Below are 57,671 nucleotides of genomic sequence, written 5' to 3'. Positions count from 1 at the left end.
TGCGCGCGCAGCCAGACGGTCGTGTCCGACGGGACGCGGACCTGCGGGTCCGCGGAGCGGTCGGTCACGACCGGGCCGGAGGCCACGAGGACCTCCGTGCCGTGCGGCAGCACGACGGGCTCGGCGCCCAGGTTGGCGAGCACGACGACGTCGCGGTTGCGGAAGGCGACGACGTCCGCCGAGCCGGCGAACTCCTCGACCCACGCGAGCGTGCCCGCGCCCAGGCGCTCCGCGCGACGCGTGGCGAGGGCCGTGCGGTACGTCTCGTAGGTCGAGCCCTCGACGCCGCGCTGGACGTCCGCGGCGTAGCGGCCGTACGACTCCGGCTGGGGGAGCCAGGTCTTGCCGGACGGCCCGAACCCGAAGCCCTCGGCGTCGGCGCGCCACGGGAGGGGGATGCGGCAGCCGTCGCGGCCCGCCTCGGCGCCCTGGGTGCGGAAGAACGCCGGGTCCTCACGGACGTCGTCGGGCAGGGCGGTGTGCTCGGGGAGGCCGAGCTCCTCGCCCTGGTAGAGGTACGACGACCCGGGCAGGCCGAGCATGAGCAGCGACGCGGCGCGCGCGCGGCGCAGGCCGAGCTCCTCGTCGGGCTGCGGGTCGTGGGCGAAGATGCCGTTGGGGCGCAGGCCCGGGTCGGCCAGGCCGAGGCGCGACGCGTGGCGCACGACGTCGTGGTTCGACAGGACCCACGTCGTGGGCGCGCCGACCTCGTCGTTCGCGTGCAGCGACGCCGCGATCACGGTGCGCAGCGGCGCGGCCGACCAGCCGGTGGTGAGGAACGAGAAGTTGAACGCCTGGTGCATCTCGTCCGGGCGCACGTAGCGCGCGAGGCGCGAGAGCGGCTCGACCCACGCCTCGGCGACGAGCGCACGGTCGCCGTCGTACTCGGCGAGGACGCGGTGCCACGCACGGTAGATCTCGTGGACGCCGTCCTGGTCGAACATCGGGCCGGAGTTCCCGGCGCCCGTCGAGCCGTCCTCGGGGGCCCCCGGGTCGGTGCCCTCCTCGCCGGCCTCGGTGCCCTCGACCATCGAGACGGTGCCGTCCCAGTCGGGCAGGCCGTCGGCCTTGATCATGCCGTGCGCGACGTCGACGCGGAACCCGTCCACGCCCTTGTCGAGCCAGAAGCGCAGGACCTGCTCGAACTCCTCGCGGACCTCCGGGTTGTCCCACGCGAGGTCGGGCTGGGTCGAGTCGAAGAGGTGCAGGTACCACTGCCCGGGCGTCTCGCCCTCGGTGCCGGTCACGGGGCGGGCGTTCGCGCCGGCCGTGACGCGGGTCCACGCGGGGCCGCCGAAGATGGACTGCCAGTTGTTCGGGGGCAGCTCGCCGTGCTCGCCCTCGCCCTCGCGGAAGATGTACCGCGCGCGCTCCGGCGAGCCCTCGGGCGACGCGAGCGCCGCCTGGAACCAGGCGTGCTGGTCCGACGTGTGGTTCGGGACGAGGTCGACGACGATCCGGATGCCGCGCGCGTGCGCCTGGGCGAGGAGCTCGTCGAAGTCCGCGAGCGTGCCGAACAGCGGGTCCACGTCGCGGTAGTCCGCGACGTCGTAGCCCGCGTCCTTCTGGGGCGAGCGGTAGAACGGGCTCAGCCAGACGGCGTCGACCCCGAGCTCGGCGAGGTGGTCGAGCTTCGAGGTGATGCCGGGCAGGTCGCCGACGCCGTCGCCGTCGCCGTCCGCGAAGGAGCGCGGGTACACCTGGTAGATGACGGCGTCGCGCCACCACTCGGGGGCCTCGCCCGGCCCGGTGTGCACGAGCGCCCCCGTGCTGAAGGGCGCCGGGGCGGTGGCCAGCCCGGTGCTGGTCGCGGCGGCGGTCGGCGTCGAATCGATACGAGTCATCGAGCTGTCGGTCCTCACGTACGTGGTGCTGGGGTTTTCAGGGGATCTTCCGGTGGTGGTCACTCGGCTGGCGGAGCGGGGTGTCGCCGACCCTCCGTCGAGTGTAAGCGCTTGCGGTGCGGTGCCGACGAGGGGTCGGCGGACGCCCGCAGCGAGGTGCGTGGACTTCCGGGCGCCGGTCTCAGGCGGTCGGCGAGGCCGGGGCGGCCCCGGTCGAGTCGCGGACGATGAGCTCCGGCTGGAAGAGGAGCTCGGTCCGCGGTGCCCGCTCGCCCGCGATCTCCGTGAGGAGCGCGCTCACGGCGGCGTGCGCCATGGCGCTCACGGGCTGGCGCACCGTGGTGAGCGGCGGGTCGGTGAAGGCGATGAGGGGCGAGTCGTCGTAGCCGAGCACCGAGACGTCCTGCGGCACGCGCAGCCCGCGCGAGCGCGCCGCGCGGATGGCGCCGAGCGCCATGAGGTCGGAGCCGCAGACGATCGCGGTGTGGCCCGAGTCGATGAGCTCGCCGCCCGCGGCCTGGCCGCCCTCGACGGTGTAGAGCGTCACGACGACGTGCCGGGCCGCCTCCGCCTCGTCGGCGACGAGACCGTGCCGCACGAGCGACTCGGCGAAGCTCGCGAGCTTGCGCTGCGCGGGGACGAAGCGGTCGGGGCCGATCGCGAGGCCGACGCTGCGGTGCCCGAGCGAGACGAGGTGCCGCACCGAGAGCTCGACGCTCGCGACGTCGTCGGGCGAGACGAACGGGGCGTCGATGCCCTCGGCGAAGCCGTTGACCAGGACGATCGGGATCCCCCTGCTGCGCAGCCGCTCGTAGCGCTCGTGGCTCGCCTGGGTGTCCGCGTGCAGGCCGGAGACGAAGACGATGCCGTCGACCGCGTGGTCCATGAGCATGTCGACGTAGTCGTCCTCCGTGGTCCCGCCCGGCGACTGCGTGCACAGCAGCGGCGTGTACCCGTGCTCGGACAGGAGCGACTCGATCGTCTGGGCGAACGCGGGGAAGACGGGGTTCGTCAGCTCCGGGACGACGAGGCCGACGAGGCCGGCGGAGCGGGTGCGCAGCGTCGACGGTCGCTCGTAGCCCAGCACGTCGAGCGCGGCGAGCACCGCCTGGCGGGTCTCGCTCGCGACGCCGGGCTTGCCGTTGAGGACGCGCGAGACCGTCGCCGTGGAGACGCCTGCCTGGGCGGCGAGATCACTGAGACGGGTACGCACATGGGGCAGCGTAGGGGACACCGGACCTCCTCGTCCTGGTCGTCCGGTCGGCGAGCCGCGATCCCCTGTGCGGAGGCGCGCGGACCCGTCGGCCGGAGGAGGCGGGTGGGCGCCGGTCGACGCCCTGCAAAGCGTTGCATGAAAGTTACCGCAACGACTTGCACCTGTGCCACCTCCCGCTCTACCGTCGTGCCCATCAGGGTCCGGCGCCGGTGCCAACGCCGGAGCGGGCCGCCCATCACGACACGCTTGGAGTGACCACTGATGCGACGGAGCATCCTTCTTGCCGCCGCGCTGACCACGACGCTGGCGCTGACCGCCTGCTCGTCCGGCGGCTCGGGCGACGAGACCACCGACGAGCCGAGCGCCGAGGGTTCGTCCGCCGGTGGCTCGCTGACCGTCTGGGTCGACGAGACCCGTCAGGACGCCGTGACCGCGGCGGCCGAGTCGTTCGAGACCGAGACGGGCACGACGGTCGACGTCGTGCTCAAGAACTTCGAGGACATCCGGGCGGACTTCCTCGCCCAGGTCCCGACGGGCGAGGGCCCCGACATCACCGTCGGCGCCCACGACTGGCTGGGCGAGCTCACCACGAACGGCGTCGTGGCGCCGCTCGAGCTGGGCGACAAGGCGGCCGAGTTCGAGGACGTCTCCATCGAGGCGTTCACGCAGGACGGCCAGGTCTACGGCCTGCCCTACGCGATCGAGAACATCGCCCTCATCCGCAACACGGCGCTCGCGCCGACCGCCCCCGCCACGTGGGACGAGGCCGTGGCCGCTGGCCAGGCCGCCGGGACGCAGTTCCCGATCCTGGTCCAGTCGGACGGCGACAAGGGTGACCCGTACACCCACTACCCGTTCCAGACGTCGTTCGGCGCCCCCGTCTTCGCGCAGAACGAGGACGGCAGCTACTCGTCCGAGCTCGCGATGGGCGGCCCCGAGGGCCAGGCGTTCGCGCAGTGGCTCGGCGCCCAGGGTGCGGCCGGCGTGCTCAGCCAGGACACGACCTACGACATCGCCGTCGAGGCGTTCAAGAACGGCCAGTCGCCGTTCATCGTCGGCGGTCCGTGGATGATCGACTCGTTCGAGGGCCTCGACCTGTCGATCGACCCGATCCCCACCGCGGGCGGCCAGCCCGCGCAGCCGTTCGTCGGCGTCCAGGGCTTCTACCTGAGCGCGGAGAGCGACAACGCGATCGTCGCGAACGACTTCCTCGTGAACTTCCTGTCCACCGAGGACGCGCAGCTCGCGCTGTACGAGGCGGGCAACCGTCCGCCGGCGCTGACCGCCGCCGCCGACACCGCCGCCGCGGACGACCCGATCGTCGCGGGCTTCCGCGCCGTGGGCGCGGAGGCCGTGCCGATGCCGTCGATCCCCGAGATGGCTTCCGTGTGGAGCTTCTGGGGCGTCACCGAGGCGGCGATCGTCGCCGGTGCCGACCCGGTCTCGAGCTGGGACAAGATGATCGCCGACATCCAGGGCGCGATCGACTCCTGATCCGGGTGCAGCCCGCCGTCGCGGTGCGCAGGGCTCCTGCGCACCGCGACGGCGCGTCCCGACCTCCGGCCCCGGAACGGGCCGCGACGCAGCACGACGACACTCCAGAAGACGCAGCACCCCGCGCGTCCGACGACCTCGGAGGCACCACGATGTCCGCCCCTCAGACCACGGCCGGCGACGAGCGCGTCGGCACCTCCGGAGCCGACGGCCCGCCGCCGCGCGGCGAGCGCCGCCTGCGGCCGCGCGACGCCTCGCACGCGCGCGACTACGGGCCCGGGTTCTTCGTCAAGCTCGCCCTCATGGCGGTCGTGGACGCGCTCGGCGTGTACGTGGTCTGGTCGGCGTGGACGGCCGGCTCGTACGGCATCCTCGCCGCGACGCTCGCGCTGCTCGTCGCGGCGAACTGGGTGTACTTCTCGAAGCGGTCCCTGCCGCTGAAGTACATCCTGCCCGGCCTGATCTTCCTGCTCGTCTACCAGATCTTCGTCGTCGGGTACACGGGCTACGTGGCGTTCACCAACTACGGGACGGGCCACAACTCGACGAAGGAGCAGGCGGTCTCCGCGCTGCTCATCCAGAACGAGCGCCGGGTCGAGGGCTCGGCGTCGTCCGCGCTGACCGTCGTGGAGGACGGCGACGCGCTCGGGTTCGCGGTCGTCACCGACGACGGCGAGGTCGAGGCCGGCACGGCCGACCGGCCGCTGTCCGTCGTCGACGGCGCGACCGTCGAGGACGGCCGCGCGACCGAGGTTCCCGGGTACACGGTCGTGCCGCGCGACCAGGTGCTGCAGCGCCAGGCCGAGGTGACCGAGTTGCGCGTCCCGGTCTCGGACGACCCCGAGGACGGCTCGATCCGCACCACCGACGCCCGTACCGGCTACGTGTACACGTCCGCCCTCGAGTGGGACGCGGCGGCGGACACGATGACCGACACCACGACGGGCACGGTCTACACACCGAACGACGAGGGCCAGTTCCAGGCGCCCGACGGCTCGACCCTCGCGGTCGGGTGGCGCGTCCCGGTCGGGTTCGACAACTTCGTCACCGCGTTCTCGGACGCCCGCTACGCGCAGCCGTTCGTCAAGATCCTGGTGTGGACGTTCGTGTTCGCGATCGGCTCGGTCGCCACGACGTTCCTGCTCGGCCTGTTCCTCGCGATCGTCTTCAACGACACCCGGATGCGCGGTCGCAAGGTCTACCGGACGCTCATGATCCTGCCGTACGCGATCCCGGGCTTCCTCGCGGCGCTGCTGTGGTCCGGGCTGCTCAACACGCGGTTCGGGTTCATCAACGAGGTGATCCTGGGCGGCGCGCACATCCCGTGGCTCACCGACCCCTGGCTGGCGAAGCTGTCCGTGCTCGGCGTGAACCTGTGGCTGGGCTTCCCCTACATGTTCCTCATCTGCACGGGCGCCCTGCAGTCCCTGCCGTCCGACGTCATGGAGGCCGCGAAGATCGACGGCGCGGGCCGCTGGACCACGTGGCGCGCGATCACGCTGCCGCTCCTGCTCATCTCGACCGCGCCGCTGCTCATCTCGTCGTTCGCCTTCAACTTCAACAACTTCACCCTGATCTACATGCTCACCGGGGGCGGGCCACGCTTCGCCGACGCGTCCGTGCCGCTCGGCCACACGGACATCCTCATCTCGATGGTGTACTCGATCTCCGGCGTCGACGGCTCGGCGCAGAAGGACTTCGGGCTCGCGAGCGCCCTGTCGATCGTCATCTTCGTCATCGTGGGGACGATCTCGGCCATCGCCTTCCGCAGCACGCGCAAGTTCGAGGAGATCAGCTGACATGGCGACCACCCAGGCACCCCCCGTCGTCGGCGGCACCGCCGTCCCGGCGTCCCGGAACCGCATGCGCCCGGGGCGCTGGTTCTCCGAGCTGGGCTGGCGGCACGTCGTCGGCGTGATCGCCGTCGTCTACGCCGCGTTCCCGCTCGTGTACGTCCTGTCGGCGTCGCTGTCGGAGAACGGGACGCTCACCGGCTCCAACTCGCTGTTCTCCGACGTGAGCACCGCGAACTACGCCCAGCTCGGCACCACGATGTTCTGGACGTGGATGGGCAACACGCTCGTCATCGCGGTCGCGACGTCGGTCGGCACCGTGCTCATGGGCGCTGCGGCGGCGTACGCGTTCTCCCGGTTCCGCTTCAGCGGCCGACGCGCCGGCCTCACGTCCCTGCTGATCATCCAGATGTTCCCGCAGATGCTCGCGTTCGTCGCGATCTTCCTGCTGCTCATCGGGCTCGGGAACGTCGTGCCGGTCCTCGGCCTCAACAGCAAGATCGCGCTCGTCGCGGTGTACCTCGGCGGCGCCCTGGGCGTGAACACGTTCCTCATGTACGGGTTCTTCAACACCGTGCCGCGCGAGCTCGACGAGGCCGCGAAGATCGACGGCGCGACCCACACGCAGATCTACTGGACGATCATCCTGCGCCTCGTCGCGCCGATCCTCGCCGTGGTCGCGCTGCTGTCGTTCATCAGCACGTTCGGCGAGTTCATCATCGCGCGCATCGTGCTGTCGTCCGAGAGCAACTGGACCCTCGCGGTCGGGCTGTACGGGTGGGTGTCGTCGCTCAAGGAGGCCAACTGGGGCCTCTTCACGGCCGGTGCCGTCATCTCGGCGCTGCCCGTGCTCGCCCTGTTCCTCTACCTGCAGAAGTACATCGTGGGCGGCCTCACGGCCGGCTCCGTGAAGGGCTGACCGCGTGCACGACGTCGCCACCCCCGTCCCGCACCACGACGGCTCGGCGCTGTACGTCCCCGAGGGCGTCCCCGCCCTCGGGGACACGGTCCCCGTCCGCGTGCGCGTGCCCCGGTCGGCCGGCGTGCGCGACGTGTGGCTGCGCACCGTGCGCGACGGCGAGCCGCGCCTCGCCCCGGCGCGCCTCGACCGCTCGGACGAGCACGAGGACTGGTACGTCGCCGAGGTCCTCGTGCACAACCCGGTGACCGGCTACCGGTTCTTCCTCGACGAGGGCGAGCGCGGCTACCGCTGGCTCAACGGCCGGGGGGTGTGGGACCGCGACGTGCCCGACGCCGCGGACTTCCGCCTCACCGTCCACGAGGGCGCGCCCGCGTGGATGCGCGACGGCGTCGTGTACCAGGTCTTCCCGGACCGGTTCGCGCGCTCGGCCGGGGCCGACGGGCGTCCGCTCCCGGAGTGGGCCGTCCCCGCGGCCTGGGACGACGAGCCGCACGGCGCGGGCCCCGACGTCGGCACGCAGTACTACGGGGGCGACCTCGCCGGGGTCGAGGAGCGGCTCGACCACCTCGTGGCGCTCGGCGTCACGACGCTCTACACGACGCCCGTCTTCCCGGGGCGCTCCAACCACCGCTACGACGCGAGCACGTTCGACCACATCGACCCGCTGCTCGGCGGCGACGCGGCGTACGCGTCGCTGATCCGCGCCGCGCACGCGCGCGGGCTGCGCGTCATGGGCGACCTCACGACGAACCACACGGGCGCCGGGCACGAGTGGTTCGCGCGGGCGCTCGCCGACCCCGGCGCGCCGGAGCGCGACTTCTACTACTGGACCGACGGCGAGCCCGGGTACGTGGGCTGGCTCGAGCACGCGTCGCTGCCGAAGCTGTCGTACGGCTCGGCCGAGCTCGGGGCGCGCATGATCGACGGGCCCGGGTCCGTCGTCGGGCGCTACCTGCGCGAGCCGTTCGGTCTCGACGGGTGGCGCATCGACGTCGCCAACATGACGGGGCGCTTCGGCGCCGAGGATCGCACGCTCGACGTCGCGCGGCGCCTGCGCACGACGATGCGGGGCGTGAACCCGGAGGCCGCCCTCGTCGCCGAGCACTTCCACGACGCCTCCGGTGACCTCGCGGGCGACGGCTGGCACGCGAACATGAACTACTCGGCGTTCACGCGCCCGGCGTGGACCTGGCTGTCTCCCGCGCACTCGCCCGTGCCCTACCTCGGGCTGCCCGTGCGCACGCCGCGACGGGCCGGGCCGGCCGTCGTGGAGACGATGCGCGAGTTCGACGCCGTCCTGCCGTGGCGCGTGACCGCGTCGCAGTGGAACATGCTCGGCTCGCACGACACCCCGCGGCTGCGCTCGATCGTCGGCTCGCGCGAGATGGTCGAGGTCGCGGCGACGCTCCTGCTCACCTACCCGGGGACGCCCGTCGTCTTCGCGGGGGACGAGGTGGGGCTCACGGGCCTCAACGGGGAGCACGCGCGCGCGACCATGCCGTGGGACGACGCGGACTCGGGCCACGGGCGCTGGGACGGCGCGACGTTCGACCTGTACCGGGCGCTGATCGCGGTGCGCCGCGGCTCGGACGCGCTGCGCCGCGGCGGCCTGCGCTGGGTGCACGTCGCCGACGACGCGCTCGTCTACCTCCGGGAGACGCCCGAGGAGCGTGTCCTCGTGGCGCTCTCCCGCGCACCGTGGGGCGGCGTCACGCTGCACCCCGCGCTCGTGGGGCGCGGGGAGCCCGAGCGGCTGCACGGCGCGCTGGCCCTGACGACGCACGACGGCGGAGCCCGGCTCGCGGGCGACGGCCCGGCCGTCGGGGTGTGGCGCCTGCCCTAGACATCACACCTAGCCGAACAGGTGCGCGACCGCGCGCACCGCGTCGTCGTACTGCGCGCGGTCGAACGTGAACGGCCCGAGCGCGGAGTAGTCCCACTCGGGACGGAACGGCTGCGTGAGGTCACGCCACGTGACGGTCGTCGTGTCGGCGTCGACCGCCACCTCGAACGGCCAGCACCCCGCCTCGTGGCAGTCGCACGCGAGCACCCACGCGCGGCCGCCCGCGGGCACGCGACCCCGCCCGTACCACTGGTGCGCGGCGTCGCCGTAGCGGAAGAACGCGGGGACCAGCCCGCCGTACGCGCCCGCGGGGGAGTACCCGCGCGCCGACTCGAACCGTCCGACGACGTCCACGAGCGACCGGCCGTCCACGTACGGGACGACCTCGACCAGGCCGTCGACGGTGACGGCCCGCAGCTCGAGCGCACGCGCTGCACCCATACGCCGGAGGGTACGCCCGCGGCGGCCCGCCCGCCGTCCGCCGGGTGCCGACCGGCGTCGTTACGCTGGGGCCCGTGCAGACGTTCGAGCAGCAGGCGTTCGACCCCGCGGTCGTGGGGACCGGCCCGCGCCCGGCGCGCGGCGAGGAGGGCACGGCGTCGTACTCCGACGCCGATACCGAGCGGTGGTTCGTCGAGTCCGCGAAGTCCCGGGCCCGCACGCCGTTCGAGCGCGACCGCGCGCGCATCGTGCACTCCTCCGCCCTGCGCCGCCTCGGCGCCAAGACGCAGGTGCTCGGGCCGGGCAGCGACGACTTCGTCCGCACCCGCCTCACGCACACGCTCGAGGTCGCGCAGGTGGGCCGCGAGATCGGCAAGGCGCTCGGCTGCGACCCGGACATCGTCGACACCGCGTGCCTCGCGCACGACCTCGGGCACCCGCCGTTCGGGCACAACGGCGAGCGGGCGCTTGCGGACCTCGCGGTCGACGTCGGCGGGTTCGAGGGCAACGCGCAGACGCTGCGCCTCCTCACGCGGCTCGAGCCCAAGGTCGTGGAGGACGGCCGGTCGTACGGGCTCAACCTCACGCGCGCGAGCCTCGACGCGAGCGTCAAGTACCCGTGGGGCGCGGGCGAGGCGCCGCTGCGCGCGGACGGTCGGCCCACCCACAAGTTCGGCGTCTACGAGGACGACCGCCCGGTGTTCGACTGGCTGCGCGCCGGGGCGCCCGCGCAGGTGAAGTGCCTCGAGGCGCAGGTCATGGACCTGGCGGACGACGTGTCGTACTCCGTGCACGACGTCGAGGACGCCGTCGTCGGCGGACGCATCGAGCTCGCCGTGCTCGACGACCCCGACGAGCGCGCGCGCGTCGTGCGTGCCGTCCACTCCTGGTACGGCACCGCGTACGACGAGGCGGCGCTCGACGCGGCGATCACCCGGCTCCAGGGCACCGGGCACCTGGTCACCGGGTTCGACGGGTCGCGCCGCGCGCTCGCCGCGCTCAAGGACGCCACGAGCCAGCTCATCGGCCGGTTCACGGGCGCGGCCCAGGACGCGACGCGCGCGCTGTTCGGGGACGGCCCGCTCACGCGGTACGCGGCGCGGCTCGTCGTGCCGGACGAGACGGTCGCCGAGATCCTCGTGCTCAAGGGGGTCGCGGTCGCGTACGTCATGGCGCCGCGCGAGCAGGAGCCGCTCTACCAGCGCCAGCGCGAGGTGATCGCCGACCTGGTGCACGTCCTGGGCGACCGCGCGCCCGTCGCGCTCGAGCCGTCGTTCGCGGCGGACTGGGAGGCGGCGCCCGACGACGCGGCCCGCCTGCGCGTGGTGATCGACCAGGTCGCGTCGCTCACCGACGTCTCCGCGATGCAGCTCCACGCGCGGCTCGTGCGCCCGCCCGCCTGACCGGCGGGCGCACGGGCCGGGTCAGCCGCGCTCGGCGACCCACGCGTCGCTCGCGCGCTGCACGTCCTCGGCCGTCACCGACTCCGCGACGGTCGCGAAGTACCAGCGGTGCCCGAACGGGTCGCGCACCGCCGCCTGGCGGAACCCCTCGAACCAGTCCGACGGCTCCGCGAGGCTCGACGCGCCGGCCGCGAGCGCCCGCGCGTACGCGGCGTCGGTGTCCTCGACCGGGACGGTGAACGACGCGTGCGTCGGGGCGCCGGGCTCCGGCGCGACCGAGTCCGGCGGGAACGCCTCCGCGACGGTGAACGTGCTGGTCCCCGCCGGGGAGACGAGCCGCAGGTCGGAGTGGATGACGGCGTCGCCCGCCGTGATCGTGTCGACCACCTCGGCGCCGAGCGCGGCCTCGTAGAACGCGATGGCCTCGCGCGCGCCGCTCACCGTGACGTTGGGGTGCAGTGCCGACATCTCCATGGTGTCCTCCTCCTCGTGGTTCCCCGCCCACCCGGGGCGGGCCGTCCCCTCATGCTCGTGTCGGCGGGCCGTGCCAGTCTTGGAGGAATGCGACAGGTGTTCGAACCCGCCGGCGCCGGCGCCTCTGCGGAGCCCCGGCGCCCGACGACGTCCGTCCGCGGCCTCGTCGACCCCGCGGCCGCGCGGCGCGGCTTCGAGCTCGTGCGCGTCGAGCCCGCCCCCGACCTCGCGGACCTGGTGGAGCGGCACTGGGTCGTGCGGTGGGACCTGTCGCCCGGCACGGAGTTCACCCAGGTCCTCGTGCCCCACCCGGTGGCGAACGTCGTGGCCGAGGAGTCGGGGTACGTCGCGCACGGGATCCCGCCGGGGCTGTTCGAGCGCACCCTGACCGGGTCGGGCGCCGTCGTCGGCACCAAGCTCCGGCCGGGCGCCTTCCGGGTGCTGCTCGGCCACCCGGACGCCGTGCGTCCGGGCGTGCAGGTCCCGGCCGCGGCGCTCGGACCGACGGCGGAGCGCACCGGCGCCGCCGCTCTCGCCCTGGCGGTCACGGGCCGCGACGAGGAGGCCGCGCGGACGGTCGAGCCCCTGCTGCGCGCCCGGGCCGAGCGGGTCCGCACCGCACGCGCGACGCGTGACCTCGACCGGGTCGCGCAGGCGTTCGCGGCGCTCGTCGGCGGCGAGCTCGGGCCGGGGGCGGGCGTGGGGGACCTCGCGGACGTCGTCGGCACGTCCGCGCGCTCGCTGCAGCGGCTGTTCGCCGCGTCCGTCGGCGTGAGCCCCAAGTGGGTGCTCCAGCGGCACCGCGTGCACCTCGCCGCGGACCTCCTGGCGGCGGACCCGGGCCAGGACCTCGCGGCGCTCGCGACCGCCGTCGGCTACTACGACCAGGCCCACCTCGGGGCGGACTTCGCGCGCGCGACGGGCGTCACCCCGGGTGCGTACGCGCGCCGCTGCGCGGCGTCGCGCGCGGCCCTCGTGGGGGCGGCGGCGGGGACCGGCGCCGGGGTGACGGACGCCGCCACCGGGGCACCCGCCGGGCCGGCCCGGGGCGCATAGACTCGCCTCGTGGCAGGCCTGATTCGACGCGAGGACGTGGAAGCCGTCCGCGACCGCGCGCGGATCGACGAGATCGTCTCCGCGCACGTCACGCTCAAGACCGCAGGCGTCGGCTCGCTCAAGGGCCTGTGCCCGTTCCATGACGAGCGCTCGCCGTCGTTCCACGTGCGCCCCGGCGTCGGGCGCTGGCACTGCTTCGGCTGCGGCGAGGGCGGCGACGTCATCTCGTTCGTGCAGAAGATCGACGGTCTGACCTTCGTCGAGGCCGTCGAGTACCTCGCGGACCGCATCGGCATCCAGCTCCGCTATGAGGACTCCGGCGGCCCGCAGCGCCCCCGCGAGGAGCCCGGCCGTCGCCAGCGGCTGCTCGAGGCGCACCGTGTCGCCGCCCAGTACTTCTCCGAGCAGCTCTTCGCCCCGGGCGCCCAGGCCGCGCGCGCGTTCCTCGCCGAGCGCAGCTTCGAGCGGGCCGACGCCGAGCACTTCGGCGTCGGGTACGCGCCGACCGGCTGGGACAACCTCCAGCGCCACCTCCAGGGCCGCGGCTTCACGCAGGCGGAGCTGGTCGCCTCCGGCCTCATGAGCCAGGGGCAGCGCGGCATCTACGACCGGTTCCGCGGCCGGCTCATGTGGCCGATCCGCGACGTGACGGGCGAGATCATCGGGTTCGGCGCGCGCCGCCTCTACGACGAGGACCAGGGCCCCAAGTACCTCAACACGCCCGAGACCACGCTCTACAAGAAGTCGCACGTGCTCTACGGCATCGACCTCGCCAAGCGCGAGATCGCGAAGCAGAAGCGCGTCGTCGTCGTCGAGGGGTACACGGACGTCATGGCCGCGCACCTGTCCGGCGTGACGACCGCCGTCGCGACGTGCGGCACCGCGTTCGGCTCGGACCACGCGCGCATCGTGCGGCGCCTCCTCGGCGACACGACCGCGGGCGGCGGCATGCAGCTCGCGTCGGGCGCGTCCGTCGGGGGAGAGGTCGTCTTCACGTTCGACGGCGACGCCGCGGGCCAGAAGGCCGCCGTGCGGGCGTTCGGCGAGGACCAACGCTTCTACGCCCAGACGTTCGTGGCCGTCGAGCCCAGCGGCATGGACCCCTGCGAGCTGCGCATGGCGCGCGGGCCGGACGCGGTGCGTGCGCTCGTCGACGGCCGCCAGCCGCTCTTCGAGTTCGTCATCCGCACGACGCTCGCCTCGTTCGACCTCGACACGGCCGAGGGGCGCGTCGGCGCCCTGCGCGCGGCCGCTCCCGTCGTCGCCGGCATCCGCGACACCGCGCTGCGGCCCGAGTACGCGCGCATGCTCGCCGGCTGGATCGGCACCGACGCGGAGCGCGTCCGGCGCGAGGTCGCCGCGGCCGCCAAGCGTGGCAGCGCGCCCGGGCCCGTGCGGACCTCCCGGCCCGACGACGCCCGCCCCGGTGCCGAGGCCCGGCCGCCCGAGCCCGAGGTCCCCGCGCTGCCCCCGCCCGACCCGCGCGACCCCGTCGCGCGCCGGGAGCGTCTCGCGCTCGCCGCCGTCCTCCAGTACCCCCAGCACGTGCCGCCGATGTTCGACGACCTCGGCGAGGACGCGTTCGCCGTCCCCGCGTGGCGCGCCGTCCACGCCGCGATCCGCGCCGCGGGCGGCGTGCGCGAGGGCAGTTCGCTCGGCGCCGGGCACTGGGTCGAGGCGGTCGTCGAGCAGGCAGCCGAGCCCGTGCGCGGCCTCGTGACCGAGCTCGCCGTCGCGCCCCTGCCCGAGGACCGGGAGAACGTCGTCGGCGGCTACGTCGCAGGCGTCGTGCGCGGCCTCGTCGACCTGGGCCTCACGCGCCGCGTCGCCGACGCGAAGAGCCGGCTCCAACGGCTCGACCCGTCGGTCGACCTCGCCGCGTACCAGGAGGCGTTCGCCGCCCTCCTCGCCGTCGAGGCCGAGCGCCGCACGCTGCGCGAGGGCGAGATCGCCTGACCCCGGCGGCCTCGGTCGGTCCGGGGCGTCCTGCGCCGACGGAGGTGTGTCCGCAGACGACCGGCCCGCGCGAGCGGCACGGACGAGTCCACGGGCGCTCGGAGAGGTCGGACGCTCACGCGCTGGTCGGAGGTCCGTCCCGGGGACGCAAAAAGCTCGGCCCCGGATCGCTGTACGATCCGGGGCCGAACCTGAGGGCTCCCGCGGTAGGACTTGAACCTACGACCGTCCGATTAACAGTCGGATGCTCTGCCAGCTGAGCTACGCGGGATCGACCATGGCCGTCGGGGTTTGCACCGCAGCGACCGGGGAAAACTCTAGCAGGCTCAGAGGGGTAGTCCGGACGCCGACCGGACCCGACCCTCGGCCGCGTCGACCCGTGCCTCGACCTCCGGGTCCGTCAGGTCCAGCCCGGGGTCGGCGACGACCTGCGAGAAGAGCTCGCCGTCTGCGTCCCGCCGCACGGCGACGCGCGCGGTGAGCCCTGCGGCGAACGTCACGGTCTCCGAGAGCACGACCGACGACTGCACGCGCTCGCGCAGCGTCTGCGCGAGCGACGTACGGCGCGGGTCGGCGAGGCGCAGGGCCAGGGGAGGAGCGCCGTCGACCCACGAGACGGTGATCGTCGCGCTCTCCGGGTCGTACCCCGCCCGGTCGACGTCCGACCAGAGGTGCCGGACGACGGTCGTCCCGCTGGCGTCGCTCGTGAGGAGCCCGGCCCGCGTCGCGACGGCCCACGACCCGTCGGCGAGCTCCGCCGACGCGAGGACACGATCGGTGGCCGGGAGGTCGAGCGCACGACGGACAGGGTCGGGCAGCGCGGGACGGCGGAACCAGGACACGTCCCCACCGTAGCGGCTCTCCGACCGCCTGCCGCACGGGCGGTATGCTCGCCCGCGCGCCCCGTTAGCTCAGCCGGTCAGAGCAGGAGACTCATAATCTCTCGGTCGCGGGTTCAAGTCCTGCACGGGGCACCCTTCCGCGTCGCGCGTGCGGCGCGAGCGTCCGCGCGGTGTCATGGCCTCATGACGGTGCGGACCAAGCGCGTGTACGAGCCGGCCGCGGAGCAGGACGGGTTCCGCGTGCTCGTCGACCGCCTGTGGCCGCGCGGCGTGAGCAAGGAGGCGGCGCACGTCGACCTGTGGCTCCGGGACGTCGCGCCGTCGACGGACCTGCGGCGCTGGTTCCACCACGAGGAGCGGTTGTTCGACGAGTTCGCCGAGCGGTACCGCGCCGAGCTCGACGCCCAGGGCGACGCGGTCGCGGAGCTGCAGGACGTCGTCGGGCAGCACCCCGTGGTGACGCTGGTGTACGGGGCGAGGGACGAGCAGCACAACCAGGCGGTGGTGCTGCGCGACTACCTCGCGGCGAGCGCCTCGTCCTGAGCGCCCCGGGACGCGGCGGCCCGGGTCGGGCGGTCGAGGTCGCGTCGCAGGTCGCGGTCGAGGGCGTGGCGCAGCCGGGGCCCGAGCGGCCGTTCGACGGCGCGGTGGATCACCCAGGCGAGGGCGAGGCACACCGCGACTGCCACCGCGAGGGTCGCGGCGCGCGAGAGGTACGGGTGCACGGACTCGATGACCCATCGCCCCCAGGACGAGTGCACGAGGTAGAGCGGGTACGTGAGGGCGCCGAGAGCGGTGAGCCAGCCCCAGGAGACGCGAGCGAGCGGGGTGAGATTCGCGACGGCGACGAGCGCGAAGCACACGACGATCGCGACCCACCACGCGGTGGGGGAGACGACGACGTCGGTGCTGTTCTCGATGCGGCCGGACTGGATCTGCCCGGAGAGCGCCGCCCCGAGGAGCACGTTCAGCGCGAGCGCGAGCCAGAGGACGGGGGAGCGGCGCTCGCGGGTCAGCAGATAGAGCACCATGCCGCCCGCGAAGAGCGGGGCGTCGGGGGCGACGAGCACCGTCGCGGCCAGCTCGGAGCCGGTCTGGGTCGCGATCGCGCCGGCGACGGGCCACAGCACGACGAACGCGAGGACCCGCGCCCGGGTGAGGCCGACGGCGACGAGCACGCCGACGAGGACGTAGAACCGCAGCTCGGACCAGAGCGTCCAGTAGACGGCCTCGAGGTCGGGGATCCCGAACGCGCGCTGGACCATGGTGAGGTTGGCCGCCGCCTGCGGCAGGTCGACGTCGCGCCGGCCGGGGACGACGAGCACCAGCAGGACCGTGAGCAGCACCGAGGCCCAGTACGCGGGGAAGAGCCGCCCGGCGCGCGACGCGACGAAGCCGCGCACGTCGCGGCCCCACGCCGTCATGAGGATGACGAAGCCGCTGACGACGAAGAAGAGCTGGACCCCGAAGGACCCGTAGGCGGTGACCGCCTGGGCGCCGGGGAGCGAGGCGCTCGTGCGCGCGCCCCACGCGTGGTGGTTGACGGCGACGAAGTGGTAGACGAGCACCGCAGCTGCTGCCGCGAACCGGAGTCCGTCGAGCACGGCGAGGCGAGGGTTCTGCGGGGGCATCCGCGGCACGTTACCGAATCGTGACCAACGCCGCCTGGCAACGCCGTCCGGCGTGCGCGGAGTGCGCAGTTCTGGCACCGTGTGCGGGCCGGAGAACCCGGCGACGCGGTGGGGGCGGCGTCCCGACGACCGAGGAGGTCCTGTGGCACCGAGCTTGAGCTCGACCGGCAAGGCGGCATCACGCGGCGCACGCGGCAGCAAGACCCTGGAGCTCCTGGCCCGCGGGGGCTACGCGGTGAGCGGCCTGCTCCACCTCGTCGTCGGCGTCCTCGCCGTGCAGGTGGCGACGGGCTCGGCCTCGAGCGAGCAGGCCGACCAGACCGGTGCGCTCACGGCCATCGCGCAGACGCCGGGCGGCACCGCGCTGCTGTGGTTCGCCGTCGTGGCGTTCGCGGCGCTCGCCCTGTGGCAGGTCACCGTCGCGCTGAGCGGCGCGGCCGAGACGTCCGACCGGCTCAAGGCCGCGGGCAAGGCCGTCCTCTACCTGGCGCTCGGGGTGATCGCCCTCCAGGTCGTGACCGGGTCCGCCGGCGGCTCCGGCCAGGAGGAGAGCATGACCGCGACCCTCATGGAGAAGCCCGGCGGCGTGCTGCTGGTCGGCGCGGTCGGGGTGGGCATCGTCGCCGGTGGGGTCTACCACGTCGTCAAGGGGTGGCGGAAGAAGTTCCTCGAGGACCTCCAGGGCGGGACCAGCGGGCACCTGGGCCGCGCCGTGGTGACGCTCGGGCGGGTGGGGTATATCGCCAAGGGCGTCGCGCTCGGCGTGCTGGGCGTGCTGTTCGTCGTGGCCGCCGTCCAGCACGACCCGCAGCAGGCGGGCGGCCTCGACAGCGCGTTCGCCACGCTCGCGGCGCAGCCGTTCGGGGTCGCGCTCCTCCTCGCCGTCGGGCTGGGCTTCGCGGCCTACGGGCTCTACTCGTTCGCGCGGGCGCGGTACGCGCGGATGTGACGTGCGCCCTGGTGCGGGGCTGGGCACGACGGCCGGACGCCGTCGTGCGCATGGAAGAATGGTGACCATGGCGATGAGAGAGATCCGGACCATCCCGGACCCCGTGCTCCGCACCCCCTGCGACGAGATCACCACCATCGACGACCGGGTGCGCTCTCTCGTCGCCGACCTCGTCGAGACGGTCGACCACGAGGGGCGCGCGGGGCTTGCCGCCAACCAGATCGGCGTCAACCTCCGGGCGTTCTCGTGGAACATCGACGACGAGATCGGGTACGTGCTCAACCCGCGCATCGTCGAGCTGTCCGACGACTACCAGGACGGCGACGAGGGCTGCCTCTCCGTCCCCGACCTCTGGTACCCGACGCGCCGCGCCTGGTACGCGCGCGTGGTCGGCACCGACCTCGACGGCAACGAGGTCGTGGTCGAGGGGACCGAGCTCATGGCCCGGTGCCTCCAGCACGAGTGCGACCACCTCGACGGCATGCTCTACCTGGACCGGCTCGACCGCTCCGTGCGCAAGAAGGCGATGCGCGAGCTGCGCGAGCACCTCTGACACGGGTGTGCCCGGTCGGTCCCGGGCACGCCCGCCCGATCTCTCGCGCGCACGCGGGATGTCGTGCAAGATGAGCACGAGACACGCCGCGACATCGGTGCGAGCGCTGTGGACCCGCCCTGGGTGAGGACGTTGGGGAAGACGAAACCTCGACCTAGGGAGGCAGACATGGCCGGTGCCATCACCCGCGGTGTTCTTTACGTGCACTCAGCACCGCGTGCTCTGTGCCCGCACATGGAGTGGGCCGCGGGCAACGTCCTCGGCGTGCGCGTGTCGCTCGACTGGACCGAGCAGCCCGCCGCGCGCGGCCTCTACCGGGCCGAGTACTCGTGGCAGGGGCCGCAGGGGACGGGCGCCAGGCTGGCCTCCGCGCTGCGCGGATGGTCCCACCTGCGGTACGAGGTGACCGAGGAGCCCAGCCACGGGGTCGACGGCGGTCGCTGGTCCCACACGCCCGACCTCGGCATCTTCTACGCCCAGACGGACGTGCACGGGAACATCGTCGTGCCCGAGGACCGGATCCGGGCCGCGCTCGAGCAGGTGAGCGAGCCCTGGGCGATGCGCGACGCCCTCCACCTCGCGCTCGGCAAGGCCTGGGACGACGAGCTCGAGCCGTTCCGCTACGCCGGAGCGGGCGCTCCGGTGCGCTGGCTGCACCGCGTCGGCTGACGCCCCCGCACGCCGCACTGCAGAGACTGTCCACGCACGCTCGTCCGTAGGGACGACGAAGGGCGCCTCCCCGAGGTCGGGGAGGCGCCCTTCGCGTCGTCGTGGTGTGTGGTCAGACGCTGGCCACGGCGAGGGCGACGTTGTGGCCCCCGAAGCCGAACGAGTTGTTGATCGCGACGACGTCGCCGCTCGGCAGCGGTGCGGGCGTGTCGCGCACGAGCGGCACCTGGAGCTCCGGGTCGGGGTTCGCGACGTTGATCGTCGGGGGAGCGAGGCGCTCCGCGACGGCCTTGATCGTGAAGATCGACTCGAGCGCGCCGGCACCGCCGAGGAGGTGTCCGGTCATCGACTTGGTGGCCGAGAGCAGCACGTGGTCGGCGTCGTCGCCCAGGAGCGAGCGGATGGAGCGGGTCTCGGTGAGGTCGCCGACCTTGGTCGAGGTCGCGTGCGCGTTGACGTGCACGACGTCCCGCCCGGTGACACCGGCCTCCTCGAGCGCACGGCGCATCGCCGCGACCTGGCCCCGACCCTCCGGGTCGGGAGAGGTGATGTGGTAGGCGTCGGAGGACAGCCCGACGCCGGCGAGCCGCGCGTAGACGCGGGCACCGCGGGCCGCGGCGTGCTCGGCGCTCTCGAGGACGACGACGCCCGAGCCCTCGCCGATGACGAAGCCGTCGCGGTCGACGTCGTACGGGCGCGACGCGCCCTGGGGGTCGTCGTTGCGCAGCGAGAGCGTGCGCGAGGCGGCGAAGGCCGCCATCGGCATGGGGTGGATCGTGGCCTCGGTGCCGCCGGCGACGACGACGTCCGCGCGGCCCGCGCGGATCATGTCGACGCCGTAGCCGATCGCCTCGGCGCCGGACGCACACGCGGAGACGAGAGCGTGGGCGCCCGCCCGGGCGCCGAGCTCGAGCGAGACGTACGCGGTGGGGGAGTTCGGCATGAGCATGGGCACGGTCATGGGCAGCATGCGGCGCGCGCCGCGCTCCCGCAGCGTGTCCCAGCCGTCGAGCGTGGTCCAGATGCCGCCGATGCCGGACGACACGACCGTGCCGAGCCGGTCGCCGTCGACCGCGGGGCTGCCCGCGTCCGCCCACGCCTCGCGCGCGGCGATGATCGCGTACTGCGTGGAGGGGTCCATGCGCTTGATCTCGGGGCGCGCGAGGACCTCGGCCGGGTCGACCTTGATCGTCGCGGCGAACGTCACCGGGATCTCGTAGCGCTCCGCCCAGTCGTTCTCGAGCGTGCGCGCGCCGGACTCGCCGGCCAGTGCCGCGGCCCAGGTGGAGGGCACGTCGCCGCCGAGCGGCGTGGTGGCGCCGAGGCCGGTGACGACGACTTCAGTAGCGGCAGACATGGTGCTCCTCGGGGGTTGCGGCGGGGGCGGGAGGACGGGCGGGCCGGCGTGGGTGACGCCGGCCCGCCCGCAGGCCTGCGAGGCAGGCGGGGCGTGCTCAGGCCTGGGCGCCCGTGATGAAGGACACGGCGTCGCCGACCGTCGTGAGGTTCTTGACCTCGTCGTCCGGGATGCGGACCCCGAACTTGTCCTCGGCGTGGGTGACGATCGTCATCATCGACAGCGAGTCGATGTCGAGGTCGTCGGTGAAGGACTTCTCGAGCGCGACGGCGTCGGTCGGCAGACCCGTCTCCTCGGCGACGATCTCCGCGAGGCCGGCGAGGACTTCCTGCTCGGTGTAGGCCATGGTTTCTCCTTGTCGTGGGGCCGGCGGCGACCGGTCCCGGTGGCGGTGCCCGGTGGGTGTGCCGGGCGGTACTTCGTCAGACGGTGCGCGCGACGGACGGGTCCGCCGACGGCGTGGGTCCTCCCCGCGGGGAGGGCGGCCGTCCGTCCAGGGTGATTCTCCCCTACGGCAGCACGACCACCTGCGCCGCGTAGACGAGCCCGGCGCCGAACCCGATCTGGAGGGCGAGGTCGCCGGAGCGGACCTGCCCCTCGTCGAGCAGGCGCCGGGTCGCGAGGGGGATCGAGGCGGCCGACGTGTTGCCGGTCTCCGCGATGTCCCGGGCGACCGCGACGGACGCGGGGAGCTCGAGCTGCTTGATCATCTGGTCGATGATCCGCATGTTCGCCTGGTGCGGCACGAACGCGCCGATGTCGGCCGGGGCGACCCCGGCCTCGGCCATCGCCTTGGCGGCGACGGGGGCCATCTGGAACGCGGCCCACTTGAACACGCTCTGACCGTCCTGGCGCAGCGTGGGCCACCCGAGCGAGGGGTCCTCGCGCAGGTCCGACCATGCGTGCGTCTGGCGGATCGCCTGCGCCTTGCCGCCGTCGGAGCCCCACACCGTCGGGCCGATACCCGGGGTGTCGGACGGCCCGACGATCGCGGCGCCGGCGCCGTCGCCCAGGAGGAACGAGATCGAGCGGTCGGTCGGGTCGATGAAGTCGCTCATCTTCTCCGCGCCGACCACGAGCACGTGCGTCGCGATGCCGGCGCGCACGAGGGCGTCGGCCTGCGCGATGGCGTAGGCGTAGCCCGCGCACGCGGCGGAGACGTCGAACGCGGCGGCGGGCGTCGCGCCGAGGCGCTCGGCGAGCACCGCCGCGGCGGCGGGGGTCTGGTGGAAGTACGTGACCGTGGAGACGATCACCGCGTCGACGTCGGCGCCCTGGAGGCCCGCCCGGGCGAGGGCGTCGCGCGCCGCGGCCTCGGACAGGTCCAGGACGTCGACGTCGGCGCCGGCACGACGCCGCGTGACGATCCCGGTGCGCTGCCGGATCCACTCGTCGGAGGAGTCGATGGGCCCGGCGATGTCGTCGTTCGTGACGACGTTCTCGCCGCGCACCCCGCCGATCGCGAGGATGCGCGAGTGCGCCGGGCCCGTGGCCTGGCGCAGGGTCGTGCCGCTCACGCGTCGACGCCCGAGGCCGCGCCGGCCGCCGCCGAGTGCCGGGCGACGAGGTCGCGCGCGGCCTCGACGTCGTCGGGCGACTTCACGGCCACGGCCTCGACGCCCTTCAGCGAGCGGCGGGCGAGACCCGTGAGGACGCCTCCGGGCGCGAGCTCGAGCAGCGCGGTGACGCCGAGCTCCGCGAGGGTCTCCTGGCACAGGTCCCAGCGCACGGGCGCCGCGATCTGCGCGGTGAGGCGGCGGACGACGTCCCGCGCCTTGCCGTACGTGCTGCCCTCGATGTCGATGGTCCCGTAGGACTCGCCGTCGGCGTTGGACAGGAGCGGCAGGCGCGGGTCGGCGACGTCCCACGACGCGGCGACCGGCTCGAACTCCTCGAGCGCCGGCTGCATGAAGGGCGTGTGGAAGGCACCCGCGACCTGGAGCGGGATGACGCGCGCCTTCGCGGGCGGGTTCTCCGCGAGGGCGGCGAGGTGGTCGAGGGCGCCGGCGGCGACGACCTGCCCGCCGCCGTTGACGTTCGCGGGCCACAGGTGGGCCGCCTCGATCGCGGCGAGGACCTCCTCCGGGTCGCCCCCGACGACGGCGCTCATGCCGGTGGGGGTCGCGGCGGCGGCCGCGGCCATGGCGCGCGCGCGGTGCGCGACGAGCCCGACGGCGCCGGTGTCCGTCAGCGCCCCCGCGACGGCCGCGGCGGCGAGCTCGCCGACCGAGTGCCCGGCGGTCACGTCGACGACGTCGGCGGTGTCGCGCCCGTCGAGGATCACGCGGAGCGCGACGAGCGACGACGCGACGATGAGCGGCTGCGCGACGGCCGTGTCACGGATCGTGTCGGCGTCCGACTCCGTCCCGTGCGCGCGCAGGTCGAGGCCCGCGGCCTCGCCGAACGCGGAGACCTGGTCGGCGACGCCGGGCAGCTCGAGCCAGGGGGCGAGCATTCCGGGGGACTGGGAGCCCTGTCCAGGGCACAAGACGGCGAGCACCCGTCAACTGTGCCAACGCGAGGGCCGTGCGCCACGTCACGACGCGCACCAACCTTGCGGAGGGTGGTTGTGCTGAACCTACAAGGCGCCGCGGGCGGGGAGCCCGCGGGACGTCGGGCGCGCCCGGCTCCTCAGCGGACCGTCGAGAGCTGCCCGAGCGCGAGCGCGACCTGCAGCACGAACGACTCGCGGGCGTCGAGCGGGTCCCACCCGGTGATCTCCGAGACCTTGCGCAGGCGGTAGCGCACGGTGTTGGGGTGGACGTACAGGGACCGGGCCGCCGCCTCGAGCGACCGGCCCGTGCCGAGGTAGGCGGACAGCGTCTCGAGCACCGAGCCCGTCGCCTCGGCGAGCGGCCGGTACGCCTGGGCGACGAGCGTGCGTCGCGCCGTGGTGTCGCCGGTGAGGACGCGCTCCGGGAGCAGGTCGTCGGCGAGCACCGGGCGCGGGGCCTGCGGCCAGGCGGGCGCGGCCCGCAGCCCCGCGAGCGCGGCCTGCGCCGAGCGCGCGGCCTCCTCCAGCCCGGGGACCGTCGGCCCGATGACGACCGGGCCGGGGCCGAAGCGGGGCAGGAGCGACGCCGCGGCGGCCTGGAGGTCGCCCTCGCCGCCGAGCACGAGGACGAGCCGGTCGCCGTGGATGCCCACGAGCGCGTCGCCCGCCGCGCGGCGCGTCGCGCGGCGCAGCTCCGCCGTCCGGACCTCGTCGAGCGTCGCGGCGATCGTGCCCGCCATGACGAGGGTCGAGCCGTGGCCGCCCCAGCCGAGCGCCGAGACGCGCGACCGCAGGGAGTCGTCGCCGTCGCCGCGGATGAGCGCGTCCACGACGAGGGCCTCCAGGCGCGCGTCCCACGCGCCGCGTACCTCCGCGGCGCGCGCGTAGACCTCCGCCGCGGAGAACGCCACCTCCCGGGAGTAGCGCAGCACGGCCTCGCGCAGGTCGCGCTCGCCGCCCGGCGCCGCGAGCTGGTCCGAGTACGCCTCGACGACCTCGACGACGATGCGGACGAGCTGGAGAGTGTTCTGGAGCGAGATCGAGCGCGTGAGCTCGGGCGGGGCCGCGGCGAAGATGTCGCTCACGCCGTGCGGCGGGGCCTGCGGGTCCGCGTACCACGTGACGAACGCCGTGATACCGGACTGCGCGACGAGACCCACGTAGGAGCGGTCCTCGGCCGGGAGCTCGCGGTACCAGCGGATCTCGTCGTCGAGCCGGCGCAGCGCGGCGGACATGAGCAGGCCGCTGCCGTCGCGCAGGCGCTGGAGGTTGTCCGCGTTGCCGGCCGGGCCGGTCGGGGCCGGCGCGGTCGCCGGGGTCCTGGGGGTGGCCGTCACGCGCCGAGCATACGGCCGGGGTTGTGGACAGTCCACAAAGCGCGTGCCACGGTGGGCCCCGGGTCGCCGGGGGACCGGGTCGCTGGGTGAGCACCCGGACGACCCGCTAGGGTCGGGGAATGGCACTCATGCCCCGACTTCGACAGCTCATGCGTCGGCCGACGTCCGCGTCGACCGTCGGCACGCGCCGCCCACGGTCCGGGGAGAAGCGTGGCGACACGGTCCACGAGGACGCGCTGCGGGCGATGCTCGTCGACGACCCGAACGACGAGAGGGCTTTCCGCGCGCTCGCGGAGCTGGTCCGCCGTCGCGCCGCGGAGGGACCGACCACGGACGACCCGCTCGCCGCCCCGGCGGACGAGACGGAGAAGCAGCGTGCCGCCGACCTCGCGGTCTGGGCGCTCGCCGAGGAGCTCGCCGGGCATCCCCGCGGGTGGTACCCGCTCGTGGAGCTCGGCCGTCTCTCCCTCGACGACGACCCGGAGGCGGCCCTGCGCCGTTTCGCGACGGCCGCGGAGCGCGACCCCTCGGGGCACGCGCTCGCGCAGTCGATGGAGGTCCTGCGCACAGCGGGCCTGCCGGTCGAGGCGCTGGGCCTCGGCGTCGGCCACTGGCGCGCCCGCGAGCACGAGGCCGAGGTCGGGCGCCAGCTCGTCCTCGCCGCCATCGAGGCCGACCGTCCCCTCGACGCCCGCCACCACCTCGAGTCGCTCGTCGAGTACGGCGACCCCCGGGGCGTCGCTCCGCTGCGCGCGGACCTCGAGCGCGCCGTCGCGCAGGCCGAGCAGCATCGCGCCGGGACCTGACCCACGGCGTCCGGCACCTTCCGGAGACGACGACGGCCGGCCACCCCGCGGGGTGACCGGCCGTCGTCGTCTCAGGCGGTGGCCGTCAGGCCTCGCCGCCCGCGTTGCCGGACGTGCCGGCGGTGACGTCCATCAGGCGGTACTTCTCGATCGCGCGGGCCGACGCGTCCGCGGGGACCTTGCCCTGCTTGGCGAGCGCCTGGAGCGTGCGCACGACGACGGACGGGCCGTCGATCTTGAAGTGCCGGCGGGCCGCCGCGCGCGTGTCCGAGAACCCGAAGCCGTCGGCGCCGAGCACCTCGTAGTCGCCCGGGACCCACTTGCGGATCTGGTCGGGGACCAGGTGGTCGTAGTCGCTCGTCGCGACGAACGGCCCCTCGGCGCCGGAGAGCTTCTCCGTGACGAACGGGACGCGCGCCGGGGCGGCCGGGTCGAGGAACGCGGCCTGGTCGGCGGCGAGCGCGTCGCGCCGCAGCTCGTTCCAGCTCGTCACGCTCCACACGTCCGCCGCGACGCCCCAGTCCTCCCGCAGGAGCTGCTGCGCCTCGAGCGCCCACGGCACGCCGACGCCCGACGCGAGGATCTGGGCGCGCGGCCCGTCGCCCTCGCCCACGGAGATGCGGTGGATGCCCTTGAGGATGCCCTCGACGTCCACGTCCTCCGGCTCGGCCGGCTGGACCATCGGCTCGTTGTACACCGTGAGGTAGTACATGACGTTCTGGTCGCGGCCGTCCGCGCCCACGCCGTGCTCGCCGGGACCGAACATGCGCTCGATGCCGTCGCGCACGATGTGCCGGATCTCGTAGCCGAACGCCGGGTCGTACTGGACGATCGCGGTGTTCGTGCCCGCGAGGAGCGGCGAGTGGCCGTCGGCGTGCTGCAGGCCCTCGCCCGTGAGCGTGGTGCGGCCCGCGGTCGCGCCGATGATGAAGCCGCGCGTGAGCTGGTCGCCCGCCGCCCAGAACTGGTCGCCGGTGCGCTGGAAGCCGAACATCGAGTAGAAGATGTAGAACGGCACCATGATCTCGCCCTGCGTGGCGTAGGACGTGCCGACCGACTGGAAGGCGGCCGCGGAGCCCGCCTCGTTGATGCCGGTGTGCATGATCTGCCCGGCCTCGGACTCCTTGTAGCTCAGCATGAGCTCACGGTCCACGGCGAGGTAGTGCTGGCCCTGGGTGTTGAAGATCTTCGCCGACGGGAAGATCGAGTCCAGGCCGAACGTGCGGGCCTCGTCGGGAATGATCGGCACGACGCGCTTGCCGAACTCCTTGTCCTTGATGAGGTCCTTGAGCAGCCGGACGAACGCCATCGTCGTGGCGATCTCCTGCTGGCCCGAGCCCTTCTTGAGGATCTCGTAGGACTTGTCGCCGGGCAGGGTGATCGGCTTCGGCGACGAGCGGCGCTCGGGCACGAACCCGCCGAGCTGCTGGCGACGGTTCAGCAGGTACTGGATCTCCGGCGCGTCGGGGCCCGGGTGGTAGTACGGGGGCTCGTACGGGTTGGCGTCGAGCTCCTCGTCCGTGATCGGGATCCGCAGGGAGTCGCGCAGTGCCTTGAGGTCGGCCAGGCCGACCTTCTTCATCTGGTGCGTCGCGTTGCGGCCCGCGAACGACGGCCCGAGCGCGTAGCCCTTGACCGTGTGCGCGAGGATCACGGTCGGCTGGCCCGTGTGGGCGCGCGCCGCCGCATAGGCCGCGTAGATCTTGCGGTAGTCGTGGCCGCCGCGCTTGAGGTTCCAGATGTCGTCGTCGGTCATGTTCTCGACGAGCGCCTTCGTGCGCGGGTCGCGGCCGAAGAAGTGCTCGCGGATGAACGCGCCGGACTCCGCACGGTACGTCTGGTAGTCGCCGTCGGGCGTGACGTTCATGAGGTTGACCAGGGCGCGGTCCTTGTCCGCGTTGAGCAGGACGTCCCACTCGCGGCCCCAGATGACCTTGATGACGTTCCAGCCCGCACCGCGGAACTGCGCCTCGAGCTCCTGGATGATCTTGCCGTTGCCGCGCACCGGGCCGTCGAGGCGCTGCAGGTTGCAGTTCACGACGAAGGTCAGGTTGTCGAGCTGCTGCTGCGCCGCGAGCTGGAGCATGCCGCGCGACTCGGGCTCGTCCATCTCGCCGTCGCCGAGGAACGCCCACACGTCCTGCTGCTCCGTGTCACGGATGCCGCGGTTGTGCAGGTACTTGTCCGTCCACGCCTGGTAGATCGCGCTCGCCGGGCCGAGACCCATGGAGACGGTCGGGTACTCCCAGAAGTCGGGCATGAGCCGCGGGTGCGGGTACGACGGCAGGCCGCCGCCCGGGTGCGACTTCTCCTGGCGGAACCCGTCGAGCTGGTCCGCGGAGAGCCGGCCCTCGAGGAAGGCGCGCGCGTACACGCCGGGGGAGGCGTGGCCCTGGAAGTAGACCTGGTCGCCGCCGCCCGGGTGGTCCTTGCCGCGGAAGAAGTGGTTCAGGCCCACCTCGTACAGCGTCGCCACCGACGCGTAGGAGGAGATGTGGCCGCCGACGCCGATGCCGGGCCGCTGCGCCCGCGTCACCATGACGGCGGCGTTCCAGCGGATCCACGAGCGGTAGCGGCGCTCCAGCGCCTCGTCGCCGGGGAAGTAGGGCTCCTCGTGCACACCGATGGTGTTCACGTAGGGGGTGGTCAGGGAGGTCGGGACGGCGACGTTGCGCTCCCGGGCCCTCTTGAGCAGGTTCAGCAGGACGTAGCGGGCGCGCGGGCCCCCGCGGTCGTCGATCAGGCCGTCGAGGGCCTCGACCCACTCGCCGGTCTCGGCGGGGTCGAAGTCCGGAACCTGGCTGAGCAGACCGTTGATCAGCGGTCCGGTCTCGTCGTACGAAGCCACCAGCAACCTCATATCTCGTCGGATGCCGGGCGCTCGGCCGCGCGGTACACGGCCGACACCCGTCTCGGGCCCACTCCGGGCACGCGGCCGCGGCCGCTGGTGGCGACCGCGCCTCTTCACGAGACCAGGGTGGTCTACCCATTGTGTTCACAACGCGCGCGTAAGTCACACCATCGGGTGGTCAAGAGGGCGTGATTTCGGCGACACGGGCCGGACGGCGTGCGCGCCGCCGTCGTGCGGCCGCCCGGCGGTGCACGACCACGGCCGACGACCCGCGGGACGGCCGTCCGTGGGCGGTGCCTTGCCAAGCACCGCACCCTGCGGTGGGCTACCTTTGCCAGACACGGCAGGTCGTCGTGCGCGCGGGCGCCCGCCCGGGCGCGCGCGACGGCCCACCGCACGGACAGGACGAGGAAAGGAACGACACGACAGTGACCGACACCGTAGGGCCCAGCGGGGCGGACCGACTGGGGTTCGCGCCCGGCAACGTGGTCCAGGAGTTCGGCTGGGCGGACGACGTCGACGACGACCTGCGCGGGGAGCTCGAGGAGCTCGTCGGCGGCGAGCTCGTCGACGAGGACTACGACGACGTCACGGACGGCGTGGTCGTGTGGTTCCGCCAGGACGACGGCGACCTCACCGACCTGCTCGTGGACGTCCAGACCGTGCTCGACGACGGCGGCCTCATCTGGGTGCTCACCCCGAAGCCCGGTCGGCCGGGCCACGTGGGTCACAACGACATCCAGGAGGCCGCGAACACGGCCGGGCTGCACGCGACGAGCACGTTCGCCATCGCGCCCGACTGGTCCGCGACGAAGCTCGGGACCCGTGGCCGCGGTCGCTGACGACGCCGCGGCGACCGGGCGCACCGCGCCGCCCGGTCCGGGCGACCCGGCGCCCGACTTCACGCTCCCGGACACCCACGGCACGCCCGTCCACCTCGCGGACCTGCGGGGTGGACCGGTGCTCCTCGTGTTCTACCCCTTCGCGTTCTCGGGGATCTGCACGGGCGAGCTGTGCGAGCTGCGCGACAACCTCGAGGAGTTCGAGGCGGCCGGCGTCACGCTGCTCGGTATCTCGTGCGACTCGGTGTTCGCGCAGAAGGCGTGGACCGCGCAGGAGGGCTTCGAGTTCGACCTGCTCTCCGACTTCTGGCCGCACGGGGACGTCGCGCGGGCCTACGGCGTTCTCGACGAGGACAACGGCCTCGCGCTGCGCGGGTCGTTCCTGCTCGACGCCGACGGGATCGTGCGGTGGTCGGTCGTGAACCCGCGCGGGCAGCGTCGTGACCTCGACGGTTACCGACGGGCGCTGGAACAGCTCTGAGCCCTGGGAGCCGGGCGGTCGTGGCAGGTGGCGGGGTGCCGACCCGGTAGGCTGTGCTCCGCCGTTCCAGGGCCTGTAGCTCAGCTGGTTAGAGCGCCACGCTTACACCGTGGATGTCGGGGGTTCGAGTCCCTCCGGGCCCACCCACCACTCCCTTCCCGCCGGTCCCGGTCGTGCCGTGCTGCGACGTGGCGCCCGTCGCCCGTGCGAGCGCAGCGCGCCGTGTCGGCGGCCGCCCCTAGCATCGGGCCCACCAGCAGCGACGACGTGACGGTGAGGTAGAGGGTGCTCGAGAAGGTCAAGGGTCTGTTCCGGCGTGACGAGGGGCAGACGGGAGGCGACCGCCCGAGCGCTCGGCTCGTCGATGCCCTGAAGGTGCTCGCGGTCGCGTCGCCGGAGCTCGCGGAGCGTGCGGTCGCGTACGTGCACCGGGGCGAGGGTCCGGAGGTGCTGCTCGAGCTGGAGGCGCTGCGGGGCGGCGACGTCGAGGCGCTCCTCGGTCGTCCCGGCCAGTCCGGGGTCTACTCGTGGACGACCCCTGCCCAGGACGACCGGTTGAAGGCCGCCGTGCCGGGGTGGACGTCGGCGAAGGCGGTCACGGCGCGCTCCAACCTCTACACGCTCTCGGACTCCGTCACCGTCCCGGAGCTCGTGCGCCTCGGCCGCGTCCTCAGCGCGGTCTCGTCCGAGGTGGACCGCGAGCGGGCGTCGGACCCGCGCTGGCTCACCACGCTCGTCAACGACATGTCGCGGCGCGCGAACGAACGCCGGCACGGCCAGAAGGGCAAGGGCGCGCCCGACCGCTGGACGCCGGACCTGCTCGTGGCCCTCGCGGTGGAGGGCGGCGTGCCGGAGGCGGACGCGCCGGCGGTGGTGCTGCGCGAGCTGTTCGAGCGGCCGGCGTCGGCCGGCTGGGCGTCGCGGCACCTGGGCCCGGCGCTGCTCGGCGACCCGGCGCGGGAGTTCGTCGTCGCGCACCTGGACATCGCGACGCGGGTGCTGCCGGGGGTGAGCGCCGCGGGGCGTGGTGAGCTCGTGGCGCTCGTCGCGGCGGACCCGGCGGCGACCGAGACGTTCGCCCCGCTGCTCGCCGTGCTCGCCGCGGACACGAGCAAGGCGGTGCGCGAGGCGGCGGTCGCCGCGCTCGTCCCGCTCCCCCCGGCGCGGCAGCGCGAGCTCCTCGCCCCTCTGCTCACGTCGCTCCCGGCCTCGCGCCTCGGCGCCGTGGTGACGCGGCTCGCCCAGGTCGACGGCGGTCTGGCCGCCCTGGAGGAGGCGGCCGAGCGGTCGACGGGCGCCCGGGCGACGCTGCTGCGCGACACCGTCGAGCGAGCGCGTGTGCTCGAGGCCGCGCAGGAGGACGAGCCCGAGCTCGACGTGCCGCCCTTCGAGCCGCTGCCGGAGACGGTGCTCGGCGACGAGTTCGTGCGCGCCGCGCGGGCCGCGATCGACACCGCCCTCGAGCGCGCCCGCGCCGACCAGGCGGCGCACGCAGGGAAGAAGGACGACGACGGGTGGCCGCGGTGGCGCCGTCTGACCGTCGAGCAGGACCTCAAGGAACTGCCGGGCATCACCGACGACGACCTCCGGGTCTTCGCGGCGTTCCTGTCCGGGACGAGCACCCGGCGCCCCGGCGGCGTCGTCATGCGCCGGCTGTCCGCGCCGGGCGTCTTCTCGCGCCTCCCCGGCATCACGCTCCTGCACCGGCTGCGGCTGCAGGGGAACGAGGGACGCGGGCGCAGCGAGCGGTTCGGCTGGTACCGGCTCCACGAGGGCGACCTGCTCGACGTCGACCTGCGCGTCCTCGACGAGGCGCTGCAGCGCGTCGGACGCGACGACGCCGGGGCGCTGGTCGACGAGCTGTACTTCTCGACCTGGTGGGCGACCGACACAGTGACGCCCGAGCACGCGTGGCCGTACTACGCAGGGCACCTCGACCGGCTCGCCGCTGCGCTCGACGACCGCGAGCGCACGTACGGCAGCGCCAAGCCGGCCCGGGCGCTCGCGGTGCTCGCCCAGCTGCCGCAGGTCCCGCGCCGGTTCCTGCCGCGCCTGACCGAGCTCGCACTGGGTGAGGGCCGCACCTATCGTGCGACGGCCCAGGCGGCCCTGAGCACGCACCCCGGGGTGCGCGGGCTGGCCGAGCAGGGCCTGGGCAGCGGCCGGTCCGAGGTGCGCCGCAGCGCGGCGGAGTGGCTCGCCCGGCTCGGCGACGTCGACGCGGTGCCTGCGCTGCGCGCCGCGCTGGACAAGGAGCGCAGCGAGGTCGTGCGCGCCGCGCTCCTCACGGCGCTCGAGGCGCTGGGCGAGGACATCTCGGCCGACCTCGCGCCCGAGGCGCTGCTCGCGGAGGCGACCAAGGGCCTGCGCGCGAAGAAGCCGGTCAGCATGGCGTGGTTCGACCTCGACGCGCTGCCCGCGGCCCGCTGGGCGGCGGACGGCTCGCCGGTGGACCCGACGGTCCTGCGCTGGTGGGTCGTGCTCGCGGTCAAGCTCAAGGACCCGAGCGGTGCCGGGCTGCTGGAGCGGTACCTGTCGCTGCTGCAGGAAGAGGACCGCGCACGGCTCGGCAGCCACGTGCTCGCGGCGTGGGTCGCGCAGGACACGCGCAACCCCTCGCCGCAGGAGAGCGACGCGTATGCGACGGCCGGTGCCCAGCTGCGGTACGACCAGTACCAGGCGTGGGCCAAGCGCTCGCCCGAGCACTACTCGGTCGAGGCGTCCAAGTCGCTCGAGGACCACCACCGCGACCTGTACCGCGAGCACCAGGCCACGTACGTCGGCTCGGCGGTCAAGGACAAGGGTCTGCTCGCGCTGACCGTCGCGATGCCGGGCGCCGAGCTCGCCGCGACGTTCCAGCGCTACGCGAAGGCGCACGTCGGGCGTCGCTCGCAGACCGAGGCGCTCGTGCACGCGCTCGCGGCGAACGGGCAGCCGGCTGCGATCCAGGAGCTCCTCGCCGTCTCGCGGCGGTTCCGCCAGGCGACGGTCCAGGAGACCGCGCAGCGGCTCGCGGGCGAGCTCGCGGAGCGGCGCGGCTGGACGGCGGACCAGCTCGCCGACCGCACCGTCCAGACCGCGGGGTTCGAGGACGACGGGCTGCTCCACCTCGACCTCGGCTCCCGGGAGTACGTCGGGCGCATCACCCCCGCCTTCACGCTCGAGCTCACGAGCGACGCCGGGAAGGTGGTCAAGGCACTCCCGGCGCCCCGGGCGCAGGACGACCCCGAGCTCGTCGCGGCCGCCAAGAAGCAGCTCACCGCGAGTCGCAAGGAGCTCAAGGCCGTCGTCGCCCTGCAGACCCAGCGGCTCTACGAGGCGATGTGCGTGGGCCGCACGTGGACGGCGTCGGAGTGGCAGGAGTACCTCCTCGGGCACCCCGTGATGTCGCGGCTCGTCGAGCGGCTCGTCTGGGTCGAGAACCCCGGGACGGAGGGTGCCCGCCCGTTCCGGCCCGACGGCGGCGCGCTCGTCGACGCCGACGACGAGGACGTGGAGCTCGGGGCAGAGTCCACGGTCGGGCTCGCGCACGCCGTCCTGCTCGGCCCGGAGGCGACGGCGGCCTGGACGGCGCACCTGGCGGACTACGAGGTCGCCCCGCTCTTCGCGCAGCTCGACGTCACGACGCCCGACGTCCCCGCGGGTGCGACCGCGATCGACGACCACAAGGGCTGGTTCTCCGACAGCTTCTCGATCCGCGGGCGCGCCACGAAGCGGGGCTACTCCCGCTCGCAGGCCGAGGACGCCGGGTGGTTCAGCGCGTACACCAAGGCGTTCACGAGCGCGGGGATCGTCGTGCAGATCGAGTTCACGGGGTCGTTCGTCCCGGAGGAGAACATCCCGGCCGCGGTGACGGCGCTGACGTTCGAGCGGACGGGCCGCGGCTCCGGACGGGGGACCGCGCGGATCGCGGACCTGCCGCCCGTTCTCGTCGCGGAGGCGTACCGCGACTACGTGGCGGTGGCCGAGGCGGGGTCGTTCGACCCTGGCTGGGAGCGGAAGAGCCAGTGGTGACCCGGCGGACGCTCCCGTGAGCGGCGGCGCCGCCCCGTGATCGTCGTCGCGACGCTCGCCTGGCTGCTCGTCGCCGTGCTCGCGCGCCGGTCGCCGGCGGTCCGGTCCGCCGTGAGCACGGCGACGTCGACGCTGCTCGCCCTCGCGGGGGTCGGGGCGGTCGTCGTCGTGGCCGTCGCCGCGGACGACGGCGGGACCCGGGCGCTCGGCGCGCTCGCGAGCGTGCCCGCCGCGGCCGGCGCGGTCGCGGCGGGTACGTGGTGCGCGCGAGCGGTGGTCCGCCCCTGGACGGTGCGGCGGCGCGAGCGTGCTGCGGGCCGGGTCCCGTGGCAGGACCGCGTGCTCGCCGCCGCGGCGCGCACCGGGCCGCGCGTGCGGGGCGTGCGCGTCGCCGACGTCGCCGCCCGCTCGGCGTTCCGCGTCGCCGGGGTCCGCGTCACGGGCCTCGCCGCCGAGATGTCGTACTACGGCCTCATCTCGCTCATCCCGCTGACGACCGCGATCGGGTCGAGCCTCGGCTTCCTGCGCCCGCTCCTCGGCGACGACACCGTCGACTCGATCCGCTCGTCGATCGTCGGCGGGCTCACCACGGTGTTCGCCGAGCACGTGTCGACCTCGGTCGTCGCGCCGCTCGTCGACAGCCTCCTCGACGAGCAGCGCACCGGGTTCGCCGTCGGGTCGTTCCTCGTCGCGCTCTGGCTCGCGAGCCGCGTCTTCCGCGCGGCGGTCCGCGCCCTGGACGACGCGTACGGCGTCGAGCGGCGCCGCGGGGTCGTGGCGCAGTACGTCCTGGGGGTCGCGCTCGCCCTCGGCGCGATCGTCACGGCGGTGTCCGTCGTCGCGCTCGTCGTCGTCGGCCCGCTCCTGGGTGACGGCGCCGACCTGGCCGAGCGGCTCGGTCTCGACGCGGCCTTCCGGCAGACGTGGGACGTGCTGCGCTGGCCGACCGTCGTGCTCGTCTGCGGCGCGTACCTCACGCTGCTCTACCGCTACGCACCGAACGTCGACACGACGTGGCGGCGGTGCCTGCCGGGCGCGGCCGTCGGTACCGGCGGCGTCCTCGTCGTGTCCTGGGGGTTCGGTCTCTACGTCCGGCTCGCGGGACCGGCGGCGCCGGGCTCCGAGGCGGGGACGACGGCGGTCGTCCAGGCGGCCGGGCAGATGCTCGGCCTCGTCCTCGCCGGGGTCCTCTGGGGCTGGCTCACGAGCATCGTCGTGCTCGTGGGCGGCGTCGTGAACGCGGAGGCCGACCCGCACCGCGTGGTCCCGGCGGGACGCGCCACGGGCGCAGCCTGGACCGGTGGGGGGAGCGCCCCCGTGACGGGTACGCCCGCCGAACCCGTCGACGACCGCTCCCGCGGCACCGGCGCCGGCCGTGTGGGACGCGGCTCCTACGCTGACCTGCAGGACCACGGGCACGGTGCCCGCGACCGGACCGAGGAGGAGCCCGGGTGACGAGCACGACGACCGGTGACGAGCAGGCGCCCCCGGCGCTCGCCGAGCTGCGACCGCCGGCGGAGGTCCGGTACGCCGACGAGCTCGCGGTGCTCGCGCAGGCCGACGCCCGGCGCGGGGCCGACGTCCCGCCGGGCTGGCGCCTGAGCCCGCGCGCGGTGCGGGCGTTCGTCGTGGGCGACCGGGAGCTGGGCGTGAGCCGCAAGTTCTTCGGCGACGACCCGCTCGTCGACCGCGCGGTCGTGTCGTTGCTCGGCCGGCAGGGCCTCATGCTCGTCGGTGAGCCCGGTACGGCCAAGTCCCTGCTGTCCGAGCTGCTCGCGGCGGCCGCGAGCGGCACGTCGACCCTCACGGTGCAGGGCACCGCGGGCACGAGCGAGGACCACGTGCGGTACTCGTGGAACTACGCGCTCCTCATCGCGGAGGGGCCGAGCGAGCGCTCGCTCGTCCCGTCGCCCGTCTACCGCGCGATGGAGAGCGGGCGCGTCGCGCGGTTCGAGGAGATCACGCGCTGCGCCCCGGAGATCCAGGACACGCTCGTCTCCGTGCTGTCCGAGAAGCAGCTCATGGTCCCCGAGCTCGGCGCCGACGCCCGCGTCGCGGCGCGGCCCGGGTTCAACGTGCTCGCCACGGCGAACCTGCGCGACCGCGGGGTCCACGAGATGTCGGCCGCGCTCAAGCGGCGCTTCAACTTCGAGACGGTCGCGCCGATCCGCGACCGCGCGTTCGAGATCGAGCTCGTCGAGACGCGCCTCACCGCCGAGCTCGGGCCCGTCGAGGACCGACCGGTGCTCGACCGTGACGTGCTCGAGGTGCTCGTCACCGTGTTCCAGGACCTGCGCACCGGCACGACGGCGAGCGGCGCACCGGTCAAGCGCCCCGAGACCGTGATGTCGACGGCGGAGGCGGTGAACGTCGCGATCGCGGCGTCGCTCGAGGCGCGCTACCTCGGTGACGGCACGGTCACGGCGGGGCAGGTCGCGCGCCAGGTGGGCGGCGTCGCGCTCAAGGGCGACGAGGAGGACGCGCGGCGGCTGCGGCACTACGTGGACAACGTCGTGCGGGAGCGCGCGCGGTCCGACGCACGCTGGAAGGACTTCCTCACGGCGGCGGGCGACCTGTGGCGGTAGCCCGGCGCGCCGCGTGGGACGCCGCGCCGCCGCGGCTGCGACAGGCGGCCCACGACCTCGCGCTGCTGCGCGAGCGCGACGGCGTGCACCTCGTCGGGGTGCGCCACCACAGTCCCGCCTGCGCGGTCGCGGTGGCCGCGCTGGTCGCCGAGATCCGGCCGTCCGTCGTGCTCGTCGAGGGGCCCGAGGAGTACACGCGTCTCCTGCCCGCGCTGCTCGACGAGCGGACGGTCCCGCCCGTCGCGGTCCTCAGCCTCGCCGGCGACCTCGCGGACGCCGCGGGAGGCGGCGTGCGCGCCGCGGGCTTCTACCCGCTCGCGCGGTACTCGCCCGAGTGGGTCGCCGTGCGCGCGGGGCACGCGGCGGGCGCGGAGCTCGCGTTCGTCGACTCCCCGTGGGGGGAGCGGGCAGGAGAGGAGGACGACGAGCGGGGAGCCGCCGCGCGGACCGTCCTCGCGGAGCGCCACCTCGCGCACTCGCGCACGGTCGCCCGGCTCGCGGAGCGGCTCGGGTGCCGCGACCACGACGAGCTGTGGGACCACCTCTTCGAGGCGCGCGAGACGGCGCGCCTGCGCGACTGGCGCGAGCTCGTCGACGACGTGTTCGCGTGGGCCGCGCTCGCGCGGCTCGACTACGAGGACGAGGCGCTCGCCGCCGACGGCTCGCTCGACCGCGAGGCGCGCATGTCCGCGCGCGTCGCGGAGCACGCCGCGCGTGCGGACGGGCCGGTCGTCGTCGTGACGGGGGCGTTCCACACCCTCGCGCTCGTCGAGGCGCTCGTCGGGAGCGAGTACGGCACGGCGGTCGTGGCGCGGCGCCCCGCGGACGGGTACGGCGACCTCGCCGACGCCCCCGCGTGGCTCGTCCGCTACGACGACGAGCGGCTCGACGCCCTGCGGGGGTACGGCGCGGGCATGCCCGCGCCGGGCTACTACGACCGGCTCTGGGCCGCGCACCACGACCCGGCCGGGCCCGCTGCCGCCGCGGCCGGGGTGCTGGTCGACGTCGGGCGCGGGGCGTCGGAGCGCGGGGCACTCGTGAGCGTGGCGCAGTCCCAGGCCGCCGTCGAGCACGCGCACCGGCTCGCGGCCCTGCGGGAACGGCCCTGGCCGTGCCGCACCGACCTGCTCGACGCGATCACCTCGTGCTACGTGAAGGACTCGGACGACCTGGACGCCGCGGGCGACCGACCGCTCGGTCTCGCGGTCGCCGAGGTCTTCGCCGGGCGCGCGCTCGGCGACGTCGCCCCGGGCGGTGCGGCCCCGCCGCTCGTCGAGGAGGCACGGGCCCGCGCCCGAGCGCTGCGCCTCGACGTGTCCGACGCCGTGCCGCGCACCGTGCGGCTCGACGCCCGCCGTCGTGCCACGCACCGCGACCGGCGCCGGTTCCTCGCGCTGTGCGCGTTCCTCGAGCTGGGCTTCGCTCGCCGGGTCTCCGGCCCCGACCACGTCGCGGGCCGCGGGCTGGGGCTCGTGCTGGAGGAGTGGACGTACGCGTGGACCCCGCTCGTCGAGGCGCGCCTCGTCGAGCTCTCCCACCGCGGCGCGACGCTCGAGGCGGTCGCGGTCGCGCTGCTCGACGACGCGCGCGAGCGGGCGCGTGAGGAGCGCTCGAGCGATGCCGTCGCGCGCCTCGTCGCGCAGTGCGTCGTCGTCGGGCTCCCGGAGCGGCTGCCCCCGCTCGTCGCCCTCGTGCGCACGACGCTCGACGTGGACCCGTCGCTCGCGTCCGTCGTCGCGGGCATGCGACGGCTCGTCGCGCTGTGGCGGGCGCGCGTCGAGCTGGAGCTGGGCGACCACGCGCAGGCCCTGCTCGACCTCGCGGAGCAGGGGCTGGCCACGGCCGCGTACCTGGTCCCGGACCTCGCGGCGGCCGACGCGACGACGCAGGACGACGCCCTGGCGAGCCTCGTCGCGCTGCGGTCCCTCGTGCGCGACGTGCGCGGCGCAGGCCGGGACGGACCGGGCTCGGCGGCCGCGACGGTGGGGCAGGCGCTCGCGCGCGTCCGCGAGGACGCCGACGCGTCCCCGGCGGTGCGCGGGGCGCTCACCGCGTTCGCCGCCGTCGACGACGAGCTCGACGACGAGCCCGGCGACCACGGGCTCGTCGAGCGGGTGCGCGCCCAGCTCGCACCCGGCGCGGACCCCGTGGCGGCGACGGCGTTCCTCGGCGGGGTCCTGCGCGCCGCCCCGGACCTGCTGCTCCACACGCCGGAGATGTTCGACGCCGTCGACGAGGGCTTGCGTGGTCTCGACGAGGACGCGTTCCGCGCGGTCCTGCCGGACCTGCGGCGCGCGTTCACGTGGTTGCGGCCGACCGAGACGCATCGGCTCGCCGAGCGCGTCGCCGCCCGCACCGGGACGCGCGCGGACGCGCTGGACCGGCGCGTGCACGTCTCGGAGGACGACCTGCGGGCCGCGCTGGTGGTGGAGCGCGAGCTCGTCGCCGTGCTCGAGCGGGACGGGCTGGGCGCGTGGGCTCGCGGGAGCGCCTCGTGACGGCGGGCGGCGGTCTCGGCGTGGCCGGGCGGGCGGACGACCAGGAGGCCGCGCGGCGCTGGCGGCTCGTGCTGGGCCGGTACGCGGGCGACACGCTGCCCGTGGCGCCACCGGACCAGGCGCTGGACCGCACGCTCGGGCACCTCTACGACCGCGAGTACACCGCGCGCGGCCACCGGCACGGCACCGGGGGAGACCCCGGCGAGGGCCGGGGCCGCGGAGGTGGCCGCGGAGGGTCGGTCGTCGAGGGGCTCGACTGGCTGGGGTCGGCGCGCGAGCTGTTCCCGCGCGAGACGTTCGAGCGCATGCAGGTCGAGGCGGTCGGCCGGTACGGCATGACCGAGCTGCTCGCGGACCCGCAGGCGGTCGAGGCCGTCGAGCCGAGCACGGAGCTGGTGTCGGCGCTCCTGCGCGTGCGGGGCAGGCTCGGGCCGCAGGTCCAGGACGGGCTGCGACGGATCGTCGCGCGCGTCGTCGAGGACGTGGTGCGCCGCCTGCGCCCCCGCTTCGTGACGGCCGTCGACGGGCGCCGGGACCGGTCCCGCCGCTCGTTCGTGCGGTCGAGCCGCACGTTCGACGCCGCCGCGACGGTCCGCGCGAACCTCGGCCGCTGGGACCCGGAGCGCGGGCGCCTGGTCGTCACGGACCTGCGCTTCTCGGCGCGGCGGCGTCGGGCGCTGTCGTACGACGTCGTGCTGCTCGTCGACCAGTCGGGGTCCATGGCGGCCTCGGTGCTCTACAGCGCGGTGAGCGCGGGCATCCTCGCGGGGCTGCCGGGGATCACGGTCCGCCTCGTCCTGTTCGACACGGCGGTCGTCGACATGTCGCACCTCGCGCACGACCCGGTGACGGTGCTGCTCACCGCGCAGCTCGGCGGCGGGACCGACATCGCGCGGGCCGTGCGGTACGCGGAGCAGCACGTGCGGGACCCGCGGCGCACGGTCGTCGCGCTCGTCAGCGACTTCGAGGAGGGCGGCTCGGTGTCCCAGCTCGTGTCCGCCGTGGGGCGCCTGCACGCGTCGGGCGTCCGGCTGCTCGGGCTCGCGGCCCTCGACGGGCAGGCGAACCCTGCGTACGACCGCGGCGTCGCGCGCCGGCTCGCCGAGCAGGGCATGGAGATCGCGGCGCTCACGCCGGAGCGGTTCGCCGAGTGGCTCGGCGAGGTGCTCCCGTGAGCGGGGCCGGCGCCGGGCTCGGTACGTGGGCCGCGGTGTACGCGGGGTACGACGACGACGCCCTCGCCACGCTCGCGAGCCCGGGCCTCGTCCGGCGCGCCCGCAAGGACGTCGCGGCCGGGCGGGTCGAGCCGGTCGAGGCGCGCCCCGACGGCGTCGTGGTGTCCGTGGGCGGGGTGCGGGTCGAGCTCGACGCCCGCGGTCCCGCCGGGGCGCGGTGCGCGTGCCCGACGCCGGGCGCGTGCCAGCACGTCGTGGCCGCGAGCCTGTGGGCGCGGGGGACGGGTGCCGCACCCGCGGCGGCTCCCGCCGCGGCACGTGACGGCGCGACGCCTTCCGCTCCCGCCCCGGACCCGGTGGCGGAGATCCTCGCGCTCGACCCGCGCGTCGTGCACCGTGCCGCGGGCGCCGCCGTCGTGCGGGCGGTCGCCGAGACCGTGCCTGCTGAACCCGGGGAGGGGGCGGTCGGTGGGCCGCCGGTGGAGGTGGCGGTCGACGGCCCGCGCGCGGAGGTCTCGTGGCCCGGCGCGCCGCGCGTCACGTACGTCGCGGGGGCGGGGTTCCCGGGGATGCTCGTGGCCCCCGAGGGGGCGGCGTGGAGCGACGCCGACGAGCGCCGGTGGCGGCTGGAGGCGCTCGTGCACGTGTGGCGTGCGCACGGCCGGCCGTGGCCCTGGCCTGAGCGGGCCGCCGCGACGCCGCGTGCCACGGGCGTCCCCGACGCCCGGGCGGTGGCCGACGAGGTCGTGCGCGCGGTCGAGCGGCTGCTCGACGTCGGGCTCTCGCACGTCGGCCGCGACGACCTGGAGGAGCTGCGCGGTGCGGGCGTGGTGGCGCGGCTCGGCCGGCGGCCCGCGGTCCAGCGTCTCGTCACGTCCGCGGTCGGGCGGCTCGAGGCGCTCGCGGACCGCCGCGACGCGGTCGACGAGACGGACTGCCTGCTGGCCCTGGCCGAGCTGTGGGCGTACGTGCAGGCGGAGCCCCCGCCCGACGCCGGCACGCCCGACGAGCGCCCGACCGACCTCGGGCGGGTCGTGTCGCTCGGTGCACGGTGGTGGGTCGCGGCGTCGGGCGCGCGGGGTGTGACCGTGCACCTGTGGGACGCGGACGCCGGGCGCGTGCGGTCGGTCACCACCGGCCGCCCGCCGGGCGCCGACCCGACCTTCCGGCGCTCGTGGGACCTCCCGCTCGTCTGGGGCCGCTCGGTCGAGGCGCTGTGCCGCGGCCCGTTCGCGCTGCGGGGCGCGACCGAGCGTGCGGATACCGGGCTGCGCGCGGGCGAGGGGCCCGCCGTCGAGCCGCTCGGGGCGCTCGACGCCGACGAGCTCCGCGACGTCGCGGCCCGCACCGCGACGACCCCGCCGCGGGCCGAGGCCGGGTTCGGCCGGGCGCCCGCCGCCGTGCGGGTCGTCATGGTGCGCGAGGTGGGGGCGATCGCCCTCGACGAGGTCGCGCAGGAGCTCACGTGGACGCTGGTCGCGGCGGACGGCACGGAGACGGTCGTGCGCGTCGACGCCGCGGACGAGGCGGCGTGCGACACCCTGCTCGGGGTCGCGGCGGGGAACCGGCGTGTGGTCGCCGTCGCCGTCGAGCGCGACCTCGCGTCGCGGAGCGACGAGGCCGTCGGGCTGTTCGTCGACCGCCCGGGCGAGGGCCTCGACGTCGTCGTCCCGACGCTGACGCCGGCGTACGACCACCGGGCGTGGTCGACCCCGTGGACCCGGCTCCGCGCCCGGGTCCGGTCGCTGCGCGGGCGCGCCGGCACGCACGCGCGGGAGGTGGTCGTGCCCACGCCCGTCGAGGAGGTGTGCGACACGCTGCTCGACACGGTCGTGGCGCTCGCCGCCACGGGGCGCCGGCACCTCACGCCCCACCAGGCGAGCGCGCTCGCGCGCGCCGCGCGCACCGCCGACGACCTCGGGGCGACGACGCTCGCCGCCACGGTCGGCCTCGTCGCGCACGAGCCCGACGCGGCCCGGCTCCTGCGGGCCGGCTTCGTCGCGTCCCGGGGTCGGACGCTCGCGCGCGCCGTGGCCGCCGCACCCGACCCCGGGCCCCGAGCACGGGAGGCGAGCGCGTGAGCACCTACGCCGTCCACGTCGGCTCGCCCGGACGGGCCCGGGTCGAGCACGTCGCGGACGGTCCGCCGGACCCGGTCCGCGAGACCTGGGACGACACGAACCGGTGGTACCCGCCCCTGCTCGCGGCCGGGCGGCGCGTGGAGCGGTCGCACGACCTGCGCCTGTCCCACGTGCTGCTGCGACGCTCGCGGCTCGTCGCGGGCACGCCGTTCGCGCGGCGCGACCCCGGGCCGTGGGACGCGCTCGCCGCGGTGCCGGCCGGGCGCGACCCGTCCGTGCCGCCGCAGCCCGTCGGGCTGTTCGAGCTCGGTGCGCAGGACGGCCCGAGCGTGCGGCTCGACCCGGTCGCGGAGCTCCGCGACCAGCTCGCGACCGTCGCCGCCGCGGACGGGCCGGACGCCACAGGGAGGCTGCGGCTCCTGCTCGCCGGCGAGTCCGCGGGCGCGCTCGTCGCCGCCGAGATGCACCACGCGGGCGTGCCGTGGCGCGCCGACGTGCACGACGCGATCCTCAGCGGCGACCTCGGGCCGCGGCCGCGGCCGGGCGAGCGGCCCGCGCGCATGGAGGAGCTCGTCGCGCGCATCCGTACGGCGCTCGACGCGCCGCCCACGCTCAACCCCGACTCCCACCCCGACCTGCTCAAGGCGCTGCAGTACGCGGGCGTCGGCGTGCGGTCCCTGCGCAAGGGAGAGCTCGAGCGCACGGACCACCCCGTCGTCGAGCCGCTGCTGGAGTACAAGAAGCTCGCGCGGCTCCTCACGGCGAACGGCTGGGCGTGGCTCGACACCTGGGTGCACGACGGCCGGTTCCGTACCGAGTACGTCGTGGGCGGGGTCGTCACGGGCCGGTGGGCGTCGAGCGGCGGGGGAGCGCTGCAGCTCCCGAAGCAGGTGCGGCGCGCCGTCGTCGCGGACCCGGGCTGGCGGCTCGTCGTGGCCGACGCCGCGCAGCTCGAGCCGCGCGTGCTCGCCGGGCTCGCGCACGACGAGCGCATGGCCGCCGCGGGTCGCGGCGGCGACATGTACGCGGGGATCGTCGCGTCGGGCGCCGTCGCGACCCGCGACCACGCGAAGGTGGGGATGCTCGGCGCGATGTACGGCGGCACGACCGGCGACAGCGCGCTCGTGCTCCCGCGGCTCGCGAAGGCGTTCCCCGACGCCATCGGCCTCGTGGAGCGCGCCGCCCAGGCGGGTGAGCGCGGGGAGATCGTCTCGACGCTCCTCGGCCGCAGCTCCCCGCGCCCCGGCGAGTCGTGGCACGCCGCGCAGGACGGGGCGTACGCGGTCGAGGAGGTCGGTGCCACGGAGGACGCCGCGTCCGGGGCCGACGCGCAGGCGCGGGCCCGGTCGTACACGCGGGCCTGGGGCCGGTTCACGCGCAACTTCGTCGTGCAGGGCACCGCCGCCGAGTGGGCGCTGTGCTGGCTCGCGTCGATCCGGCGGCGGCTGTGGGACCTGCCCCTCGCCGCGACCCCCGGGGCGGCGCCCGCCCCGTTCGCCGACCGGGCGCACCTCGTCTTCTTCCTGCACGACGAGGTCGTCGTGCACGCGCCGGCCGAGCTCGCCGAGACGGTCGCGCACGAGGTCCGCGCCGCGGCGGCCGAGGCGGGGCGCCTCCTGTTCGGCGACTTCCCGGTCGACTTCCCGCTCACGGTCGCGGTCGTCGACCACTACGCCGAGGCGAAGTGAGACGCGGCGGGCAGGACGCCCGGCGTCGTCACCGCCGCGGCTCCCCGCGGTACGTGCCGAAGGACCAGAGGTTCCCCTCGGGGTCCCGGAGCACGAGCTCGCGGCTCCCGTAGTCCGTGTCCCGCAGCGGCACGACGACGCGACCGCCGGTACCCGGCACGCGCTCGCGCAGCCGGGCGTCGAGCGCCTCGATCGCGGCGTCGTCGGGCACGACGGCGTACGTGCCGCACGTTCCCGGCTCGCGCGACCACTCCCGCTCGGGGGAGTGGCTGCCGAGCATGATCCCGCCGCCGTGCGGCCAGTCGAGCTGGGCGTGCGCGACGTCGCGGTCGTCGCCCGCCATGACGGCCGTCGCGACGAACCCGACGACGTCGGTGAGGAACGCGACGAGCGCGCGGGCGTCGCGCGCCTGGAGGGTGGGCCAGACCTGGGGGCTCGGCGTCCCGGTCGGCGTCCCGGCCGCGTCGGCGGCGGGTGCGTGGTCAGTGGTGTCCCGGGTGCTCTCGTGGATGCTCATGGTCCCAGGCTGGGCCGTCGGTGTGGCCCCCGGCTTGGATGTTCCCGACCTCCTCCCGGACCCACCCGGTCGGGGTCGTACCGGCGAACCGCCGGAAGTCGCGCACGAGGTGGGAGTGGTCGGCGTACCCGGCGCTCGCGGCGACGTCCGCGAGCGTGCGGGGTCCGCGGCCGAGGGCGAGGCGCTGCACCGCGCGACGGGCGGCGTCGAACCGCGCGAGCCCGCGCGCCGCGCGCGGCGAGACCCCGAGCTCCGTCCGGAACAGCGTCTCCAGGCGGCGCTCGCCCAGCGCCACGTGGCGGGCCACGTCCCGGACCCGGGCGCGCCCGTGCGTGCGCACGAGCACCCGCCACGCCTCCGCGACCTCGGGGCGCACGCCGTCGCGCCGGGCGACGGAGCCACCCGGCGCGACGCCCCCGGGCTGCGTGAGCACCGCCCGCACGACGTCGAACGCCGCGGGCCACGAGCCCGCCTCGGCCACCTGCTCGCGCAACCGCTCGGCGACGGGCCCGAGCACCGCGTCCGCGTCCTCGACGAGCCCGAGGTCGCCGGCCCGGACGCCGAGCAGCTCCCGGCACGCGAGGGGGTCGAGGGCGAGCTGCACGCCCGCCTGCTCGGGCGGCTGGTGGATGTAGGCGGGCCGCGTGTGCAGACCGCCGACGAGCGAGGCGTAGCCCACCGGGGCATCGTCCGGCCCGACCGCCGTCGGCACGGCGCCCGCGGTGCTCACGACGAGCGTGAGCCACGGCGACGGCAGTCCGCGGTGGACGGACGGCGTGCCGTCCGTCGTCGCGGTCCGCAGGCGGTAGCCGACCATCGACACGACGCCGGGCGGCAGCGCCGGCGGCAGGGCTCGCACGTACTCGTGCACGGCTCCAGGCTAGGCACTCACGTCGCGGGCCGCAGACCGCGCACCTGCGGGACGTCGGTGCCGCTCGCCGCGCGGCGCACGTGGGAGCGCGCGTGCTCGACGGCGGCGTCGAGCGTGTCGAACAGGTGGTTCTCGTGCCGGAGCTCGGCGAGCGCGCCGACGTTCGTGAGCAGCGCGCGGTGCCGGTCCTGGACGCCCTTGACGAGGACGGTCACGCCGCGCGCCTCGAGGCCCTCGATGAGCCCGCCGAGCGCCTTCGCCCCGGTCGCGTCGACCATGCGGAGCTGGGAGAGCCTCAGGACGACGACCGCGACGTCCTCGTGTGCCGAGGCGTCGGTCACCTCGGCGAGCACGCGGTCGGCGGCGCCGAAGAACATGGACCCCTCGAGCCGGAAGAGCGCGACGTGCTCGTCGCCCGGCTCGGCGCGTCCGGGCAGCGGCTCGCGGTGGACCCCGGAGGCGCGGGCGACGGTCCGCAGCGCGAAGAACGCGGCGACGAGGATGCCGATCTCGATGGCCTGCACGAGGTCGAACGCGACGGTGACGACGGCGGTCACGGCGAAGGTCGCCGCGCTGGAGCGCCCGGCGCCCACGACGGAGCGGATGGTGCGCCCGCCGATCATCCGGAAGCTCGTCACCATGAGGACGCCGGCGAGCGCGGCGAGCGGGATCCGCGAGACCGGGCCGGTGGCGAGGTACATGACCGCGAGGATCACGACCGCGTGCACGACGGCGGAGAGCCGCGTCCGGGCGCCGGAGCGCACGTTGACCGCGGTGCGGGCGATGGCCCCCGTCGCGGGCATGCCGCCGAAGAGGCCGCTGGCGACCGAGGCGACGCCCTGGCCGACGAGCTCCCGGTCGGGCTGGTAGACGGAACCGCCGCCCGGCCCGGACTGCACCATGGTCGCCGCGACGCGCGCGGACAGCAGGGACTCGATCGCGGCGAGCGCGGCGATGGCGAGCGCGGCGCCGCCGAGGTCGCGCAGCGCGCCGGGCGTGACCGACGGCAGGACGGGCGCGGGCAGCGACGACGGCAGCGCACCGATGCGCGGGACGGGCGCGCCGAGCACCTCGACGAGGACGGTGGCGAGCACGACCGCGACGAGCGACGCGGGGATCCCCGCGTGGAGCCGGGGGAGCAGCACCATGGTCGCGGCGACGAGCGCGACGCAGCCGAGCGTCCACAGCACCGGGGCGGCGGGGACGTCGGTGACGGCGGCGCGCACGGCCTCCACGGCAGACACGAGGGTGTTATGGCCGGGCGCGACCTCGACGCCGACCGCGGCCGGGACCTGCTGGAGGAAGATGATGCACGCGATCCCGAGCGTGAACCCCTCGACGACCGGCCACGGGATGTACGTGACGACGCGCCCGAGCCGGGCGAGCCCGGCGACGAGGACCACGAGCCCGGCGAGGACGGTGACGAGCGCGACGGAGCCCGGACCGTGCGCGACGACGACCGGCGCGAGCACGACCGCCATCGCCCCGGTCGGTCCGGACACCTGGTGGTTCGACCCGCCGAGGACCGCCGCGACGACGCCGGCGACGACGGCGGTGACGAGCCCGGCGGCGGCCCCGACGCCGGAGCTGACGCCGAACGCGAGCGCGAGCGGGAGCGCGACGACGCCCACGGTGACGCCGGCGAGGAGGTCGGCGCGCAGGGTCCGGGGGCGCAGGTCGTAGTCGGAGCGGCGGGGCAGCAGGTCGCGGACGGCGGAGAGGCGGTTCATGCCGAGGGGGACGACGCCGTGGTCGCGTCGAGCACCGCGCGCGCGGTCGCGCCGGGCAGGGCCGGGAGCCGCCGCGCGGCCTCGAGCTGGTCGGACGCGCCGGCGAGGTTCGACAGGAGGAACGCCCGCGCGACGACGAGCAGCTCGGCGACGAGCGGCTCGGCGAGGCGGTACTCGACGGCGTTCCCGCTGCGCGTCGAGGTGACGACGCCTGCCCGGCGCAGCACCGCGAGGTGCTGGGAGAGCTGGGACGCCTCGCACCCGGTGACGTCGAGCAGCACGGAGACGGGCGCGGTGTGGTCGGCGTCGGCGGCGAGGACCTCGAGCACCTGGATCCGCGTGGGGTGCGCGAGGCACCGGAAGAGCTCGGCCTTGATGCGGTAGAGGGGGGCGGTCTCGTCGGTGCCGGGGGCGCCGTCGTCGGGTCGGGGTGGGCGGGGCACGGGTCCTCCGGGCTACGGGATGATGGCTTGCGCAATCCATCAAACCATGGCGAGCGGCGTCCGGCGGCCCGCCCGGGATAGCCTGCCGCCATGACCGCCGCGCCCGACCCGAGCACCGACACGCCTCCTGCGGACCCGGCGGCCGAGGGCGCGGGGCACCCGACGCTCGGCCGCGTCGTGCGGACGCTGGACGAGCTGTACCCGCCGTCGACGGCGGAGGACTGGGACGCCGTCGGCCTGGTCGCCGGGGACCCGGACGCGCCCGTGCGCAAGGTGCTGCTCGCCGTCGACCCCGTCGAGGAGGTCGCGGACGAGGCGCTGGCCTGGGGTGCCGACGTCCTCGTGACGCACCACCCCCTGTTCCTGCGGCCCGTGCACTCCGTCGCCGCGACGACCTTCAAGGGCTCGCTCGTGCACCGCCTCATCCGGGGCGGCTGCGCGCTGTACGTCGCGCACACCAACGCCGACGCCGCGCAGCGCGGGGTCGCGGACGCCCTCGCCGACGCGCTCGACCTCCTGCACCGCGTCCCCCTCGTGCCGCACCCCGCGCCGTCGCCGCACGAGGCGGCCCGCACCGGCACCGGCCGCATGGGCCGGCTCGCGGAGCCGACGACGTTGCGCGCGTTCGCGCAGCGCGTCGCGCAGGTGCTGCCTCCGACGGTGCAGGGCGTCCGCGTGGCGGGCGACCTCGACGCGCGCGTGGAGTCGGTCGCGGTGGTGGGCGGGTCCGGCGACTCGCTGTTCGACGCCGTGCGCGCGAGCGGGGCCGACGTCTACCTCACGTCCGACCTGCGCCACCACCCCGTGTCTGAGCTGCGCGAGCGCGCGCGGCTCGACGGCGGCGAGGCCGGGACGCCGTTCCTCGTCGACGTGCCGCACTACGCCTCCGAGTGGCCGTGGCTCCGCTACGCTGCCGAGGACCTCGTGCGCGTCCTCGCGCGCTCCGGCGCGGCCGTGGAGACGCGGGTCAGCACGCTCGTCACCGACCCGTGGACGGCGCGGTTCCCGTCCGCACCTGCCGACCCCGCAGCCGACGCCGGACCGCCCCGCGACACCGCGCAGGGCTGACCCCCGGCGCGCGTCGACCCCCACCCGTCCCCACCGACCCGCACGCCGGCCCTCATCGGGCCCACGAAAGGAACCACCCGTGGCCACTGCACCGCCCGCCGACCAGCTCCGCCTGCTCGACGTCCAGGAGCTCGACACGCGTGCCCAGCAGCTCGCGCACCAGCGCAAGAACCTGCCGGAGCACGCGCGCATCGCCGAGCTCGACGCCCAGCTCGAGGACCTGCGCGGCAAGCTCGTGGAGTCGCGGACCGCGGTGAGCGACCTCCGGCGCGAGCTGACCAAGGCCGAGGGCGACGTCGAGCAGGTGCGGACGCGCGCCGCGCGTGACCAGTCCCGCCTGGACTCCGGCCAGGTCGGGGCGAAGGACGCTCAGGCGCTCGTCGCCGAGCTCGAGTCGCTCGCGCGCAGGCAGGGCGTCCTCGAGGAGGTCGAGCTCGACGTCATGGAGCGGCTCGAGGCGCACGAGGAGGCCCTCGCGAAGCTCGAGTCGGCGCACGCCGAGCTCGAGTCCGCCAAGGCCGAGGTCGTGGCCGCGCGCGACGCCCGGTACGCCGAGCTCGACGCCGAGGCCGCGCAGGTCGCGGGGCGGCGCACGGACGCCGTCGCCGGTCTCGACGCGGGCCTGCTCGCGCTCTACGAGCGCGTGCGCGACCAGAACGGCGGCCGCGGCGTCGTCGCGCTGCGCGGCCAGCACGTCGACGGGCTCAACGTCTCGCTGAGCCCGGCCGAGCTCGCGGCGATCACGTCGGCCGCGCCCGACCAGGTGGTGCGGCTCGAGGACTACGGCCACATCGTGGTGCGGCCGGAGGGCGCCGGCGCGTGAGCGGCACCAGCGGTCGGCAGCTCGTCGTCGAGGCCGACGGCGGCTCGCGCGGCAACCCGGGGCCCGCGGGTTTCGGGGCGCTCGTGCGCGACGCCGCGACCGGCCAGGTGCTCGCCGAGCGGGCCGCGTACCTCGGGACGACGACGAACAACGTCGCCGAGTACTCGGGCCTCGTCGCCGGGCTGCGCGCCGCCGCGGAGATCGACCCGGACGCGCGCGTGACGGTCCGGATGGACTCGCGGCTCGTCGTCGAGCAGATGTCGGGGCGCTGGCAGATCAAGCACGACGACATGCGCCGCCTGGCGGCCGAGGCCGCGGCGGTGCTCCCCGCCGCGCAGGTCACCTACGAGTGGGTGCCGCGCGCGCAGAACGCGGCGGCCGACGCCCTGGCCAACGAGGCGATGGACACCCGCGGGACCGTCGTGCGCGACCACGACCCCGCGGACCCGTCCTCGGGTGCAGCAGCCGACCCCGCGGCCGAGACCGCGCCCGTCCCCGTGGACGGGGCGACCCTCCCCGCCGTCCCCGAGGGCGCGGCGCTCGACACGCCCGCTCGGCCGTCGGGCGCCACCGTCCGGTTCGACGACGCGCCCGCGCTCACGGTCGTGCTCGTGCGCCACGGCCAGACGCCGCTCACCGTCGCGGGCGCGTTCAGCGGCTCGTCGGTCCCGGGGCCGTCGCTCACCGCGCGCGGCCGGACCCAGGCCGCGCAGGCCGCGGACCTGGTGTTCCGGATCGGTCGTCAGGCGTGGCCCGACCTGCCGCGCCCGTCGGCCGTCGTCTCCTCGCCCATGGTCCGGGCCCAGGAGACCGCGCGCGCCGTCGGCCGCCGCCTCGGGGTGCCCGTGACGACGGACGACCGGTTCGCCGAGGTGGACTTCGGCGCGTGGGAGGGGCTCACGGCCGCGGAGGTGGACGCCGGGTGGCCCGGCCTCCTGCCCGCCTGGTACACGACCGGGACGACGCCGGCCCCGGGCGGCGAGTCCGCCGCCGACGTCGGCGTGCGCGTCCGGCAGGGGCTGTGCGACCTCGTCGACACCGTGCTGCCTGGTGCCGGGCCCGCGGGCCGCACCGTCGTCGTCGTGGGCCACGCCGTCCAGGTGCGGGCCGCGATCGGGACGGCCGTGGACGCGCCGCCCGAGCAGTGGTCGCGGATCCGCGTCCCTCCGGCGTCGGTGAGCATCCTGCGGCTGTGGGCCGACGGCACGAGCGAGCTCACGGCCCAGGGCGTCCCGAGCGACCTCTGACCCGGCCGAGGTAGAGGCCTGGTAGCGCGAGGTAGAGGCATGGTCGTGACCAGGCCTCTACCTCGGCGGCCTCGGACGCGCGGTGCGGGCGACCTGGAGACCGGTCTCCACCCAGGCGTCGAGCTCGCGCGTGTCCGCCAGGCGCGGACCGTCGACGACGACCCACCCCGCCATCGTGCGGGTGCCCATCGTCATCGGCCGGGCGCCGCGCTCCAGGGCGGCGGTGCGTCCGCCCGTCCCGACCCGCACCATGAGGGCGTCGCCGGTGATCGCGACCGCCATGCGCCCGTCGACGAGGAACGCGAGCCCGCCGAACATCGTCCGCTCCTCGAACGGGGCGCGGGGCGCCAGCACCGCGCGGACGCGGTCGGCGAGGTCCTGGCTGACGGCCATGGGTCCACTGTGGACCCCTGCCCGTCCCGGCGCAGTGGCACGCGGCACCGGTCCGCGCCGACAACCGCGCCGGACCGCTCGCCCGGATCGCTCGCCTGGACCGCTCAGGCGATGACGAGCTCGAGCGTCCGCGGGCCGCTGCGCGTCGTGGCGTCGTGCAGGGTCGCCTCGATCAGCCGGTAGGTGAGGCCCGAGCCGACCTCGGTCCCGATCACCGTGCCGACGAGCTCGCGCGCGGCGTCCTGCAGCCCGGCCGCGGACGACGGCGCCGCCGCCTCCCGGCGCACGAGGTGCCCGGCGAGCACGCCGCGCGTGTGCTTGGCGTTGTGCGAGACGACGGTCCGCTTCCCGGCGTGCTCGCGCACGACTCGTACCGCGACCCACTCGGCCGCCAGCGGGCCGGACGTCCGCGGCTTCCACGCGCCCACGTACGTCGCGGACCGGCAGTCGACGACGACGTCGCCCGCGGCCCGCTCGTCGAGCACGGGGGCGAGGTGAGGTCGCCACGCCGTGGCGAGCTTCCCGACGCCCGGTAGGTCCACCGCCATGGAGAGCCGGTACGCCGGGACCCGGTCGGCAGGGGAGAGGGTGCCCCACAGCCCCGACACGACGCGCACGTCCTCGCGGGCCCGACGCGCGGGCTCCCCGCCCGCGGCGAGCGCCCCCGCGAGGTCCGCGGCGCCGTACAGCACGCCCGTGTACACGTCGGCCGCCGGACCGGCCGGGGCCGAGCGCAGCACGGTGTTGCGTCGCACCTCCTCGGCGAGCCCCGGCGTCGTGCCCAGGACCTCGTGGGCGTCCGGCCGGGCGCTCGCGGCGGCGAGCGCGTCGAGGACCGTCACGCGGTGCGCGGTGAGCGCGGGGGAGGTCAGGGTGTCGAGGTCGACGGGCGGGGCGCCGTCGGGCGCGGGGGTCTTGCCCTCGGACGGGGGGAGCAGCACGAGCACCGGGTCACTCTACGAGCGCGCGCGACGTCGCCGCCGCGGGTGACCGGGGCCGACGGCGTGGGGTGCGTCACGGCTACGCTCGCCCGATGGCCCAGGTGAAGATCTACGGACGGCGCAGCGTGTGGGGCGCGCGGCGGAGGGAGGTGTCCGACGCGCTGCACGAGGCGCTCGTGCGCGCGTGGCAGCTCCCGCCGGACAAGCGGTTCCACCGCTTCCTGCTCCTGGACGACGACGACCTGGTCGCCCCGCGCTCGGACGCGTACCTCGTCGTCGAGGTCGTCTGCTTCACGGGCCGCACGCGCGAGGCCAAGCGCGCGCTGGTCGCGGCGCTGTACGACGACGTCGTGCCCGTCCTCGGCCTGACGGCGGACGACGTGGAGCTCGTGATCCTCGAGAGCCCGCGCGAGAACTGGGGCATCCGCGGGGTCAGCGGCGACGAGCTCGCGCTGTCGTACCGCGTCGACGTCTGACTCGCGCGTCTCCTGCCTCGGGCGGGGGGGGGGGCGGTCCGAGCCCGTGTGCGGCCGCTCAGCCTGCCTCGGCGACGACGGCCAGCACCGCGTCGCCGTACCGGGCGAGCTTGTTCTCGCCGACGCCGCTCACCAGCGCGAGCCGCTCGAGCGAGCCGGGCCGGGCGGTCGCGATCCCGCGGAGCGTCGCGTCCCCGAACACGATGTACGCGGGCACGCCCTGGGTCTTCGCCTCGCCCGCCCGCCAGGCGCGCAGCGCCTCGAACAGGGGGACGTCGGCCTCGGCCAGCTCGGCGGCGGCGGCCGCCTTCCGTCCCTTCGCCGCGTGTGCCGGACGCGCCGGCTCGTGCCGCATCCGGACCTCGCGGCGCCGGGCCAGGACCTCCCCGCTCGCCGCGGTGAGCACGAGCGTCCCGTGCGCGCCCTCGACGGTGAGCAGCCCCTGGGCGAGGAGCTGGCGCACCACGGCCCGCCACTCGTTCTCGGACAGGTCGTCCCCGACCCCGAACACCGACAGCTCCTGGTGCCGGAACCGTCGGACCTTCTCCGTGTCCCGGCCGAGGAGGATGTCGACGACCTGCCCGACGCCGAAGCGCTGCCCGCGCTCGCGGTCCAGGCGGAACACCGTCGAGAGCACCTTCTGCGCGGCGACCGTCCCGTCCCAGGCCTCGGGCGGGGCGAGGCACGTGTCGCACGACCCGCAGGCCCCCGCGTGCTCCTGGCCGAAGTAGGCGAGCAGCTGGGCGCGGCGGCACTCCACGGTCTCGCAGAGGGCGAGCATCGCGTCCAGGTGCCGGCCCAGGTTGCGCCGGTGCGCGGCGTCGCCGTCGGACGTCTCGATGAGCTTGCGCTGCTGCACGACGTCGGCGAGGCCGTAGGCCAGCCAGGCGGTGGAGGGCAGCCCGTCGCGCCCGGCACGCCCCGTCTCCTGGTAGTACCCCTCGACGGACTTGGGCAGGTCGAGGTGGGCGACGAACCGGACGTCGGGCTTGTCGATGCCCATGCCGAAGGCGATCGTCGCGACCATGACCAGACCGTCCTCGCGCAGGAACCGGGACTGGTTCGCGGCGCGCACCGACGCGGGGAGCCCCGCGTGGTAGGGCAGCGCCTGGATCCCGTTCTCGACGAGCGTCGCGGCGGTCCTCTCGACCGACGCGCGCGAGAGGCAGTAGACGATCCCCGCCTCCCCGGCGTGCTCGGTGCGCAGCAGGTCGAGCAGCTGCTTCTCGGGCCGGTCCTTGGGCACGATCCGGTAGGTGATGTTGGGGCGGTCGAAGCTGGAGACGAAGTGCCGCGCGCCTTCCAGGTCGAGGCGCTGGGCGATCTCGGCCCGCGTCGCGGCCGTCGCCGTCGCCGTCAGGGCGATGCGCGGGACGGACGGCCAGCGCTGGTGCAGCACCGACAGCTCGAGGTAGTCCGGCCGGAAGTCGTGGCCCCACTGGGACACGCAGTGCGCCTCGTCGATCGCGAAGAGCGCGATCGGCGTCCTGTCGAGCAGGTCGAGGGTGGCGCGGCTGCGGAGCCCCTCCGGCGCCACGTAGAGCAGGTCGAGCTCACCCGCCACGAGCGCGCGCTCCACGGCGCGGCGGTCCTCCGAGGACAGCGTGGAGTTGAGGAACGCGGCGCGGACGCCGAGCGCCGCGAGGGCGTCCACCTGGTCCTGCATGAGGGCGATGAGCGGGGAGACCACGACGCCGGTCCCCGGACGGACCAGGGCGGGGATCTGGTAGCACAGCGACTTGCCCCCGCCGGTCGGCATGAGCACCAGGGCGTCGCCGCCGTTGACGACGGTGTCGATGACGGCCGCCTGCTCACCCCGGAACGCGTCGTACCCGAAGACTCGCCGGAGCACGTCGAGCGCGGGGTCGGTCGCAGTCGCTGTGGCCACCCGGGCACCCTACCGAGGAGTTCCGACACGCCGGTCCCGGCGCGTCCGCGCCACCACCGGGGCGCCCGTCACGGGCGGCGGAGCTCGGCGGGCAGGTCGTCCCGGTGGCGGACGGCGAGGGACGTCACCGCGCGGGTCAGGCAGACGTACAGCCGTCGCAGCCCCGTGACCCGGTCCGGCTCGCCCCGGACGACGCCCTCCGGGTCGTCCAGCACGACGTGGTCGAACTCCAAGCCCTTCGCGAGCGACGCGGGCACGAGGTCGAGGCGCGCGTCGAACTCGACCGCGCCGTCGTCGTCCGACGCCTCGCCGACGACCGCGAAGGCGAGGCCCGCCGCGGCGAGCGCGGCGCGCGCGGCGTCCGTGCCGGCGTCGGGCACGATCAGCCCGACCGACCCCTCCCGGGCGAGCGCCGTGCGGACCAGGTCCACGACCGGCCTCGTGGTGAGGATGAGCTCGCCCCGCGCCCGGCGTACGGCGACCGGCGGGTCGAGGTCCGGCGCGATCGAGGGCAGCAGGCGGGCCGCGTACTCGATGACGTCGCCGGGGACGCGGAAGCCCGCGGTGAGCTGCTCCACGTGGCCGTCGGGCTTGCCGAGGTGCGTCAGCGCGTCGGTCCACGAGGAGACCCCCCACGGCGTCGTCGCCTGGGCCAGGTCGCCCAGCACCGTCAGCGAGCCGGTGCGCGCCCGGCGCCCGAGAGCGCGCAGCATCATCGGCGAGAGGTCCTGCGCCTCGTCCACCACGACGTGCGCGACCGACGCCCCGCGGGCCAGCAGGTCCGCGATCTCGTCGAGCAGGACGAGGTCGGCCAGCGTCCAGCGAGCCGTGCCCGGCGTGCGGGACGGTCGGGCCGGGCGCAGCAGCTCCTGCTCGGCCGGGGTGAGGACGCCGTCGGCGCTCGCGGCGAGGAACGCGGGGTCGACGAGGAGCCGGTGCAGCAGCGCCGTCGGCGTGACCTTCGGCCACACCGCGGCGGTGTAGTCCCGGACCGGGCGCGTGCGCGCGAGCGCGTCCCACGCCCGCTCGTCGAGCGCCTCGCCCGACTCCTCGATCTGCACGAGGATCCGGTGCGCGAGCGCGTGCCGCAGGTGGTCGCGACCGGCGTCGAAGCGCGGCCCCCGGCCGACCACCTGCGCCACGCACTCGCGTGCCTCGTACGCGGCGACGCGCCAGCGGCGCGCACCGCGCGGCAGCACGAGCGCCTCGGACGGATCGACGAGGTGCGACCACACGGCGCGTCGGAGCACCTCGGCCAGGCGCCCGTCGCCCTTGAGCCGGGCGACCTCCGCGGGCTCCGTGCCGCGCAGGCGGCCGTGCGCCGTGACGATCTCCTCGACGGTGGTCTGGGTCGCGTCGACCTCGCCGAGCGCGGGCAGCACGTCGCGGATGTACCGCAGGAAGCTCGCGTTGGGCCCGACGACGGTCATCCCGGCGCGGCTCACCCGCTCGCGGTGGGAGTACAGCAGGTACGCGGCGCGGTGCAGCCCGACGGCGGTCTTGCCGGTGCCGGGTGCGCCCTGCACGACGACGGTCCGGTCGAGCCCGCTGCGCACGATGACGTCCTGCTCGGGCTGGATGGTGGCGACGATGTCGCGCATCGGCCCGGTGCGGGGCCGCTCGATCTCGGCCTCGAGGATCGCGGAGGGCTCCGCACCGGGACCCGGGGCGGTGAGCGTCTCGTCCTCGAAGCCGGTGAGGGCACCACGCTGGAAGCCGTAGCGACGGCGGACGGCGACCCCCATCGGCTCCGTGCGGGTTGCGCGGTAGAAGGGCGTGCTCACCGGGGCGCGCCAGTCGACGACGAGCGGGTCGCCCTCGGGGTCGGAGACATGGCGGCGGCCGATGTGGAAGACCTCGGCGGGCTCGTGGCCGGTGCCGTCGAGGTCGATGCGTCCGAAGAAGAGCGGGACCTCGGGGTCGTCGGCGAGCTGGGCGAGCCGACGGGCGAGCGCCGCCTCGAGGTACTCGGCGCTGACCCGGTCTCCCGCGAGCGCGTCGAGCGACCCCGCCCGCTCGCGCATGCGGGCGAGCTGCCTGCGGGCGTCGGCGAGGAACTCCTGCTCCCGGGCGAGCTCGGCCGACGTGTCGGTGGCGGGTGCCGCGCTCGGGGCGTCGGGGGCGGACGGTTCGGCGGTGGCGGGCACGACAGACCTCCGGGAGCAGGCTTCGAGGGGGGCGGGCCATCTTACGGGCCATGACCCGCCGGCGGGCCGGTCGCTGGTCCGCCGAGCCGCCCGGGAGCGGTAGCCTTGCTGGCGCGGACGAGTCGGTCGGACGGTCGCGTCGGGAGGCCTCGTGCCTCCCGCCGAGGAACGTCCGGGCTCCGAAGGGCAAGGTGGTGGGTAACGCCCACCCGGGGTGACCCGCGGGACAGTGCCACAGAGAACAGACCGCCGCGTCGGGAAGGGCTCCGGCCCCGACCGGTGCGGTAAGGGTGAAACGGTGGTGTAAGAGACCACCAGCGGACCGGGTGACCGGTCCGGCTCGGTAAACCCCACCTGGAGCAAGGTCAGACAGACTGTGTCTGAGGGCTGCCCGCCCGATTCTCCACGGAGAAGCACAGTCGGGTAGACCGCTCGAGCCCTGCGGCGACGCAGGGCCTAGATGGATGACCGTCGCCCGCGCGAGGGTGACCTCGCGCGGGAACAGAACCCGGCGTACAGACCGGCTCGTCCGCATCTCACCACCCGACCTGGGGCGTCGCAGGAGGGCTCTCCTCGGTCTGCACGAGGACCACGAGACGGCTGGGGGTCTACTTCGGCGGGTCGGTCCCGCGTGTCGCGGTTCCGTACGGGCTCGTGAAGCTTCACGCGACGTGGGCCCAGGCGCGGACGGCGGCGCGGATCGCCTCCGACTCGTTCGCCAGACCCTCTCGCTCGGCGCGCTCCCGGAGCGCGGTCAGGGTCTGCTCGTCGGGGACCGGCTTGCCGTGGATGGTGCGCTGCTCCTCGCTCACAGGAATGACGTACACGAAAATGTGTGCGGCGGTCAGTCCGTCGCGGGGGCGCCGGGCCGCGGCGCCCGCGGGGCGGCGGGACGGCGTGAGAGACGCGGTGCGGAGTTAGGCTGTCGTGCCGCACCCGCCGCGGAGACGCCGGTCCGCCGGCGCGTCCGCCCGCCTCTCCCGGCACCACCGGGAGGACGGGCCCCGTCCTACTCGTGCCGAGGAGCACCATGTCGCACCACGACTCGCACACGCCTCCGCTCGCCTACGTCATCGCCGGTTCCGAGGCCACCGGCGGCGCCGGCATCCAGGCCGACCTGAAGACGTTCCAGGAGCTCGGCGCCTACGGCGTCGGCACGCTCACGTGCATCGTCTCGTTCGACCCGAAGAACGACTGGGGCCACCGCTTCGTCCCCGTGGACCCGCAGGTGATCGCCGACCAGTTCGAGGCGGCGACGGTCACGCACGAGCCCTCGGTCGTGAAGATCGGCATGCTCGGCACGCCCGCGACGATCGACGTCGTCGCCGAGTCGCTGCGCTCGCGCACGTGGGAGCACGTCGTGCTCGACCCGGTCCTCATCTGCAAGGGCCAGGAGCCCGGTGCCGCCCTCGACACCGACACGGCGCTGCGCGCGCAGGTCCTCCCGCTCGCGACCGTCGTCACGCCCAACCTCTTCGAGACGCGCACGCTCGCGGGCGTCGAGTCGATCGAGACGGTCGAGGAGCTCGTCGACGCGGCGCGCAAGGTCCAGGCGCTCGGCCCGCGCGCCGTCGTCGCGAAGGGCGGCGTCGAGCTGCCCGGCCCCGACGCGGTCGACGTCCTGGTCGACGGCGACGAGGTGCACGTGCTGCGCACCCCGAAGATCGGCGAGGAGCGCGTGAGCGGGGCAGGCTGCACGTTCGCCGCCGCGATCACGGCGGAGCTCGCGAAGGGCACCTCCGTGCTCGACGCCGCGCGCGTCGCCAAGGACGTCGTCACCGCCTCCATCGAGGACCGCGTGGCCTCGAACGCGCCGTTCGACGCGGTACGGG

Annotated in this window: 47 protein-coding genes, 3 tRNA genes and 1 other RNA gene (2 of these 51 cut by a window edge); 29 read left to right on the top strand and 22 right to left on the bottom strand. The window is 75.2% G+C overall.

The features are described 5' to 3' along the window. Together BXA05_RS13730 and BXA05_RS13725 are read right to left on the bottom strand one after the other, a co-directional pair. On the bottom strand, positions 1-1,844 hold the 5' portion of the coding sequence (locus tag BXA05_RS13730) for a glycoside hydrolase family 13 protein (RefSeq protein ID WP_076405526.1). The gene continues 4 nt to the left of window position 1, outside the view; the window shows 1,844 of its 1,848 coding nt (coding positions 1-1,844); it begins with the start codon at positions 1,842-1,844; its stop codon lies off the left edge, out of view. A gap of 181 nt (positions 1,845-2,025) precedes the next feature. Next, complete coding sequence (locus BXA05_RS13725) at positions 2,026-3,057, bottom strand: LacI family DNA-binding transcriptional regulator (protein WP_244550470.1); 1,032 nt, start codon at positions 3,055-3,057, stop codon at positions 2,026-2,028. Between the two features lie 264 nt (positions 3,058-3,321). On the opposite strand from BXA05_RS13725, the gene BXA05_RS13720 reads away from it, so the two are divergent. The 4 genes from BXA05_RS13720 to BXA05_RS13705 all read left to right on the top strand — a co-directional run bounded on the left by BXA05_RS13720 (position 3,322) and on the right by BXA05_RS13705 (position 9,112). Beyond that, entirely contained in the window at positions 3,322-4,554 is a 1,233-nt protein-coding gene (locus BXA05_RS13720; RefSeq protein WP_021482604.1) for a sugar ABC transporter substrate-binding protein, read from the top strand. Between the two features lie 152 nt (positions 4,555-4,706). Then, positions 4,707-6,353, top strand: a complete 1,647-nt coding sequence (locus tag BXA05_RS13715) for an ABC transporter permease subunit (protein WP_076405524.1) — start codon at positions 4,707-4,709, stop codon at positions 6,351-6,353. Between the two features lies 1 nt (position 6,354). Beyond that, positions 6,355-7,266 carry a sugar ABC transporter permease gene (locus tag BXA05_RS13710; protein ID WP_043651727.1) on the top strand — a complete coding sequence of 304 codons (912 nt, stop codon included), beginning with the start codon at positions 6,355-6,357 and terminating at the stop codon, positions 7,264-7,266. Between the two features lie 4 nt (positions 7,267-7,270). Continuing rightward, positions 7,271-9,112 carry a glycoside hydrolase family 13 protein gene (locus tag BXA05_RS13705; RefSeq protein ID WP_076405522.1) on the top strand — a complete coding sequence of 614 codons (1,842 nt, stop codon included), beginning with the start codon at positions 7,271-7,273 and terminating at the stop codon, positions 9,110-9,112. 9 nt (positions 9,113-9,121) lie between these two features. On the opposite strand, the gene BXA05_RS13700 is transcribed toward BXA05_RS13705, so the two are convergent. After that, the gene (locus tag BXA05_RS13700) at positions 9,122-9,553 is read right to left on the bottom strand and encodes a hypothetical protein (protein WP_076405520.1); all 432 of its coding nucleotides are present in this window, start codon (positions 9,551-9,553) and stop codon (positions 9,122-9,124) included. Between the two features lie 113 nt (positions 9,554-9,666). On the opposite strand from BXA05_RS13700, the gene BXA05_RS13695 reads away from it, so the two are divergent. Then, complete coding sequence (locus tag BXA05_RS13695) at positions 9,667-10,956, top strand: deoxyguanosinetriphosphate triphosphohydrolase (protein WP_051027575.1); 1,290 nt, start codon at positions 9,667-9,669, stop codon at positions 10,954-10,956. Positions 10,957-10,977: 21 nt separating this feature from the next. On the opposite strand, the gene BXA05_RS13690 is transcribed toward BXA05_RS13695, so the two are convergent. Next, a complete protein-coding gene (locus BXA05_RS13690) occupies positions 10,978-11,430 on the bottom strand; it encodes a VOC family protein (RefSeq protein WP_061268625.1) in 453 nt (150 codons plus the stop codon). A 96-nt stretch (positions 11,431-11,526) separates the two neighbouring features. On the opposite strand from BXA05_RS13690, the gene BXA05_RS13685 reads away from it, so the two are divergent. Together BXA05_RS13685 and dnaG are read left to right on the top strand one after the other, a co-directional pair. Beyond that, positions 11,527-12,486: an AraC family transcriptional regulator gene (locus tag BXA05_RS13685; protein ID WP_076405518.1), complete on the top strand. Its 960-nt coding sequence runs from the start codon at positions 11,527-11,529 to the stop codon at positions 12,484-12,486. Positions 12,487-12,495: 9 nt separating this feature from the next. After that, entirely contained in the window at positions 12,496-14,442 is a 1,947-nt protein-coding gene (gene dnaG, locus BXA05_RS13680; RefSeq protein ID WP_076405516.1) for a DNA primase, read from the top strand. A gap of 198 nt (positions 14,443-14,640) precedes the next feature. Here dnaG and BXA05_RS13675 read toward each other — a convergent pair. After that, positions 14,641-14,713: transfer RNA gene (locus BXA05_RS13675), tRNA-Asn, on the bottom strand. A gap of 55 nt (positions 14,714-14,768) precedes the next feature. After that, positions 14,769-15,284, bottom strand: coding sequence for a hypothetical protein (locus BXA05_RS13670; protein WP_076405514.1), 516 nt, complete (start codon positions 15,282-15,284; stop codon positions 14,769-14,771). A 58-nt stretch (positions 15,285-15,342) separates the two neighbouring features. Here BXA05_RS13670 and BXA05_RS13665 point away from each other — a divergent pair. Next, a tRNA-Ile gene (locus BXA05_RS13665) sits at positions 15,343-15,416 on the top strand. A 51-nt stretch (positions 15,417-15,467) separates the two neighbouring features. After that, positions 15,468-15,827, top strand: a complete 360-nt coding sequence (locus tag BXA05_RS13660; RefSeq protein ID WP_170963181.1) for a DUF488 domain-containing protein — start codon at positions 15,468-15,470, stop codon at positions 15,825-15,827. Here the strand turns inward: BXA05_RS13660 and BXA05_RS13655 are convergent. After that, entirely contained in the window at positions 15,800-16,915 is a 1,116-nt protein-coding gene (locus BXA05_RS13655; RefSeq protein ID WP_076405513.1) for an acyltransferase family protein, read from the bottom strand. The two genes, BXA05_RS13660 and BXA05_RS13655, sit on opposite strands and share 28 nt — an antisense overlap. A gap of 142 nt (positions 16,916-17,057) precedes the next feature. Between BXA05_RS13655 and BXA05_RS13650 the strand changes: the two genes are divergently transcribed. From BXA05_RS13650 to BXA05_RS13640, 3 genes are all read left to right on the top strand, one after another. Further along, entirely contained in the window at positions 17,058-17,864 is an 807-nt protein-coding gene (locus BXA05_RS13650) for a DUF1206 domain-containing protein (protein WP_244550469.1), read from the top strand. Positions 17,865-17,931: 67 nt separating this feature from the next. Then, entirely contained in the window at positions 17,932-18,417 is a 486-nt protein-coding gene (gene def, locus BXA05_RS13645; RefSeq protein ID WP_021481144.1) for a peptide deformylase, read from the top strand. A gap of 168 nt (positions 18,418-18,585) precedes the next feature. Then, the gene (locus BXA05_RS13640; RefSeq protein ID WP_021481145.1) at positions 18,586-19,086 is read left to right on the top strand and encodes a DUF3145 domain-containing protein; all 501 of its coding nucleotides are present in this window, start codon (positions 18,586-18,588) and stop codon (positions 19,084-19,086) included. A gap of 112 nt (positions 19,087-19,198) precedes the next feature. Here BXA05_RS13640 and BXA05_RS13635 read toward each other — a convergent pair whose 3' ends face one another. The 5 genes from BXA05_RS13635 to BXA05_RS13615 form a co-directional block, all read right to left on the bottom strand. After that, a complete protein-coding gene (locus tag BXA05_RS13635; RefSeq protein ID WP_076405511.1) occupies positions 19,199-20,443 on the bottom strand; it encodes a beta-ketoacyl-[acyl-carrier-protein] synthase family protein in 1,245 nt (414 codons plus the stop codon). A 97-nt stretch (positions 20,444-20,540) separates the two neighbouring features. After that, the gene (locus BXA05_RS13630) at positions 20,541-20,789 is read right to left on the bottom strand and encodes an acyl carrier protein (protein WP_021482065.1); all 249 of its coding nucleotides are present in this window, start codon (positions 20,787-20,789) and stop codon (positions 20,541-20,543) included. Between the two features lie 163 nt (positions 20,790-20,952). Beyond that, complete coding sequence (locus BXA05_RS13625; RefSeq protein WP_076405509.1) at positions 20,953-21,960, bottom strand: beta-ketoacyl-ACP synthase III; 1,008 nt, start codon at positions 21,958-21,960, stop codon at positions 20,953-20,955. Continuing rightward, positions 21,957-22,943, bottom strand: a complete 987-nt coding sequence (locus BXA05_RS13620; RefSeq protein WP_076405507.1) for an ACP S-malonyltransferase — start codon at positions 22,941-22,943, stop codon at positions 21,957-21,959. Before BXA05_RS13620 ends, BXA05_RS13625 begins: the two co-directional genes overlap by 4 nt. A gap of 131 nt (positions 22,944-23,074) precedes the next feature. Then, complete coding sequence (locus BXA05_RS13615; RefSeq protein ID WP_076405505.1) at positions 23,075-24,274, bottom strand: PucR family transcriptional regulator; 1,200 nt, start codon at positions 24,272-24,274, stop codon at positions 23,075-23,077. A 119-nt stretch (positions 24,275-24,393) separates the two neighbouring features. Between BXA05_RS13615 and BXA05_RS13610 the strand changes: the two genes are divergently transcribed. Further along, the gene (locus BXA05_RS13610) at positions 24,394-25,080 is read left to right on the top strand and encodes a hypothetical protein (protein ID WP_034651756.1); all 687 of its coding nucleotides are present in this window, start codon (positions 24,394-24,396) and stop codon (positions 25,078-25,080) included. Positions 25,081-25,165: 85 nt separating this feature from the next. Here the strand turns inward: BXA05_RS13610 and aceE are convergent, their stop codons facing one another. Beyond that, positions 25,166-27,928, bottom strand: a complete 2,763-nt coding sequence (gene aceE / locus BXA05_RS13605; protein ID WP_076405503.1) for a pyruvate dehydrogenase (acetyl-transferring), homodimeric type — start codon at positions 27,926-27,928, stop codon at positions 25,166-25,168. Positions 27,929-28,359: 431 nt separating this feature from the next. On the opposite strand from aceE, the gene BXA05_RS13600 reads away from it, so the two are divergent. The 10 genes from BXA05_RS13600 to BXA05_RS13555 all read left to right on the top strand — a co-directional run bounded on the left by BXA05_RS13600 (position 28,360) and on the right by BXA05_RS13555 (position 43,295). Further along, complete coding sequence (locus BXA05_RS13600; protein ID WP_076405501.1) at positions 28,360-28,773, top strand: DUF3052 domain-containing protein; 414 nt, start codon at positions 28,360-28,362, stop codon at positions 28,771-28,773. Further along, positions 28,757-29,254: a peroxiredoxin gene (locus tag BXA05_RS13595; RefSeq protein ID WP_076405499.1), complete on the top strand. Its 498-nt coding sequence runs from the start codon at positions 28,757-28,759 to the stop codon at positions 29,252-29,254. The genes BXA05_RS13600 and BXA05_RS13595 overlap by 17 nt, the downstream gene beginning before the upstream one ends. Before the next feature lie 69 nt (positions 29,255-29,323). Continuing rightward, positions 29,324-29,397 (top strand) — tRNA-Val (locus BXA05_RS13590). Between the two features lie 142 nt (positions 29,398-29,539). Further along, positions 29,540-33,268, top strand: a complete 3,729-nt coding sequence (locus tag BXA05_RS13585) for a DUF4132 domain-containing protein (protein ID WP_076405497.1) — start codon at positions 29,540-29,542, stop codon at positions 33,266-33,268. Positions 33,269-33,304: 36 nt separating this feature from the next. Beyond that, positions 33,305-34,723, top strand: a complete 1,419-nt coding sequence (locus BXA05_RS13580; RefSeq protein WP_076405495.1) for a YihY/virulence factor BrkB family protein — start codon at positions 33,305-33,307, stop codon at positions 34,721-34,723. After that, entirely contained in the window at positions 34,720-35,853 is a 1,134-nt protein-coding gene (locus BXA05_RS13575; protein ID WP_061268614.1) for an ATP-binding protein, read from the top strand. Before BXA05_RS13580 ends, BXA05_RS13575 begins: the two co-directional genes overlap by 4 nt. Next, the gene (locus tag BXA05_RS13570) at positions 35,844-38,351 is read left to right on the top strand and encodes a DUF5682 family protein (protein WP_083711890.1); all 2,508 of its coding nucleotides are present in this window, start codon (positions 35,844-35,846) and stop codon (positions 38,349-38,351) included. The genes BXA05_RS13575 and BXA05_RS13570 overlap by 10 nt, the downstream gene beginning before the upstream one ends. Then, the gene (locus BXA05_RS13565) at positions 38,327-39,526 is read left to right on the top strand and encodes a VWA domain-containing protein (RefSeq protein WP_211435867.1); all 1,200 of its coding nucleotides are present in this window, start codon (positions 38,327-38,329) and stop codon (positions 39,524-39,526) included. Before BXA05_RS13570 ends, BXA05_RS13565 begins: the two co-directional genes overlap by 25 nt. Beyond that, positions 39,523-41,607 (top strand): hypothetical protein, encoded by a 2,085-nt coding sequence (locus BXA05_RS13560; protein WP_076405493.1) that lies wholly within the window; start codon positions 39,523-39,525, stop codon positions 41,605-41,607. The genes BXA05_RS13565 and BXA05_RS13560 overlap by 4 nt, the downstream gene beginning before the upstream one ends. Then, positions 41,604-43,295, top strand: coding sequence for a bifunctional 3'-5' exonuclease/DNA polymerase (locus BXA05_RS13555; RefSeq protein WP_076405491.1), 1,692 nt, complete (start codon positions 41,604-41,606; stop codon positions 43,293-43,295). The genes BXA05_RS13560 and BXA05_RS13555 overlap by 4 nt, the downstream gene beginning before the upstream one ends. 28 nt (positions 43,296-43,323) lie before the next feature. Here BXA05_RS13555 and BXA05_RS13550 read toward each other — a convergent pair whose 3' ends face one another. Genes BXA05_RS13550 through BXA05_RS13535 form a run of 4 tightly spaced genes read right to left on the bottom strand, consistent with a single transcriptional unit; the run spans position 43,324 to position 46,856 of the window. Then, a complete protein-coding gene (locus tag BXA05_RS13550; protein WP_076405489.1) occupies positions 43,324-43,812 on the bottom strand; it encodes a VOC family protein in 489 nt (162 codons plus the stop codon). Then, positions 43,778-44,683, bottom strand: a complete 906-nt coding sequence (locus BXA05_RS13545; protein WP_076405487.1) for a helix-turn-helix domain-containing protein — start codon at positions 44,681-44,683, stop codon at positions 43,778-43,780. Before BXA05_RS13545 ends, BXA05_RS13550 begins: the two co-directional genes overlap by 35 nt. A gap of 17 nt (positions 44,684-44,700) precedes the next feature. Beyond that, complete coding sequence (locus tag BXA05_RS13540) at positions 44,701-46,413, bottom strand: SulP family inorganic anion transporter (RefSeq protein WP_076405485.1); 1,713 nt, start codon at positions 46,411-46,413, stop codon at positions 44,701-44,703. Continuing rightward, a complete protein-coding gene (locus BXA05_RS13535) occupies positions 46,410-46,856 on the bottom strand; it encodes an ArsR/SmtB family transcription factor (RefSeq protein WP_076405483.1) in 447 nt (148 codons plus the stop codon). Before BXA05_RS13535 ends, BXA05_RS13540 begins: the two co-directional genes overlap by 4 nt. Positions 46,857-46,946: 90 nt before the next feature. Here BXA05_RS13535 and BXA05_RS13530 point away from each other — a divergent pair, with 90 nt between their 5' ends. The 3 genes from BXA05_RS13530 (at position 46,947) to BXA05_RS13520 (ending at position 49,994) form a co-directional block, all read left to right on the top strand. After that, positions 46,947-47,924, top strand: coding sequence for a Nif3-like dinuclear metal center hexameric protein (locus BXA05_RS13530; RefSeq protein WP_083711889.1), 978 nt, complete (start codon positions 46,947-46,949; stop codon positions 47,922-47,924). Between the two features lie 79 nt (positions 47,925-48,003). Further along, positions 48,004-48,747 (top strand): zinc ribbon domain-containing protein, encoded by a 744-nt coding sequence (locus tag BXA05_RS13525; RefSeq protein WP_034653131.1) that lies wholly within the window; start codon positions 48,004-48,006, stop codon positions 48,745-48,747. Beyond that, entirely contained in the window at positions 48,744-49,994 is a 1,251-nt protein-coding gene (locus tag BXA05_RS13520; RefSeq protein ID WP_076405481.1) for a bifunctional RNase H/acid phosphatase, read from the top strand. Before BXA05_RS13525 ends, BXA05_RS13520 begins: the two co-directional genes overlap by 4 nt. A 57-nt stretch (positions 49,995-50,051) precedes the next feature. On the opposite strand, the gene BXA05_RS13515 is transcribed toward BXA05_RS13520, so the two are convergent. Further along, the gene (locus tag BXA05_RS13515; protein WP_076405479.1) at positions 50,052-50,387 is read right to left on the bottom strand and encodes a TfoX/Sxy family protein; all 336 of its coding nucleotides are present in this window, start codon (positions 50,385-50,387) and stop codon (positions 50,052-50,054) included. A gap of 104 nt (positions 50,388-50,491) precedes the next feature. After that, the gene (locus tag BXA05_RS13510; protein ID WP_076405477.1) at positions 50,492-51,334 is read right to left on the bottom strand and encodes a YaaA family protein; all 843 of its coding nucleotides are present in this window, start codon (positions 51,332-51,334) and stop codon (positions 50,492-50,494) included. An 86-nt stretch (positions 51,335-51,420) separates the two neighbouring features. On the opposite strand from BXA05_RS13510, the gene BXA05_RS13505 reads away from it, so the two are divergent. Next, positions 51,421-51,804 carry a tautomerase family protein gene (locus BXA05_RS13505; RefSeq protein WP_076405475.1) on the top strand — a complete coding sequence of 128 codons (384 nt, stop codon included), beginning with the start codon at positions 51,421-51,423 and terminating at the stop codon, positions 51,802-51,804. Between the two features lie 58 nt (positions 51,805-51,862). Here the strand turns inward: BXA05_RS13505 and recQ are convergent, their stop codons facing one another. Together recQ and BXA05_RS13495 are read right to left on the bottom strand one after the other, a co-directional pair. Continuing rightward, entirely contained in the window at positions 51,863-53,692 is a 1,830-nt protein-coding gene (gene recQ / locus BXA05_RS13500; RefSeq protein ID WP_076405473.1) for a DNA helicase RecQ, read from the bottom strand. 68 nt (positions 53,693-53,760) lie between these two features. Further along, positions 53,761-55,839 carry a HelD family protein gene (locus tag BXA05_RS13495; protein ID WP_076405471.1) on the bottom strand — a complete coding sequence of 693 codons (2,079 nt, stop codon included), beginning with the start codon at positions 55,837-55,839 and terminating at the stop codon, positions 53,761-53,763. A gap of 118 nt (positions 55,840-55,957) precedes the next feature. Between BXA05_RS13495 and rnpB the strand changes: the two genes are divergently transcribed. Continuing rightward, positions 55,958-56,371: RNase P RNA component class A (gene rnpB, locus BXA05_RS13490), an RNA gene on the top strand. Positions 56,372-56,501: 130 nt separating this feature from the next. On the opposite strand, the gene BXA05_RS19765 is transcribed toward rnpB, so the two are convergent. Then, the gene (locus BXA05_RS19765; RefSeq protein WP_240949075.1) at positions 56,502-56,651 is read right to left on the bottom strand and encodes a ribbon-helix-helix domain-containing protein; all 150 of its coding nucleotides are present in this window, start codon (positions 56,649-56,651) and stop codon (positions 56,502-56,504) included. 218 nt (positions 56,652-56,869) lie between these two features. On the opposite strand from BXA05_RS19765, the gene thiD reads away from it, so the two are divergent. Then, a protein-coding gene (thiD, locus tag BXA05_RS13480) for a bifunctional hydroxymethylpyrimidine kinase/phosphomethylpyrimidine kinase (RefSeq protein WP_076405469.1) crosses the window boundary here: on the top strand, positions 56,870-57,671 show its 5' portion. It continues 17 nt past the right edge of the window; 802 of the gene's 819 nt are visible here — the first part of the coding sequence; it begins with the start codon at positions 56,870-56,872; the stop codon falls past the right edge of the window.

Origin of the sequence: Cellulosimicrobium funkei, from assembly GCF_900155925.1 — a bacterium.
Lineage (GTDB): Bacteria > Actinomycetota > Actinomycetes > Actinomycetales > Cellulomonadaceae > Cellulosimicrobium > Cellulosimicrobium funkei.
This window is presented reverse-complemented; position numbering and strand designations above follow the sequence as displayed.

Coding starts and splice junctions, on each gene's coding strand:
- BXA05_RS13720 (WP_021482604.1), top strand. CDS start 3,322: ATGCGACGGAGCATCCTTCTTGCCGCCGCGCTGACCACGACGCTGGCG.
- BXA05_RS13715 (WP_076405524.1), top strand. CDS start 4,707: ATGTCCGCCCCTCAGACCACGGCCGGCGACGAGCGCGTCGGCACCTCC.
- BXA05_RS13710 (WP_043651727.1), top strand. CDS start 6,355: ATGGCGACCACCCAGGCACCCCCCGTCGTCGGCGGCACCGCCGTCCCG.
- BXA05_RS13700 (WP_076405520.1), bottom strand. CDS start 9,553: ATGGGTGCAGCGCGTGCGCTCGAGCTGCGGGCCGTCACCGTCGACGGC.
- BXA05_RS13690 (WP_061268625.1), bottom strand. CDS start 11,430: ATGGAGATGTCGGCACTGCACCCCAACGTCACGGTGAGCGGCGCGCGC.
- BXA05_RS13660 (WP_170963181.1), top strand. CDS start 15,468: ATGACGGTGCGGACCAAGCGCGTGTACGAGCCGGCCGCGGAGCAGGAC.
- BXA05_RS13655 (WP_076405513.1), bottom strand. CDS start 16,915: ATGCCCCCGCAGAACCCTCGCCTCGCCGTGCTCGACGGACTCCGGTTC.
- def (WP_021481144.1), top strand. CDS start 17,932: ATGGCGATGAGAGAGATCCGGACCATCCCGGACCCCGTGCTCCGCACC.
- BXA05_RS13640 (WP_021481145.1), top strand. CDS start 18,586: ATGGCCGGTGCCATCACCCGCGGTGTTCTTTACGTGCACTCAGCACCG.
- BXA05_RS13635 (WP_076405511.1), bottom strand. CDS start 20,443: ATGTCTGCCGCTACTGAAGTCGTCGTCACCGGCCTCGGCGCCACCACG.
- BXA05_RS13630 (WP_021482065.1), bottom strand. CDS start 20,789: ATGGCCTACACCGAGCAGGAAGTCCTCGCCGGCCTCGCGGAGATCGTC.
- BXA05_RS13610 (WP_034651756.1), top strand. CDS start 24,394: ATGGCACTCATGCCCCGACTTCGACAGCTCATGCGTCGGCCGACGTCC.
- BXA05_RS13550 (WP_076405489.1), bottom strand. CDS start 43,812: ATGAGCATCCACGAGAGCACCCGGGACACCACTGACCACGCACCCGCC.
- BXA05_RS13540 (WP_076405485.1), bottom strand. CDS start 46,413: ATGAACCGCCTCTCCGCCGTCCGCGACCTGCTGCCCCGCCGCTCCGAC.
- BXA05_RS13530 (WP_083711889.1), top strand. CDS start 46,947: ATGACCGCCGCGCCCGACCCGAGCACCGACACGCCTCCTGCGGACCCG.
- BXA05_RS13515 (WP_076405479.1), bottom strand. CDS start 50,387: ATGGCCGTCAGCCAGGACCTCGCCGACCGCGTCCGCGCGGTGCTGGCG.
- BXA05_RS13505 (WP_076405475.1), top strand. CDS start 51,421: ATGGCCCAGGTGAAGATCTACGGACGGCGCAGCGTGTGGGGCGCGCGG.